This is a genomic window from Burkholderia sp. MSMB2157WGS, assembly GCF_001532755.1.
Classification (GTDB): domain Bacteria; phylum Pseudomonadota; class Gammaproteobacteria; order Burkholderiales; family Burkholderiaceae; genus Burkholderia.
Map to the genome: position 1 here is coordinate 1 of NZ_LPJG01000021.1, position 57671 is coordinate 57671.

Annotated in this window: 51 protein-coding genes and 2 pseudogenes; 40 read left to right on the plus strand and 13 right to left on the minus strand. The window is 65.9% G+C overall.

The window, feature by feature from the left end; translation table 11 throughout:
• Positions 1 to 281, plus strand: a pseudogene (locus WT53_RS13540) (amino acid permease); the annotation flags it as partial.
• Positions 282 to 441: 160 nt separating this feature from the next.
• On the opposite strand, the gene purU reads toward WT53_RS13540, so the two are convergent.
• Together purU and WT53_RS13550 are read right to left on the minus strand one after the other, a co-directional pair.
• A complete protein-coding gene (gene purU, locus WT53_RS13545; RefSeq protein WP_034204271.1) occupies positions 442 to 1326 on the minus strand; it encodes a formyltetrahydrofolate deformylase in 885 nt (294 codons plus the stop codon).
• Positions 1327 to 1507: 181 nt separating this feature from the next.
• Positions 1508 to 2413, minus strand: coding sequence for a LysR family transcriptional regulator (locus WT53_RS13550; protein WP_034204272.1), 906 nt, complete (start codon positions 2411 to 2413; stop codon positions 1508 to 1510).
• A gap of 240 nt (positions 2414 to 2653) precedes the next feature.
• Between WT53_RS13550 and betC the strand changes: the two genes are divergently transcribed.
• The 4 genes from betC to WT53_RS13570 all read left to right on the plus strand — a co-directional run bounded on the left by betC (position 2654) and on the right by WT53_RS13570 (position 8096).
• Entirely contained in the window at positions 2654 to 4189 is a 1536-nt protein-coding gene (gene betC / locus WT53_RS13555) for a choline-sulfatase (protein WP_034204273.1), read from the plus strand.
• Between the two features lie 45 nt (positions 4190 to 4234).
• Positions 4235 to 5206 (plus strand): choline ABC transporter substrate-binding protein, encoded by a 972-nt coding sequence (choX, locus tag WT53_RS13560; RefSeq protein WP_034204274.1) that lies wholly within the window; start codon positions 4235 to 4237, stop codon positions 5204 to 5206.
• Between the two features lie 259 nt (positions 5207 to 5465).
• On the plus strand, positions 5466 to 6605 hold the full coding sequence (locus WT53_RS13565; protein WP_034204275.1) for a porin: 1140 nt from the start codon (positions 5466 to 5468) through the stop codon (positions 6603 to 6605).
• 240 nt (positions 6606 to 6845) lie between these two features.
• The gene (locus tag WT53_RS13570) at positions 6846 to 8096 is read left to right on the plus strand and encodes an MFS transporter (RefSeq protein WP_034204276.1); all 1251 of its coding nucleotides are present in this window, start codon (positions 6846 to 6848) and stop codon (positions 8094 to 8096) included.
• A 13-nt stretch (positions 8097 to 8109) separates the two neighbouring features.
• Here the strand turns inward: WT53_RS13570 and WT53_RS13575 are convergent, their stop codons facing one another.
• The 5 genes from WT53_RS13575 to WT53_RS13595 form a co-directional block, all read right to left on the minus strand.
• Entirely contained in the window at positions 8110 to 8472 is a 363-nt protein-coding gene (locus tag WT53_RS13575; RefSeq protein WP_034204277.1) for a YbjQ family protein, read from the minus strand.
• 131 nt (positions 8473 to 8603) lie between these two features.
• A complete protein-coding gene (locus tag WT53_RS13580; protein WP_034204278.1) occupies positions 8604 to 9857 on the minus strand; it encodes a M20/M25/M40 family metallo-hydrolase in 1254 nt (417 codons plus the stop codon).
• Between the two features lie 86 nt (positions 9858 to 9943).
• Positions 9944 to 11656, minus strand: a complete 1713-nt coding sequence (locus WT53_RS13585) for a M36 family metallopeptidase (RefSeq protein WP_034204279.1) — start codon at positions 11654 to 11656, stop codon at positions 9944 to 9946.
• A gap of 477 nt (positions 11657 to 12133) precedes the next feature.
• The gene (locus WT53_RS13590) at positions 12134 to 13078 is read right to left on the minus strand and encodes a GlxA family transcriptional regulator (protein ID WP_034204280.1); all 945 of its coding nucleotides are present in this window, start codon (positions 13076 to 13078) and stop codon (positions 12134 to 12136) included.
• Positions 13079 to 13187: 109 nt separating this feature from the next.
• Positions 13188 to 14150 carry a helix-turn-helix domain-containing protein gene (locus tag WT53_RS13595; RefSeq protein WP_034204281.1) on the minus strand — a complete coding sequence of 321 codons (963 nt, stop codon included), beginning with the start codon at positions 14148 to 14150 and terminating at the stop codon, positions 13188 to 13190.
• Positions 14151 to 14388: 238 nt separating this feature from the next.
• Between WT53_RS13595 and WT53_RS13600 the strand changes: the two genes are divergently transcribed.
• The 7 genes from WT53_RS13600 to WT53_RS13630 are packed head-to-tail and all read left to right on the plus strand — an operon-like array spanning position 14389 to position 19864.
• Positions 14389 to 15546 carry an amine dehydrogenase large subunit gene (locus WT53_RS13600; RefSeq protein ID WP_034204282.1) on the plus strand — a complete coding sequence of 386 codons (1158 nt, stop codon included), beginning with the start codon at positions 14389 to 14391 and terminating at the stop codon, positions 15544 to 15546.
• Between the two features lie 7 nt (positions 15547 to 15553).
• Positions 15554 to 16108 (plus strand): MauE/DoxX family redox-associated membrane protein, encoded by a 555-nt coding sequence (locus tag WT53_RS13605; RefSeq protein ID WP_034204283.1) that lies wholly within the window; start codon positions 15554 to 15556, stop codon positions 16106 to 16108.
• Positions 16105 to 16740, plus strand: coding sequence for a methylamine dehydrogenase accessory protein MauD (mauD, locus tag WT53_RS13610; protein ID WP_034204284.1), 636 nt, complete (start codon positions 16105 to 16107; stop codon positions 16738 to 16740). Before WT53_RS13605 ends, mauD begins: the two co-directional genes overlap by 4 nt.
• Before the next feature lie 39 nt (positions 16741 to 16779).
• Positions 16780 to 17325: a methylamine dehydrogenase light chain gene (locus tag WT53_RS13615; protein WP_034204285.1), complete on the plus strand. Its 546-nt coding sequence runs from the start codon at positions 16780 to 16782 to the stop codon at positions 17323 to 17325.
• Positions 17322 to 17822: a cytochrome c gene (locus WT53_RS13620; protein WP_034204286.1), complete on the plus strand. Its 501-nt coding sequence runs from the start codon at positions 17322 to 17324 to the stop codon at positions 17820 to 17822. Before WT53_RS13615 ends, WT53_RS13620 begins: the two co-directional genes overlap by 4 nt.
• Positions 17819 to 18325 (plus strand): cytochrome c, encoded by a 507-nt coding sequence (locus WT53_RS13625; protein ID WP_034204287.1) that lies wholly within the window; start codon positions 17819 to 17821, stop codon positions 18323 to 18325. Before WT53_RS13620 ends, WT53_RS13625 begins: the two co-directional genes overlap by 4 nt.
• 33 nt (positions 18326 to 18358) lie before the next feature.
• Positions 18359 to 19864 carry an aldehyde dehydrogenase family protein gene (locus tag WT53_RS13630; protein WP_034204288.1) on the plus strand — a complete coding sequence of 502 codons (1506 nt, stop codon included), beginning with the start codon at positions 18359 to 18361 and terminating at the stop codon, positions 19862 to 19864.
• 89 nt (positions 19865 to 19953) lie between these two features.
• Here WT53_RS13630 and WT53_RS33845 read toward each other — a convergent pair whose 3' ends face one another.
• Positions 19954 to 20118 (minus strand): hypothetical protein, encoded by a 165-nt coding sequence (locus WT53_RS33845; protein WP_179949021.1) that lies wholly within the window; start codon positions 20116 to 20118, stop codon positions 19954 to 19956.
• A gap of 447 nt (positions 20119 to 20565) precedes the next feature.
• Here WT53_RS33845 and WT53_RS13635 point away from each other — a divergent pair, with 447 nt between their 5' ends.
• The 6 genes from WT53_RS13635 (at position 20566) to WT53_RS13660 (ending at position 26282) form a co-directional block, all read left to right on the plus strand.
• A complete protein-coding gene (locus WT53_RS13635) occupies positions 20566 to 21519 on the plus strand; it encodes a choline ABC transporter substrate-binding protein (protein WP_034204289.1) in 954 nt (317 codons plus the stop codon).
• A 61-nt stretch (positions 21520 to 21580) separates the two neighbouring features.
• Complete coding sequence (locus WT53_RS13640) at positions 21581 to 22510, plus strand: 3-keto-5-aminohexanoate cleavage protein (protein ID WP_034204290.1); 930 nt, start codon at positions 21581 to 21583, stop codon at positions 22508 to 22510.
• 86 nt (positions 22511 to 22596) lie between these two features.
• The gene (locus WT53_RS13645) at positions 22597 to 23562 is read left to right on the plus strand and encodes an L-carnitine dehydrogenase (RefSeq protein ID WP_034204291.1); all 966 of its coding nucleotides are present in this window, start codon (positions 22597 to 22599) and stop codon (positions 23560 to 23562) included.
• A 3-nt stretch (positions 23563 to 23565) separates the two neighbouring features.
• Positions 23566 to 24054, plus strand: a complete 489-nt coding sequence (locus WT53_RS13650; RefSeq protein ID WP_034204292.1) for a thioesterase family protein — start codon at positions 23566 to 23568, stop codon at positions 24052 to 24054.
• 48 nt (positions 24055 to 24102) lie between these two features.
• The gene (locus WT53_RS13655; protein ID WP_034204293.1) at positions 24103 to 25059 is read left to right on the plus strand and encodes an alpha/beta hydrolase; all 957 of its coding nucleotides are present in this window, start codon (positions 24103 to 24105) and stop codon (positions 25057 to 25059) included.
• Positions 25060 to 25082: 23 nt separating this feature from the next.
• On the plus strand, positions 25083 to 26282 hold the full coding sequence (locus WT53_RS13660) for a TauD/TfdA family dioxygenase (RefSeq protein ID WP_034204294.1): 1200 nt from the start codon (positions 25083 to 25085) through the stop codon (positions 26280 to 26282).
• A gap of 193 nt (positions 26283 to 26475) precedes the next feature.
• Here the strand turns inward: WT53_RS13660 and WT53_RS13665 are convergent, their stop codons facing one another.
• The 3 genes from WT53_RS13665 to WT53_RS13675 all read right to left on the minus strand — a co-directional run bounded on the left by WT53_RS13665 (position 26476) and on the right by WT53_RS13675 (position 28429).
• Complete coding sequence (locus WT53_RS13665; RefSeq protein ID WP_034204295.1) at positions 26476 to 26772, minus strand: DUF4148 domain-containing protein; 297 nt, start codon at positions 26770 to 26772, stop codon at positions 26476 to 26478.
• Positions 26773 to 26986: 214 nt separating this feature from the next.
• A complete protein-coding gene (locus tag WT53_RS13670; protein ID WP_034204296.1) occupies positions 26987 to 27973 on the minus strand; it encodes an oxidoreductase in 987 nt (328 codons plus the stop codon).
• 165 nt (positions 27974 to 28138) lie between these two features.
• Complete coding sequence (locus WT53_RS13675) at positions 28139 to 28429, minus strand: DUF3331 domain-containing protein (protein WP_006484717.1); 291 nt, start codon at positions 28427 to 28429, stop codon at positions 28139 to 28141.
• A gap of 663 nt (positions 28430 to 29092) precedes the next feature.
• Here WT53_RS13675 and WT53_RS13680 point away from each other — a divergent pair.
• The 10 genes from WT53_RS13680 (at position 29093) to WT53_RS13725 (ending at position 39720) form a co-directional block, all read left to right on the plus strand.
• Entirely contained in the window at positions 29093 to 29857 is a 765-nt protein-coding gene (locus tag WT53_RS13680) for an SDR family oxidoreductase (RefSeq protein WP_034206121.1), read from the plus strand.
• Positions 29858 to 29936: 79 nt separating this feature from the next.
• A complete protein-coding gene (locus WT53_RS13685; protein WP_034204297.1) occupies positions 29937 to 30779 on the plus strand; it encodes an ureidoglycolate lyase in 843 nt (280 codons plus the stop codon).
• Positions 30780 to 30802: 23 nt separating this feature from the next.
• A complete protein-coding gene (locus WT53_RS13690; protein ID WP_034204298.1) occupies positions 30803 to 32080 on the plus strand; it encodes an L-fuconate dehydratase in 1278 nt (425 codons plus the stop codon).
• 70 nt (positions 32081 to 32150) lie between these two features.
• Positions 32151 to 32927, plus strand: a complete 777-nt coding sequence (locus tag WT53_RS13695; RefSeq protein WP_034204299.1) for an SDR family oxidoreductase — start codon at positions 32151 to 32153, stop codon at positions 32925 to 32927.
• Positions 32928 to 32939: 12 nt separating this feature from the next.
• Complete coding sequence (locus WT53_RS13700) at positions 32940 to 34478, plus strand: sugar ABC transporter ATP-binding protein (protein WP_034204300.1); 1539 nt, start codon at positions 32940 to 32942, stop codon at positions 34476 to 34478.
• Positions 34479 to 34515: 37 nt separating this feature from the next.
• Positions 34516 to 35553, plus strand: a complete 1038-nt coding sequence (locus WT53_RS13705; protein WP_034204301.1) for an ABC transporter permease — start codon at positions 34516 to 34518, stop codon at positions 35551 to 35553.
• A gap of 100 nt (positions 35554 to 35653) precedes the next feature.
• Positions 35654 to 36595 (plus strand): ABC transporter substrate-binding protein, encoded by a 942-nt coding sequence (locus WT53_RS13710; RefSeq protein WP_034204302.1) that lies wholly within the window; start codon positions 35654 to 35656, stop codon positions 36593 to 36595.
• Between the two features lie 65 nt (positions 36596 to 36660).
• Entirely contained in the window at positions 36661 to 37551 is an 891-nt protein-coding gene (locus WT53_RS13715; protein WP_034206122.1) for an amidohydrolase, read from the plus strand.
• A 67-nt stretch (positions 37552 to 37618) separates the two neighbouring features.
• Positions 37619 to 38392, plus strand: a complete 774-nt coding sequence (locus WT53_RS13720) for a FadR/GntR family transcriptional regulator (RefSeq protein ID WP_034204303.1) — start codon at positions 37619 to 37621, stop codon at positions 38390 to 38392.
• A gap of 182 nt (positions 38393 to 38574) precedes the next feature.
• On the plus strand, positions 38575 to 39720 hold the full coding sequence (locus WT53_RS13725; RefSeq protein WP_034204304.1) for an alpha-hydroxy acid oxidase: 1146 nt from the start codon (positions 38575 to 38577) through the stop codon (positions 39718 to 39720).
• 49 nt (positions 39721 to 39769) lie between these two features.
• Here WT53_RS13725 and WT53_RS13730 read toward each other — a convergent pair whose 3' ends face one another.
• Together WT53_RS13730 and WT53_RS34090 are read right to left on the minus strand one after the other, a co-directional pair.
• Positions 39770 to 41011 carry an FAD-binding oxidoreductase gene (locus WT53_RS13730; protein ID WP_034204305.1) on the minus strand — a complete coding sequence of 414 codons (1242 nt, stop codon included), beginning with the start codon at positions 41009 to 41011 and terminating at the stop codon, positions 39770 to 39772.
• Between the two features lie 118 nt (positions 41012 to 41129).
• Positions 41130 to 41294, minus strand: a pseudogene (locus tag WT53_RS34090) (amidase); the annotation flags it as partial.
• A 579-nt stretch (positions 41295 to 41873) separates the two neighbouring features.
• On the opposite strand from WT53_RS34090, the gene WT53_RS13735 reads away from it, so the two are divergent.
• The 12 genes from WT53_RS13735 (at position 41874) to WT53_RS33500 (ending at position 57640) form a co-directional block, all read left to right on the plus strand.
• Positions 41874 to 42581 (plus strand): YfiR family protein, encoded by a 708-nt coding sequence (locus WT53_RS13735; RefSeq protein ID WP_034204306.1) that lies wholly within the window; start codon positions 41874 to 41876, stop codon positions 42579 to 42581.
• Positions 42578 to 43846, plus strand: a complete 1269-nt coding sequence (locus tag WT53_RS13740; protein WP_034204307.1) for a diguanylate cyclase domain-containing protein — start codon at positions 42578 to 42580, stop codon at positions 43844 to 43846. Before WT53_RS13735 ends, WT53_RS13740 begins: the two co-directional genes overlap by 4 nt.
• 86 nt (positions 43847 to 43932) lie before the next feature.
• Positions 43933 to 44442, plus strand: a complete 510-nt coding sequence (locus tag WT53_RS13745) for an OmpA family protein (RefSeq protein WP_034204308.1) — start codon at positions 43933 to 43935, stop codon at positions 44440 to 44442.
• A gap of 357 nt (positions 44443 to 44799) precedes the next feature.
• The gene (locus WT53_RS13750; protein ID WP_034204309.1) at positions 44800 to 46920 is read left to right on the plus strand and encodes a type VI secretion system Vgr family protein; all 2121 of its coding nucleotides are present in this window, start codon (positions 44800 to 44802) and stop codon (positions 46918 to 46920) included.
• 21 nt (positions 46921 to 46941) lie between these two features.
• A complete protein-coding gene (locus WT53_RS13755; protein ID WP_006484761.1) occupies positions 46942 to 47364 on the plus strand; it encodes a DcrB-related protein in 423 nt (140 codons plus the stop codon).
• Positions 47365 to 47371: 7 nt separating this feature from the next.
• A complete protein-coding gene (locus tag WT53_RS13760) occupies positions 47372 to 51919 on the plus strand; it encodes a DUF6531 domain-containing protein (RefSeq protein ID WP_034204310.1) in 4548 nt (1515 codons plus the stop codon).
• A gap of 335 nt (positions 51920 to 52254) precedes the next feature.
• Positions 52255 to 53244 (plus strand): RHS repeat protein, encoded by a 990-nt coding sequence (locus WT53_RS34095; protein ID WP_179949022.1) that lies wholly within the window; start codon positions 52255 to 52257, stop codon positions 53242 to 53244.
• A gap of 28 nt (positions 53245 to 53272) precedes the next feature.
• Positions 53273 to 53488: a hypothetical protein gene (locus WT53_RS34100; protein ID WP_179949023.1), complete on the plus strand. Its 216-nt coding sequence runs from the start codon at positions 53273 to 53275 to the stop codon at positions 53486 to 53488.
• A gap of 54 nt (positions 53489 to 53542) precedes the next feature.
• The gene (locus WT53_RS34105) at positions 53543 to 55006 is read left to right on the plus strand and encodes an RHS repeat domain-containing protein (protein ID WP_230624747.1); all 1464 of its coding nucleotides are present in this window, start codon (positions 53543 to 53545) and stop codon (positions 55004 to 55006) included.
• 9 nt (positions 55007 to 55015) lie between these two features.
• Positions 55016 to 55627 (plus strand): hypothetical protein, encoded by a 612-nt coding sequence (locus tag WT53_RS34110; protein ID WP_230624748.1) that lies wholly within the window; start codon positions 55016 to 55018, stop codon positions 55625 to 55627.
• Positions 55628 to 55689: 62 nt separating this feature from the next.
• On the plus strand, positions 55690 to 57066 hold the full coding sequence (locus WT53_RS13775) for an RHS repeat domain-containing protein (protein WP_034204311.1): 1377 nt from the start codon (positions 55690 to 55692) through the stop codon (positions 57064 to 57066).
• Positions 57067 to 57076: 10 nt separating this feature from the next.
• Entirely contained in the window at positions 57077 to 57640 is a 564-nt protein-coding gene (locus WT53_RS33500; protein WP_155294363.1) for a hypothetical protein, read from the plus strand.
• The last annotated feature ends 31 nt before the right edge of the window (positions 57641 to 57671 follow it).

A 57671-nucleotide genomic window follows, 5' to 3' on the forward strand; every position in this document is an offset into this window, starting at 1 on the left:
CGATCTGCGGCTATGCGAACCTCGTCTACGTCGGCGCGGGCGCGAACCTGCAAGGCGAAGGCACGCTGCGCAACGGGTTGATCGCGATGCTGCTGATCGTGCCGGTGTTCCTCTATCGCCACTACTGGCAGGATCGCGGCCGCTTTCCCGCGCAGATGCAGCGCGACATGGAACTGGAAGTGCCGAAGCGCGCGATGTGGCTGAACCTGATGCCGTATGCGGCGCTGGTCGGTGCAGGGCTGACGATCTGGTTGTCGTATTACTTCGCGTGGGTGAAGTGACGCGTTAATGCGTGCGTGTCGCAGCACGTGATGGCTTCGTAGAGCATACGCGGGGCCGTCGCGTGAAGCGCCGTCGCAACACGACGACAAAAGAGGCTCGACCGGTTTACCGGTCGGGCCTCGTTCGTTTCCGTCGCGTTCGAGTGCGGCTGCGACCCGCTTACGAAAACACCACCGTCCGATCGCCGTTCAAAAACACCCGCCGCTCGATGAACGCCTTCACCGCACGCGCGAGCGTGAGGCTTTCGACGTCTCGTCCCACCGCGAGCAATTGCTCGGGCCGCAGCGCATGATCGACACGCTCGACGACCTGCTCGATGATCGGGCCTTCGTCGAGATCGTCGGTCACGAAGTGCGCGGTCGCGCCGATCAGCTTCACGCCGCGCGCATGTGCCTGGTGATACGGCTTCGCGCCCTTGAAGCCGGGCAGGAACGAATGATGGATGTTGATCGCGCGGTTCGCGAGCTTCGCGCTCGTCTCCTGCGACAGCACCTGCATGTAGCGTGCGAGGATCACGAGCTCGGCGCCGCTCGATTCGAAGAAGTCGAGCCATTGCGCTTCCTGCTGCGCCTTGGTCTCGGCCGTGATCGGGAAGTGCCGGAACGGCAGCCCGTGCTGCGCGGCGAGCGGCTCGAAGTCGGGATGGTTCGACACGATGCCGACGATGTCCATCTTCAGCTCGCCCATCCGCCAGCGGAACAGCAGATCCGCGAGGCAGTGCTCGAGCTTCGACACCATGATCAGCACCTTCGGCCGCGCGTTGACGTCGTGGATCGCCCACTGGATGGCGCCGTCGTGGCCGCCGAGTCCGGCCGCGATCGGCGCGAATTCCTGACGCAGCGCGTCGATCTGCAGCGTCTCATCCGTCGGATGAAAGACGCAGCGCACGAAGAAGCGGTTGCTGAGATCGTCGTCGAACACGTTCAGCGCATCGACGTAGCAGCGATGGCGGTCGAGAAAGCCGACGACGGCGGCGACCTGGCCGGCCGCGCTCGGGCACGACAGTGTCAGGACGAATTGATCGGGGCGGTGCTCGGCGGTCATGAGACTCCTCGGATGGCAGGGGCGCACGGCCGCGCGGCGGCGCACGAAGCGCCGCGCCGCGCGGGTAGCGGGAGGCTCAAGTAAATCAGGACGATATCGGCGCGGATAGAACCAACCCGCCGTGTGGCTGGTATCGGTGCGCCAGCGGCTCGGGGGCTGGGGCCGGGGCGGGCGCGCGGCCTCAGGCCGCCGCGCATGCGTCGAGCAGCCAGCGCCGGAACACGTGGGTCGCATCCGGCTCGGGCCGCTGCGGCGGGCGCACCAGGAAGTAGCCGCGCGGCGTGACGACGGGCGCGTCGACCAGCTTCACGAGCTGGCCGGCCCCGACGAGCTCGTCGACGAGCGGCGACCAGCCGAGCGCGACGCCTTCGCCGAGCAGCGCCGCATGGATCACGAGCGCATAGCTGTTGAAGGTCACGCCGCGGGCGGCGGGCGGCGGTTCGAGCCCGTGCGCGTCGAACCAGCCCGACCACGACAGCCAGCGCTCGGGGCGCGTCGGCTGCACGTGCAGCAGCGGCAGCGCGAGCAGGTGCTCGGGCCGCGCGACGCCCGGGTGCGCGTCGCGGAACGCGGGCGAGCAGACGGGCGTGACGGATTCCGGAAACAGCCGCGCGGCCGTGCACGACGGCCAGTGGCCGTCGCCGAACAGGATCGCGATGTCGCCGTGGTCGCGCTGGGCGTCGTAGTCCTGCGACGTGACGACGCGTACGTCGACGTCCGGCATCACGCGCTTGAGCCCGGCCAGGCGCGGCATCAGCCAGTAGGTCGCGAAGCCGAAATCGGTGACGATCGTGAGCGCGCCGTGCTCGCGGCGCGCGCGCAGCGTCGCGGTCGCGCCGCGCAGCGTGTCGAGGCTGAGCCGCACGGCTTCGTACAGGCACTGGCCGTCGGCCGTCAGCGTGACGCCGCGCGGGCTGCGTTCGAACAGCGGTACGCCGAGTTCGGCTTCGAGCTGATACACCTGCTGGCTCACGGCCGGCTGCGTCGAGCCGAGCTCGCGCGCGGCGGCCGTGAAGCTCGCGAGCCGGGCGGCCGATTCGAACGCGCGCAGCGCCTGCATCGACGGTAACGGTTCGGATTTCGACATAAGTCCCTCTAATGGCCCCATAAGGGCCGGACGCCTACCCGCGCGAATTCGGGCGGGCGATAGTGCAGCGGACGGTACGGCACAGGCACTTCGCGCGCCGCCGCGCAACGCACTCCCCGATTCTAGCCAGCGCGGCCCTTGCGCGCGGCAGTTTCTGCGGACCGTCTCCGTCATGCCGGACGTCTCGCTGCCCGGGCGGCGAGACGTTCCATTCGAACACCGCTTTCCCCACGACCGCCGATGACGAACCCGACACCCAACATCCTGATCCTGATGGCCGACCAGCTCACGCCGTTCGCGCTGCCGGCGTACGGCAACCGCGTCGCCCGCACGCCGACGCTCGACCGGCTCGCCGCCGAAGGCGTGGTGTTCGACGCCGCGTACTGCGCGAGCCCGCTGTGCGCGCCGTCGCGCTTCTCGCTACTGACCGGCAAGCTGCCGTCGGGAATCGGCGCCTACGATAACGCCGCCGAATTGCCCGCGCAAACGCTGACGTTCGCGCACTACCTGCGCGCGGGCGGCTACCGGACGATGCTGTCCGGCAAGATGCATTTCTGCGGGCCCGACCAACTGCACGGCTTCGAGGAACGCCTCACGACCGACATCTATCCGGCGGATTTCGGTTGGGTGCCGGACTGGGACCAACCGACCGAGCGGCCGAGCTGGTATCACAACATGAGCTCGGTGCTCGACGCCGGCCCGTGCGTGCGCACGAACCAGCTCGATTTCGACGACGAAGTGACGTTCGCGGCGAAGCAGAAGCTGTACGACGTCGCGCGCGAGCGCGCGGCCGGCCGCGATGCGCGGCCGTTCTGCATGGTCGTGTCGCTGACCCATCCGCACGATCCGTATGCGATCACGCGCGAATACTGGGATCGCTACGACGACGACGAAATCGACATGCCGGCCGTGCGGCTCGATGCGGCCGCAAGCGATCCGCATTCGCAGCGGCTGCGTTTCGTCTGCGAGAACGACCGTACGCCGCCGACCGATGCGCAGATCCGCGCCGCACGCCGCGCGTATTATGGCGCGACGTCCTACGTGGACACGCAGTTCGGCAGCGTGCTGGCCGCGCTCGAGCAATGCGGGTTCGCCGACGACACGATCGTGATCGTCACGTCCGACCACGGCGACATGCTCGGCGAGCGCGGGCTCTGGTACAAGATGACGTTCTTCGAAGGCGGCTGCCGCGTGCCGCTGATCGTCCATGCGCCGGGCCGCTTCGACGCCGCGCGCGTGCGCGGGCCCGTGTCGCACGTCGACCTGCTGCCGACGCTCGTCGAGCTGGCCGGCGCCGCGCCCGCCGGCGGCTGGCCGGACCCGGTCGACGGCGCGAGCCTCGTGGCGCACCTGAACGGCACGCCCGCGCACGATGTCGCGCTCGGCGAATACCTCGCGGAAGGCGCGCTCGCGCCGATCGTGATGATCCGCCGCGGCGACTGGAAATACGTGCATTGCCCGGCCGATCCAGACCAGCTTTACAACCTGTCGGACGACCCGCGCGAACTGACGAACCTCGCCGGGCGGCCGGAAGCCGCCGACGTGCTCGCCGCGTTCCGCGCGGAGGCCGCGCAGCGCTGGAACCTGCCCGAACTGGACCGTCAGGTGCGCGCGAGCCAGCGGCGCCGGCGCTTCCATTACGCGGCGACGACGCAGGGCCGCATTCAGGCGTGGGACTGGCAGCCGTTCACCGACGCGAGCCAGCGCTACATGCGCAATCACATCGAACTCGACACGCTCGAAGCGATGGCGCGTTTTCCGCGCGTCGGGCGCTGAGCGCACCGCATCGCGATCATTGAAGAACGACGGAGGAAGCGAACCATGAAACGGCAAGGCAATGCAGCAATCCGAAGGATCGGCGCGGCGCTCGCCGCGGCCGCCGCGTGCGGGGTGGCGACGCAGCCCGCGTATGCCGCCGATCCGCAGACGTGCGGCGACGTCAGGATGGCGGCGCCCGGCTGGACCGACATCGACGCGACGAATGCGATGGCGGGTGTCGTGCTGAAGGCGCTCGGCTACCGGCAGGACGTGGCGAACCTGTCGGTGCCGATCACGTACCAGGGGTTGAAGAAAGGGCAGGTCGACGTGTTCCTCGGCAACTGGATGCCCGCGCAGGCGCCGCTCGTGAAGCCGTTCGTCGACGAGAAGTCGATCGACGTGCTGCACGCGAACCTGAGCGGCGCGAAGTTCACGCTCGCGGTGCCCGACTACGTGGCCGCCGCCGGCGTGCATACGTTCGCCGATCTCGCGCGCTACGCGGACCGCTTCGGCGGCAAGATCTACGGGATCGAGCCCGGCGCGCCCGCGAACCAGAACATCAAGCGGATGCTGTCCGACCACGCGCTCGGGTCCGCGAACTGGTCGCTCGTCGAATCGAGCGAGACGGGCATGCTCACGCAGGTCGAGCGGGCGGTGCGCGACAAGCGCTGGATCGTGTTTCTCGCGTGGGAGCCGCATCTGATGAACACGAAGTTCCGTCTGACGTATCTGTCGGGCGGCGATGCGTACTTCGGCCCGAACTACGGCGGCGCGACGGTCAACACGGTCACGCGTGCCGGGTTCGCCGGCCAGTGCACGAACCTCGCGCGGCTGTTCCGGCAGATGACGTTCTCCGTCGACGTCGAGAACCGGATGATCGCCGACATGCTCGACCACAAGACGTCGCCCGCGCTCGCGGCGCAGCATGCGCTGAAGGCCGAGCCGGCGCTGGTCGCCGGCTGGCTCGACGGCGTGACGACGGCGACCGGCGCGCCGGGCCTGCCGGCGGTGCGTGCGGCCCTCGACGGTCGTTGATTTCCCTCTCCGGGGCGGCCGGTTTTTACCGTGCCGCTCGTCTACGTGTTTTCCCGACCCGTCGCATCGTGACCATTTAGTGTCGCCTTCAGACGGGTGACGCGAAATATGGGTTTGTATTTTTCGCCAATGGCTGCGTTATTGCGGAAAACGAAATGCCGGAGCCAGCAGACGTACCGAATTCGAATCAGCCGGCGTATCGCGGCACGCGCCGGGCCACGGTTCTTTCCATCGAACGGTTCAGGGAGGGTGGTCGACAATGAAGCAAAAGAAAGTCGCCGTAGCCGCCGCGCTTGCATGCGCGGCCTGTATTCCCGCCATCGGGCACGCGCAGAGCAGCGTGACGCTGTACGGGATTCTCGACGCCGGCATCACGTACGTGAACAACACGGGCGGGTCGCACGTGGTCAAGTTCGACGACGGCGTCGCCTACGGAAACCGCTTCGGCCTCAAGGGCACCGAGGACCTGGGCGGCGGCCTGAAGGCCGTGTTCGCGCTCGAGAGCGGCTTCCATCTCGGCAACGGGCAACTCGGCTTCGGCGGCGCCGAATTCGGCCGGCAGGCGTACGTGGGCCTGCAAAACGACTGGGGCACGCTGTCGTTCGGCAACCAGCTCGACATCACGAACGAACTCGTGTCGATCTACAACATTTCGGCGTGGGGCAGCGGCTATGCGATCCACCAGGGCGACTTCGACCGTTTCAACGGCGACCGCCTGCCGAATTCGGTGAAGTTCCTGTCGAGCGACATGAGCGGCTTCAAGTTCGGCGCGATGTACTCGTTCGGCAACGTCGCGGGCAACTTCCATCGCAACAGCGCATGGAGCGCGGGCGCGAGCTTCACGAAGGGCGACTTCTCGATCGGCGCCGCGTACACGCGCCTGAACAATCCGAACGGCATCTACGCGTTCGACCCCTACGCGATGATCGGCACGCATACGTTCCTCGGCCAGCAGACCGTCACGGTCGATCCGGCGACCGGCGCGCGCACCGACCTGTTCGCGAACACGCCGATGGACGTCGACAGCCAGGGCACGTTCGGCATCGGCACGAGCTACACGATCGGCAAGCTGACGCTCGACGCCAACTACTCGTACACGACGATCAAGGGCTTCGGCCAGTCGTCGCACATGCAGGTGTACGAAGGCGGCGGCCTGTACCAGTTCACGCCGGCGCTGAGCTTCATCGCGGGCTACCAGCACACGCGCTTCGAGGGCCATCACTGGAACCAGGGCACGGCGGGCCTGCATTATCTGCTGTCGAAGCGCACGGACGTGTACATCTCCGGCGACTACCTGCGCGCGTCGCAGGGCGTCGATGCGGTGATCGGCTACAGCTTCACGCCGTCGACGACGCAGACGCAGGCCGACGTGCGGATCGGGATGCGGCATTCGTTCTGAGCGGAGTGGCGGCTTGGTGTGACGTCTTCAGCGAGGTCTCTCTTTGGCGCGAACCGCGGTTCGCGCTTTTTTTTTGTGCGAGGCGCCGGCTCGACGGCACGCGCGGCCGGCGCCCGGCCGGTTCTCGGCGGTTGGCATATCATCGCGGTTTGGCCGCGTCCGCCCCGTTGCCGCGCGCACCCGCGTGCGTCGTCGTTTCCCGAACGGTTGCGGGGCGCACCGCCAACTGCCGAGAACCCGATGACCACCCCCGTGCCCGATTCCAGTCCGTTATCCCCGTTACCCGCCAACCTGTTTCGCCACGCGCCGTTCCGGCGTTTCTGGGGCACGCGCGTGATGTCGTCGCTGGCCTTCCAGATCCTGTCGGTCGCGATCGGCTGGTACGTGTATGCGCTCACGCACAGCGCGTTCGCGCTCGGTCTGGTCGGCCTCGCGCAGTTCGTGCCGATGTTCGCGCTGACGCTGGTCGTCGGGCAGGTGGCCGACCGCTACGACCGCCGGCGCATCGCGACGATCTGCCAGGGCGTCGAGGCACTGGCCGCCGGCGTGTTCCTGCTCGGCGCGGTGCAAGGGTGGCTGGCCGCGCCGGCCGTGTATGCGCTCGCGGCGATCGTCGGCACGGCTCGCGCGTTCGAGTCGCCGTCGGTGTCGTCGCTGCTGCCGGCCGTCGTGCTGCGCACCGATTTGCCGCGCGCGACCGCGCTGTCGACGTCCGCCAACCAGGCCGCGCAGATTCTCGGTCCCGCGTTCGGCGGGTTGCTCTATGGTGTCGGCGCACCCGTCGCGTTCGGCACGAGCGTGGCGGCCTTCGCGATCGCGGCGATGCTGAGCGGCACGATCCCGCTGCGCGGCGCGCCACCGGCCCGCGAGCCGGTCACACTGCACTCGGTGTTTTCGGGCATCGCGTTCATCCGGCGCGAACCGGCGATTCTCGGTGCGCTGTCGCTCGATCTGTTCGCCGTGCTGTTCGGCGGCGCGACCGCGCTGCTGCCGATCTACGCGCGCGACATCCTGCAGGTCGGCCCGTGGGGGCTCGGCGCATTGCGCGCGGCGCCGGCGGTCGGCGCGCTCGCGGGCACGCTGTGGCTCACGCGCTTCCCGTTGAAGGGCCGGCCGGGCCGCGCGATGTTCGGCGGCGTGATCGCGTTCGGCATCGCGACGATCGTGTTCGGGGTGTCGCGGCACTTTGCGTTGTCGCTGGTCGCGCTGGCGGCGCTTGGCGCATCGGATGTCGTGAGCGTCGTCGTGCGCCTGTCGCTCGTGCAACTGCGCACGCCCGACGACATGCTCGGCCGCGTGAGCGCGGTCAATTCGCTGTTCATCGGCACGTCGAACCAGCTCGGCGAATTCGAGTCGGGCGTGACGGCCGCGTGGTGGGGCGCGCCGGCCGCGATCGTCGTCGGCGGCGCGGCGACGATCGCCGTCGCGCTCGCGTGGATGCGGCTGTTTCCGCAGCTCACGCACATGAAGTCGCTCGAACGCGACGCGTGACGCGCATCACACGTCACGCATCCTGCGTGACGCGCACGGCCGTGCCGTAGCAGATGACCTCGGTCACGCCCGAGCCGATCTCGGTCGAGTCGTAGCGCATCGCGACGATCGCGTTCGCGCCGAGCTTGCGCGCATCGGCAAGCATCTTGTCGAACGCGTGCTCGCGCGCCTTTTCGCACAGCGACGTGTAGAGCGTGATGTTGCCGCCGAAGATCGTCTGCAGCGACGCGCCGAACGAGCCGACGATCGAGCGCGAGCGCACGACGATGCCCTGTGCGACGCCGAGCGAGCGGACGGTCGTATGGCCGGGTAGATCGAACGCGGTCGTGACGCGGGCGGGCGACAGGTCGTCGATGGAGCGGGTGGGTTCGGTCATGGTGGGAAAGCGTGTGGCGAGTGGTCGAACGACGATTCTAGCCGGACGGAGAAAAGGCATTCGAACGGGCGCACCCGTGCGGGTGAGCGCCCGTTTCGCTGCGAACATGCGAGCCGCTCGACGCGGAACGCTCAGCGCTTGACCGTCGCGCCGGCCATGCCGCCGAGATCGACCGCATAGGCAAGCGCCAGCTTGCCGAACTTCAGCGCATGGTTCGCTTGCCGATCCGAGTTTTCCAGCGTGTCGTTCGCCGTATGGATGTACGGGCTGTCGTTCTGGTCGGCCTCGAACGGGAACGATGCCGGATACCCCTGCGCATTCCACGACGCGTGATCCGAGCATGCGTACCCGCACTGCGACGTGCCGATCGCAAGCTCCGGCAGGTAGGTCTTCGCCAGGTTCGTCAGGTAGGCGTTTTGCGCCGCGTTCGTGTAGTCGGTGATCAGGTAGATATCCTTCGGATCGCCCTTGTAGTTCGTCATGTCGAGCTGCAGCACGCCGACCACGTTCGCATTCTGCGTGCGGAACTGCTTTGCGATCGCCTTCGAGCCGAGCAACCCGGCTTCCTCGGCCGCATATCCGACGAACTTGATCGTCCGTTTCGGCCGGTAGCCGTTCGCGAGCAGCACGCGCAGCGCCTCGGTCAGGCTGGCGATGCCCGACGCATCGTCGTCGGCGCCGGGCGAGCGCGTGTTTTCCGTCGTGCGGCCGACCGTCGAATCGAGGTGGCCGCCGAGCACGACGGTGCCCGCGGCCGGATCGCTGCCGCGGATCGTCAGGATCACGGATTTCTGCGGAAAGCCCGTGTGCGCGAATTGTTCGACGGCGATGTCGGCGCGCGAAGCCGCCAGTTGCTTCCACTGCAACGCGAGCCAGTCGGACGCGGCGACGCCGTGCGACGTCGTGTAGTAGCGGTTCGTGAAACCCGACAGCGACGTGATCGTGCCGACGATGTTGCTGGCTTGCAGTTGCTGAACCCACGTGCCGATCTGCGGCACGTTCGACACCGTGTACGCGGGGGCGGCAGCCTGTTTCGCAAGCGTCGCAGGCCACGGCTGGAGCGCCTGCCGCGCGTCGTCGAACGAATCGTGCACGACGTAGCCGGGCCCGTGGCCGCGCGTGCGGTGGACGGCGCGGGCCAGCTCGCCGAGGCGGGAATCGTCGATCTCGACGACGTGAACGGTTTCGCGACGCGCGGCGCCGTCGTCCGCCTTGCCGGCTTCGACGGTCGTGCTGTATTGTGCGGTTGCGGTTGCGTCGATACGTTGAAGCTGGCGGAACGCGGTGTCGCCGAGCGTGATCCAGACGGGCGCCGCGTGCGCGGCGGCGGTCAGCAGCATGCCGCCCAGCGCGGCGCTCAGGTGGGTCGATTTCAGAGTAGGCATGTTCGATCTCGTGAGGATGGCGATGTCGATGTCGATGAAGGGAGCGCGCCGCAGATCGTGCGATGCGCTCCCGCCTGCTGCGGGCGTTACGACTTCTGCGGGACGGTCACGCCGTACGTGCAGCTCTTGTTGTACGCGTTGCCGATCGCGGCGAGCTGCGCGCTGCTGTAGCCGAGCGCGGATGCGGCCGTCAGCACGGCTTGCGCGGCGGCCTTCTGGTTGGTCGAGCCGTTGGTCATCGACAGCCCCTTCAGGAACGCCTTGTCCATCGCCTGCGCGCCGATCGCGTCACGCGCGACGAGGTTGCACGACGCCCAGTACTGGCCGGCCGTGTGGATCTCCGCGCCGCGCGCCTGCGCATAGGTGCGCCCGACGTTCCAGTTGGTCACGCGGCCGCCCCAGAACTCGTTGTGGCCGTCCCAGTTGTAGACCCAGTGATACTGCGCATCCGACGGGCTCCACTGGTTGAAGTCGCGGCTGTACGCGGCGGCGAGATAGTCGCCGGTGCCTTCCGACAAGCCTTCCTGTTGCGACAGGCCGCCGTTGGTGATCCAGTCGTGAATGCCGTGGCCGAGCTCGTGGATCACGACGTCCGCGTCTTCCGCGTCGTCGACGCCACCCTGCCCGAAGGTCAGCCGGCCGCTGCTCGACGAGTACGACGAGTTGTCGTCGCCCGATTCGCCGTGCGGGTCGTACTGCACGCCGCCCGTGTACTGGTACGGCAGCGCCTTGATGCCGAGCGTCTGGTTCACGTAACGCAGGAACGTGTCGATGTGGTAGTACGCGTTCACGGCCTCGAAATACAGGTTGCCGCGCGTGAATTCGAACGCGGGCGTGGATTGCGACGGGCAGGCCTTGTCGAGCGGCGCATCGAAATCGACGCATGCCGCGTACGGGCCCGTCAGCGTGTAGCGCGTGCCCGACTGCGCGAGATCCTTCAGCGTCACGCGTACGCGCGCGGCCGTGAGCTGCGTCGAATCGGCGTCGTTGCCGTCCTTGTAGCCCGTGCTGCCGTAGCTGCTCTTCGTCGGCGACAGCGGATCGGGGCGGAACACGAAGCCGGTGCCGTCGGTCGCGTAGAAGGCCTTGTCCTCGGCGCGCAGCACTTCGCCGCTGCCCGAATCGATCAGCAGTTCCCAGTCGCCTTTCGGGCCGTCCTGCGGGCGGCCGCGCACCTTCCACGCGGTATGCGTGCCGGCCTTGTCGACGAACGCGACGAGTTGCGCATCGAGATGCGTGAAGCCGCTCGCGCCGAGATACGCGCGGGCGCGGTCGAACGCCTGTTGCTGGTCGACGGCCTGCGACTTGCGCGTCGTCGCGACCACGCCGCTGATCGTGTTGCTCGCGACGTACAGGATGCGGCCGTCCTTCGCGACGGTCACCGCGATGTCGCTGCCGTACACGGGCAAGCCGGCCGCCTGCTGCTGCAGGCGCACGACGGTGAAGTCGGCGTCGTCGCGTTCCGACGTGACGACGAGGCTCGCGAGCGCGGCGGCGTCGAGCCCGAGCTGCGCCGCTTGCGACGCGACGAAGTCGCGCGCGGTGGCAGCGGGCGTCGCGGTGGCTTTCTTGACGCGATAGGCCGGGTTGTACAGCGTGGCGGCGACGCCGTCCGCGCGGAATTGCCCGGCGGCCGTGTCGGCCTTCGCGGCCGGCGGCGCGACGCCGCGCGTCAGGCTTTCGCGCAGGCTCGCGGCCTGCGGATTCGGCGCTTTCGTATCGGCCAGGGTGCCGCCGACGATGCCGAAACCGAGCGCGAGACTCAGGGCGAGCGGCAATGCTTTGCGTGATGTCTGCATACGTGATCCTCATCTCAACGGTTGGACAAGCCCGCGCGCTCGTGGCGAGCAGGCACGACACGGCCCGCGCGCCGGTTCGATGGAACCGGTGCGACGAAGCGGTGTTGGGGTGTCGACTGACTAGGAAACCTAAATGTCAGGTCGAAAAGAAGCGGGCAGGCGAAGCGGAGGAGAAGCGAACGGCAGGCAGGTGCGGCGACGGCGAATCGAGCATCGTCATGTCATACCCCTCGGATCGATATTGGATATCGGTTGGCAGCCTGCGTGACCCGACGTCCGTCGAGCCCGTCGATCGAGTCGTTAGGCTGCCTATCTAACTTTGTTTGGTATGTTACAGAATATTTTCAACGACATTCCAGATTATTTTCGATGACCGCTTCGGTTCGTCGACCAGTCGCCGGCATTGTTCAGCGAACGGTGGGAAACGCCGCCGGAACGCGCAATACCGCGCCGGATTGTGATCAAAAGCCGAGACGATCAGCGCGTCGGCCGCCGGTCGCTGCGCGGGCTCATCCCGAATCGCGCGCGATAGGTGCGCGAAAAATGCGACGGCGATTCGAAGCCGCACGCGACGCACACCGACGTGATGCTCATGTCGGTCTGCTGCAGCAGTTCGCGTGCGCGATCGAGGCGCAGGTTCAGGTAGAAGCGCGTCGGCGTGTCGTTCAGCATCGCGCTGAACAGCCGCTCGAGCTGGCGCCGCGTGATCGAGACTTCCCGCGCGAGCGCGTCGGAGCCGAGCGGGGTGTCCATGTGCCGTTGCATCGTGCCGATCACCTGGATCAGCTTGCGGTTGTGCACGCCGTAGCGCGCGGCGATCTCGAGCCGCTGGCTGTCCGAGCGCTGCCGGATGCGGCTGACGACGAACTGCTCGGAGATCGCCGCCGCGAGGTCGGCGCCGTGTCGGCGGCCGATCAGGTCGAGCATCATGTCGATCGACGCGGTGCCGCCCGCGCACGTGATGCGCCGGTCGTCGATCTCGAACAGCTCCTGCGTCGCGTTCAGGCCGGGATAGCGCTCGCGGAACGCGGCCAGCGCTTCCCAATGCAGCGTCAGCGGCTGCGATGCGTCGAACAGCCCGGCTTCCGCGAGCACGAAGCTGCCCGTATCGATGCCGCCCAGCGTGGCGCCATGCCGGTGCTGGCGGCGCAGCCAGTCGCCGAGCGTGCGCGTGTAGCACACGAGCGGATCGAAGCCCGCGACGACGAACACCGTATCGACCTGCGGGACGTCCGCGCACGCGGCTTCGGCGGCGACCGGAATGCCGTTGCTCGCGGCGACGGGGGCGCCGTCCAGGCTGATCACGTGCCAGCGATACAGCTCGGTGCGAAAGCGGTTCGCGACGCGCAGCGGCTCGACCGCGGACATGAAGCCGAGCGCGGAGAAGCCGGGCAGCAACAGGAAGTGGAAATCCTCGGGCATCGGGATGTGGGGTGCAAGCAGGTGATCGGCGCGTGCCGCGCGTCGCGACGAGCGGGCCGGCGCGGGCGCCGGACGTTCGAGCCGGGATTATCGCGGGTTTTGCGGGCGCTCAGCGCGTTTTTGCGCGATGCACCGTCCGGCGCGCGGTCGTCGACGGCAATTCGCCGAACTGGGCCTTGTACGCGTTCGCGAAATGCCCGAGATGGATGAAGCCCCAGCGTGCGGCCGCCTCGCTGATCGGCAGGTCGGATTGCCGCGTGTCGAGCAGCAGGCGTCGCACCTGCGCGAGGCGCAGCGAGCGCGTGTAGTTGAGCGGCGTCGTCTGCACGACCGATTGAAAACTGTTCTGCATCGTGCGCCGGCTGACGCGCAGTTGCGTGCACAGGCTCAGGATGTCGACGGGTGCTTCCGGGTGGTCGATCACGTAGTCGTGCACGCGGCGCACGATGTCGGCGTGGCACGCGTGCGTGAGCCGGTGCGGCGGCTCGGGTATCCGGTAGGTCATGAGATCGACCAGCACGTTGCCGATGTCGGCGCGCATCGCGCGCTGCACGCGTGCCGCGTCGAACGTATCGGGCGCCGACAGCACGCGTTCGAGCAGCGTGGCGAGTTGCACGCTCGCACGCTCGCGCGCGGCGACCGGCACCTCGACCACGCCGCGTCGCAGCGCGCGTGCGTCCAGCCGGACGCCGGCGGCATCTTCGATCTGCTGCATCAACTCGGGTTCGACGACCACGCCGATCATCGACATGTCGTCGGGCGAATGGAGTTCGAACGGTACGCCGCCGCGCGCCATCACGATCGTACCGGGCTCGACGCGCGCATTGCCGAAGGCGAAGGCGCCCGAGCCGGCGAGAGGCATCCCGAATACCGTATGGCCGGGCGGCAAGCATCCGCGCTGGATGATGCGCACGTTCGCCGTTTCCTGGAACAGTTGCACGCCGTCGAGCACCGCGTGTTTGACCACGCTGCGATACGGGCCGGCCCCGATCTGGTCGTAACGCTGATCCCAGCCGCGCAGCGCCGCGGCATGCCGGTCTGCGTCGTCGAACCTCTGATGTAACACACGCATGGCGCCTCCGGCGATCGTTCGGACCGCGCAAGACTAAACCGACCGGGCGGTCGGCGCAATACGGAGGAGCGCTATTCCGCGCGCGCTTCGGAGGGTCGGAAGGCGCGCGCCCGCGTGGCTTTCACGCGCATTTCCAATATCCCGAATCGGCACGCACGCGTTGCCGGTCCGGGTGCCGATCGGCTTTATTGTCGAACTACAGTCGCTCCACATCACGTGAACCCCCACTGGAGGCGGCATGAGGACAAGGCGGCGAACCGCGGCGCTCGCGGCGACGCTGGCGTTGGCGGCGGCATGGGCCGGCGGCGCGAACGCGGCGGAAAAACCCGAAGAACTGGTCGTGCAGAAAATGCCGCCGTGGCATCCGCACGCGCTCTACATCGTCGACATTTCGATGCCGTCGATGACCGACGGGCGCATCTACGTATACGACGCCGATGCGAAGAAACTGCTCGGCCAGATCGACGGCGGCTTCGCCCCCGGCTTCGCGATCTCGCCCGACCGCAAGACCAGCTTCGTCGCGACGACCTACTTCTCGCGAGGCTCGCACGGCACGCGTACCGACGTCGTCGAGATGATCGACAACGCGACCCTCGATCACGCGGGCGAGATCGTGATTCCGGCGAAGCATGCGCAGCACGTGCCGTCGCCGTACAACACCGCGTTCAGCGCCGACGGCAAGCGGCTGTACGTCGCGAACATCACGCCGGCCGCATCGGTGACGGTGATCGACGCCGTCTCGAAGCGGGTGCTGTCGGAGATCGACATGGCCGCGTGCGTGCTCGCGTATCCGTCGGGCAACGACCGTTTCACCGCGCTGTGCGAAAGCGGCAAGGCGCTGACCGTCACGCTCGACGCGAACGGCAAGGAAACGAAGCGCACGATGTCGGACGCGTTCATCGACGTCGACAAGGATCCGGCGTTCGTGAACGCGTCGCGGTACCAGGGCGGCTATCTGTTCACCACCTACGGCGGCAACGTGCGCAGTGCCGATTTCAGCGGCGACAAGCCGGCGTTCGGCAAGCCGTGGCCGCTGTTGACGGACGCCGAGCGCGCGGAAGGCTGGCGCCCGGGCGGCATGCAGCAGACGGCCGTGCACGCGAAGCAGAACCGTTATTACGTGCTGATGCACAAGGGCGCCGACGGCTCGCACAAGGATCCCGGCACGCAGGTGTGGGTGTATGACCTGAAGTCGAAGCAGCGCGTCGCGCGCTGGGATCTTGCACAGCAGAAGGTCGATCCGCTCGTGTCGATCCAGGTCAGCGAGGACGACAAGCCGCTGTTCTACGGGCTGACGGCGACCTCCGACCTCGTCGTGATGGATGCGCGCACCGGCGCGCTGCGGCACGTCGAGAAGCAGATCGGCAATACGTCGTCGCTGCTCGTCAACCCGTGAGGCCGCGATGACCCTCGATCCCGTACTCGCCACCAGCGCGCAGGCCGGCGCGGCCGCCGTCGTGCTGCTCGGCGCCTTCGCGAAGATGCGCCGGCCCGCCGCGTTCCGCCAGGCGCTCGCCGGCTACCGGCTGCTGCCCGATGCGCTGAACGCGCCGGTCGCGTTCGCGATTCCGTTGGCAGAAGCGATCGGCGCGGCGGCGCTGCTGTTTCCCGATACGCGCACGGCCGGTGCGATCGCGCTGATCGCGCTGCTCCTGGCGTTCGCCGCCGGCCTCGCGATCAACCTGCTGCGCGGCCACACCGACATCGACTGCGGCTGTTCCGGCTTCGCCGCCACCCGAGCGGACGCGCCGCGCGGCATCGGCTGGCTGCATGTCGGCCGCGTGCTGCTGCTCGTCGCGCTGGCCGCGACCGCGTTCGTCGAGCCGGGCACGCGCGCCGTCGTGTGGCTCGACTACCTGACGCTGTTCTTTTCCGTGCTGCTGATCGTCTGCGCGCTGCTCACCGTCGACGTGCTGCTCGCCAACGTCCCGCGCCTTGCCCACCTGAGGAATTCATGATGCAAACCGCTCTCACCGTTTCCACCGCCCTGCTGTGGGTGGCCGTTCTCGCGCTCGGCGCGATCTGCCTCGCCCTGGTGCGCCAGATCGGCATCCTGTACGAACGCATCATGCCGGCCGGCGCGCTGATGATCGACAAGGGGCCGGCGGTCGGCGCGATCGCGCCGACGTTCGAACTGACCGACATTCGCGGCTCGCACGTGAAGGTCGGCGGCATCGACGCATCGGGCAAGGCGACGCTGCTGTTCTTCCTGTCGCCGACGTGCCCGGTCTGCAAGAAGCTGCTGCCGCTGCTGCCGTCGCTGCAGGCCAGCGAAGCGACGCCGGTGAACATCGTGCTCGCGAGCGACGGCGATGCCGACGAACACGTGCGCTTCGCGCGAAAGCACGACCTCGGGCGCTTCCCGTACGTGCTGTCGCAGGAGCTCGGCCTCGCGTATCAGATCGGCAAGCTGCCGTATGCGGTGCTGCTCGACGAAACGGGCACGGTGCGAGCGAAGGGGCTCGTCAACACGCGCGAGCATCTCGAGAGCCTGTTCGAGGCGAAGGAGCGCGGCGTCGCGTCGCTGCAGCAGTACGTGCACGGCGCGCCGCGCCACGATGCCCACGACGGGCACGCGCAGCACGCATGACCGGCCGAACCTTTTTCAACGTCATTGGAGAACGACGACATGGGCGTGTTTGATTCATGGTTCGAGCGGTCGGCGCGCGGCGTCGCGCAGCACAGTTCGCGGCGCAGCGCGATGGCGAAGCTCGGCAAGGTGCTGGTGGGTTCGGCGCTGCTGCCGCTGCTGCCCGTCGATCGCACCGCGTACGCGGCCGACGCGGCATCCGCGGCGTCGGGCGCATCCGGCGCGGCCGCATCGGGCGCAAGCGACGACCCGACGAGCTGCGACTACTGGAAATACTGCGCGATCGACGGCTGGCTGTGCAGTTGCTGCGGCGGCACGTCGAGCAGTTGCCCGCCGGGCACGACGCCTTCGCCGATCACGTGGATCGGCACCTGCCGCAATCCGCACGACGGTTCGGACTACATCGTTTCGTACAACGATTGCTGCGGCAAGACCTCGTGCGGCAAGTGCTTCTGCAACCGCAACGAGCGCGAGAAGCCGCTGTACAAGCTGTCGCTGAACAACGACATCAACTGGTGCATGGCGAACGGTAATTCGAATTACCACTGTTCGGTTTCGGTTCTGCTGGGAGCGGCAAAACAATGAGCGTGAAGCAGGCGGGAAAAATCGTCGTGGCATACATGACGGCCATTGCGGCCATCGCGTTACCCGACGCGGCCGGCGCACAGGACACCGTGCGTTACCCGGCCGGGAAAGGCTTGTTCGACACGCAGTGCGCGGTGTGTCACCAGGCGGGCGGGAAAGGGCAGGACGGCCTTGCGCCGCCGCTGACCGAGTATCCGGGCAAGTACGCGGCGGCGGAAGCCGGGCGTGCGCAGTTGATCGCGACGCTGCTGCACGGGATGTTCGGCGAGATCGAAGTGCACGACAAGCGCTACAACTTCAAGATGCCGTCGTTCGCGAGCGGGAGCGACGACGACATCGCGCACGTGCTCAACTACGTCGTATTCGACCTCAACGCGCAGCATGGCGATGCGAAGCCGTTCACGGCGGCCGAGATCCGTGCGGCGCGCGCGAAGCCGATGGACGGCACGGCCGTGCACGCGCAGCGCGCGGCGGTGATCAAGGGGCTCGGCCTGTGAACGGCGCTTGCGCGCCGTCGTCGCGGTTCGGCGGCCTGTCGCGTCGCCTGTCGTCCCGGCTGCTGCTGGCGGGTGCCGCGGCTTGCGCGTTTGCCGGGCCTGCCCATGCGGACGGCGCAGCCGATGCGGCGCTGGCACGACAGCATTGGGTGCTCAACTGCATGGGCTGCCACACGGCGACGGGCGGTGGCATTCCCGGCAAGGTGCCGCCGCTCGCGAACTCGCTCGGCTATTTCACGCATCTGCCGGCCGGGCGCGAGTACCTGATGCGCGTGCCCGGCGCGTCGAATTCGGCGCTGTCGGATCGGGAACTGGCCGACGTGCTGAACTGGCTGCTCACGACGACGAACCGCGATGCGCTGCCACGCGACTTCAAACCGTATACGGCCGCCGAAGTTGCCGCGCACCGCCGTCCCGCGCTGTCGGACGTCGCGACCGTGCGCGCCGGCCTCGTCCGCGCGTTGCAGGCGCGCGGGATCGACGGTGTCGCGGATCGCTATTGACCGACTGACTCAACGAATCAGGGAAACGTGAACATGGAGACGAACGAAACCTTTCCGCTGCTCGACGCAACCCGCGCGTTTCTCGCGAAGCCGAAGAAGATGCTGATCGGCGCCGAGTGGAGCGACGCCGCGTCGGGCCGCCAGATCGAGGTCGTGAACCCGGCCGACGGCACCGTGCTCGCTCGCGTGCCCGAAGCGGACGAGCGCGACGTGCAGCAGGCCGTCGCCGCCGCGCGCCATGCATTCGATGCGGGCCCGTGGCGCCGCGCGAAGACCACCGATCGCGAGCGCCTGATGCTGGGGCTCGCCGACCTGATCGAAGCCAACGCGCGCGAGCTCGCCGAAATAGAATCGCTCGACAACGGCAAGCCGGTGACGGTCGCGCAAGGGCTCGACGTCGCGATGGCCGCGCAGTGCTTTCGCTACATGGCCGGCTGGGCGACGAAGATCGAAGGCAGCGTGATCGACGCCGGCGTGCCGTATCTGCCGGACAGCGAAATCTTCGCCTATACGCGCAAGGAACCCGTCGGCGTGGTCGGCGCGATCATTCCGTGGAATTTCCCGCTGCTGATGGCCGCATGGAAAATCGCGCCGGCGCTCGCGACCGGCTGCACCGTCGTGCTGAAGCCTGCCGAAGACACGCCGCTGAGCGCGTTGCGGCTCGGCGAGCTGATCCAGGCGGCCGGGTTCCCGGACGGTGTCGTCAATATCGTCACCGGTTACGGTCACACGGCCGGCGCGGCGCTGTCGCGCGATCCGCGCATCGACAAGATCGCATTCACCGGGTCGACGCTAACGGGCAAGACGATCGGCCACGCGGCGCTCGACAACATGACGCGGATGTCGCTGGAACTCGGCGGCAAGTCGCCGGTGATCGTGCTGCCCGACGTCGATCTCGACAAGGCCGCGCTGGGCGTCGCGAACGCGATCTTCTTCAACCAGGGGCAGGTGTGCACGGCCGGCTCGCGCGCGTACATCCATTCGACGGTCTTCGACGACGTGATCGAGCGCGTCGCGAAGATCGCGACGAGCCTGAGGATCGGCCCGGGGATGGATCCGTCGACGCAGATCGGGCCGCTCGTGTCGGCGAAGCAGCGCGAGCGCGTGTGCGGATACATCGACTCGGGGTTCGGCGAAGGCGCGCGCGCCGCCGCCGGCGGCCGCGCGATCGACGGCCCCGGCTTCTTCGTCGAACCGACGGTGCTGGTCGATACGACGCAGGCGATGCGCGTGGTGCGCGAGGAAATCTTCGGGCCGGTGCTCGTCGCGATGCCGTTCGACGATCCCGATACGGCCGTGCGGCTCGCGAACGATACGCCGTACGGTCTCGGCGCGAGCATCTGGTCGAACGATCTTGCGGCGATCCACAAGCTGGTGCCGCGGATTGCGGCGGGCACCGTGTGGGTCAATTGCCACTCGCTGCTCGACAACGCATTGCCGTTCGGCGGGATGAAGCAGTCGGGCTTCGGCCGCGAACTCGGCCGCGCGGTGATCGACCAGTACATGGAAAGCAAGTCGGTGATGATGAACTACGCGTGAGCGTCGCGGCGGGTTGCGCGCGGTGACGGCGCGCCGACCGCGCCGCGTCGCTACCGGGCCGGCGTGTTCGGCCGGACCGACGTCGCGACTCACACGCCGTATCCCGCGTCGCGCATCAAGCGGCGCGCCACGTCGCCGCGCGGGCCTTCCGCATCGAATCGCGCGCGAAGGTTCGCATCCGCGTCGCCCGTCACGCCGCGGTGCATGATCGCGACGATGGCGAAAAGGGCGGCGACGAAGCAAGCGACGAGCATCGTATGGCTCCTGGCTGGAGAGACCGGAGGCGGGCACCGCGACGGCCGGCCGTGTCCGTCGGCATCCGTTCCAATGACGCGCAACATCCGGGCCCGAAGCGGCACGGTAACCGGCGGGCGGCGCGCGATCGTCCGGCGACGCCCAGCATAGGGCCGGCACGCGGTATTCGGCGACGTGTCGGAAATCTGTCAGCAAGGCCGTGGCGGAATCGAAAGGCGCACGCCGCATCCGGGCAATCCCGTCGCCCGCCAGAAAAACCCCAAATCCCCATCCGGCAAGCCTCCTGCGGAATCTAGTGGTTTCCACTCATAGTCGCAAACAGGCAAGAACAGGTCGCCGCCGGTCTTCTCGGCGCGAATATGGCTCGTTACTTTTACTCCCACGATGCAGGCCGGCGCACACTCCGCGCACCGGCTGCCGCGAGATCAACCGGGAGGAATCGAACCATGAAGTCGACGAAGATCGCCGCGCTCACCGCGGCCGTGCTGGCGACCGGTGCGTTCACGCACGCCGCGCATGCCGAGACGGAGGCCGCGACCTGCCGCACCGTGCGTTTCGCGGATATCGGCTGGACCGACATCACGTCGACCACGGCGCTCGCGTCGACCGTGTTCGAGGCGCTCGGCTACAAGCCGACCACGACGATCGCGTCGGTGCCGATCTCGTTCGCCGGTCTCAAGAGCAAGCAGCTCGACGTGTCGCTCGGCTACTGGTGGCCCGTGCAGCAAAAGCAGTTGCAGCCGTTCCTCGACAGCAAGTCGATCAACGTCGTCGAGCCGCCGAACCTGTCCGGCGCGAAGGCGACGCTCGCGGTGCCGAGCTACGAATACCAGGCCGGCCTGAAAACCTTCGACGACATCGCGAAACACCGCGCGGAACTCGACGGCAAGATCTACGGGATCGAGCCGGGCAGCAGCGCGAACGCGACGATCCAGAAGATGATCGACACGAACCAGTACGGGCTCGGCGGCTTCAAGCTCGTCGAATCGAGCGAGGCCGGGATGCTGGTGACGGTCGAGCGCGCGGTCCGCGAGAAGAAGTGGGTGGTGTTTCTCGGCTGGGAGCCGCATCCGATGAACATCCAGCTCAGCATGAACTACCTGTCCGGCGGCGACGCGGCGTTCGGGCCGAACTACGGCGAAGCGCGCGTGTACACGCTGACCGCGCCCGACTTCATCGCGCGCTGCCCGAACGCGGGCAAGCTCGTGACGAACCTGCGCTTCTCGACCCAGCTCGAGAACCAGCTGATGCAGTCGGTGATGAACAAGACCAAGCCGGCCGAGGCCGCGAAGGCGTACCTGAAGAAGAACCCGCAGGTGCTCGATCCCTGGCTCGCGGGCGTCAAGACGTTCGACGGCAAGGACGGCCTGCCTGCCGTGAAGGCGTATCTCGGCCTGTAACGGCCTGCGCCCGCGCGCTACCCGCAATGCGACACAACCCGAATCAAGCGAGGCATCCAGCATGAACCACGAAGTCATCATCACCTGCGCCGTCACGGGCGCGGGCGATACGGTCGGCAAGCATCCGGCGATTCCGGTCACGCCGAAGGAGATCGCGGCCGCCGCGATCGAAGCCGCGAAGGCCGGCGCGACGGTCGCCCACTGCCACGTGCGCGATCCGCAGACCGGGCGCGGCAGCCGCGACCCGAACCTGTATCGCGAAGTGGTCGACCGCATCCGCTCGGCCGACGTCGACGTGATCATCAACCTGACGGCCGGCATGGGCGGCGATCTCGAGATCGGCCCCGGCGAGGATCCGATGCGCTTCGGCAAGGGCACCGACCTGGTCGGCGGCCTCACACGCCTCGTACACGTCGAGGAACTGCTGCCGGAAATCTGCACGCTCGACTGCGGCACGCTGAATTTCGGCGACGGCGATTACATCTACGTGTCGACACCCGCGCAGTTGCGCGCCGGCGCGAAGCGCATCCAGGAACTCGGCGTGAAGCCGGAGCTGGAGATCTTCGATACGGGCCATCTGTGGTTCGCGAAGCAGTTGCTGAAGGAAGGGCTGCTCGACGATCCGCCGCTGTTCCAGCTGTGCCTGGGCATTCCGTGGGGCGCACCGGCCGATACGGGCACGATGAAGGCGATGGTCGACAACCTGCCGCCGGGCGCGCACTGGGCCGGCTTCGGGATCGGCCGCATGCAGATGCCGATGGTCGCGCAGGCGATGCTGCTCGGCGGTCACGTCCGCGTCGGCCTCGAAGACAACATCTGGCTCGATCGCGGCGTGCATGCGACCAACGGCACGCTCGTCGAGCGCGCTCGCGAGATCGTCGAACGCCTCGGCGGCCGCGTGCTGACGCCGGCCGAAGGCCGCCGCAAGCTCGGCCTGCCGGCGCGCGGCGAACGTGCGCTGGAGCGTCGCGCGATCGCCGAATTCGCGTGAGCTTTTTCACTGACCGACATTGCATGGCGGTATGCGTCGATGCGCGGCCGCCCACCGATTTCCCCTGAATTGAAGGATGTATCGACATGGCAGTGAAGACCGACATCAAGACGTTTGCCGCGATCGGCACCGGCGTGATCGGCAGCGGATGGATTTCCCGCGCGCTCGCGCACGGTCTCGACGTGGTCGTGTGGGATCCGGCGCCGGGCGCCGAAGCGCGGCTGCGCGCGAACGTCGCGAATGCGTGGCCCGCGCTCGAACGCGTCGGCCTCGCGCCGGGCGCCGATCCCGCGCGGCTGCGGTTCGTGTCGACGATCGACGAATGTGTCGCCGACGCCGATTTCATCCAGGAAAGCGCGCCCGAGCGCGAGGCGCTGAAGCTCGAGCTGCACGAGCAGATCAGCCGCGCGGCGAAGCCCGATGCGATCATCGCGTCGTCGACGTCGGGGCTGTTGCCGACCGACTTCTACGCGCGGGCGACGCATCCGGAGCGCTGCGTGGTCGGCCATCCGTTCAACCCCGTCTACCTGCTGCCGCTCGTCGAGGTGCTCGGCGGTGCGCGCACGTCGCCGGAAGCGGTCGAAGGCGCGATGGAGGTCTATCGCAAGCTCGGCATGCGGCCGCTGCACGTGCGCAAGGAAGTGCCGGGCTTCATCGCGGATCGTCTGCTCGAGGCGTTGTGGCGCGAGGCGCTGCATCTCGTCGACGAAGGCGTCGCGACGACCGGCGAGATCGACGACGCGATCCGCTTCGGTGCGGGTATCCGCTGGTCGTTCATGGGCACGTTCCTGACCTACACATTGGCCGGCGGCGATGCGGGCATGCGACACTTCATGCAGCAATTCGGCCCCGCGCTCGAACTGCCGTGGACGAAACTGGTCGCGCCGACGTTGACCGATGCGCTGATCGACCGCGTCGTCGAAGGCACGACCGAACAGCAGGGCACGCGCAGCATCAAGGAGCTCGAGCGCTATCGCGACGAGTGCATCACCGAGGTGCTGAAATCGATCGCCGCGGTGAAGGCGCGGCACGGGATGCGATTCGAGGACTAGACGATGACGGGCGATACCCCGCTGACGATTTACCGCGACGTGGTGCGGCCCGAATGGGTCGACTACAACGGCCACCTGCGCGATGCGTTCTACCTGCTGATCTTCAGCTTCGCGACCGATGCGTTGCTGGATCGCATCGGCCTCGACGACGCCGCGCGTCGCGAGCGGGGGCGCTCGGTCTACACGCTCGAAGCGCACGTGAATTATCTGCACGAGATCAAGGAAGGCACGGCCGTGCGCGTCGATGCGCGCGTGCTCGCGCACGACGCGAAGCGGCTGCACCTGTATCTCGAACTGTTCGCCGACGGGCATGGCGACGCGGTATCGGCGAGCGAGCAGATGCTGCTGCACGTCGATACGCGCGACGGTGCGAAATCGGCGCCGTTCGACGACGACGTGGCCGCGCGCGTGGCCGCGCTGCACGCATTGCAGCGCGATTGCGCGGCGCCTGCGTATGCGGGCCGCGTGATCGGGCTGCCGCCGCGCCGCTAGCGGCGCGCTTCGCCTTCCGATCCCCCCTTCGACCGCGGAGCGCACACGATGCTCGAACCGGAAATCGCGGCGTTCGTCGCGGCTGTCGACGCGTGGTATCCGGCCGATGCGGCGGTGCGCTCGCCCGACGAGCAGCGCCGCCTCTACGACCGCTTCGCGGCCGAATGGACGCCGGCCGCGCTGCCGGCCGGCATCGTGCAGCACGACGCCGTGTGGCGCGCGCCGGACGGCCGCACGATCGCGCTGCGGCGCTATACGTCCGCGCACGGTGCGCCGCGCGGCACGGTGCTGTTTTTTCATGGCGGCGGTTTCGTCGTCGGCTCGCTCGACAGTCATGCGCTGATCACCGCGCAACTGGCGGCCGATACGGGCCTCGACGTGATCGCCGTCGACTACCGGCTGGCGCCCGAACACCGCGCGCCGGCCGCACTCGACGATTGCGTGGCGGTGACGCGCGCCGCGCGCGATGCGCGCTGGCCGTTCGGGCCGTGCGCGCACCCGTTGACGCTCGCGGGCGACAGCGCGGGCGGGATGCTCGCGGCGGCGGTGGCGACCGCGCTGCGCGATGCGGGCGAAGCGAGCGTGGACGGCGTCGCGCTCGTTTATCCGATGCTCGGTTTCGAACCGCAATCGCCCGCGCGCGAGACGGAAGCGCACGCGCCGATGCTGACGCTCGACGACGTGCATCGCTATCGCGCGCTGTACTGGGGCGATGACTCGTCCGACGCGCTGCGGAGCGGCAACCCGCTGCTGCGCGCGTCGGCGCCGCTCGAGGCAGCGCGTTTCGACGGCCTGCCGCCGGTGCTCGCGATCGGCGCGGAGCACGATCCGCTGCGCGACGATGCGCGCGTGTACGTCGAACGGATTCGCGCGGCCGGCGGGGTCGCGCGCCACTGGATGGGAGAGGGGCTGGTGCACGGCTGCTGGCGCGCGCTCGGGACGAGCCCGCAGGCCGCACGGATGCACCGGATGGTCGGCGGGTTCTTGCTCGCACCGCACGCGTAGCGGGCGTTTTCCGGGAGGCAACGATGCAGGCAGCGGCGCAACACCGTATCGAGGACTGGCGGACGTTTTCGGCCGACGCGGCCATCGCGACGGCGACGATCGGCGATGACGCGGTGAATATCGAGTGGAGCGACGCGCGACGATCGCCGTTCCATTTCGACTGGCTGCGCGACAACTGCGCGTGTGCCGCGTGCGTGCATGCGATCACGCGCGAACAGGTGTTCGAGATCGCCGATGCGCGCGAGGATCTGTCCGCGCTCGCCGTGCATGTCGAAACCGACGGTGCGCTGCATGTGGAATGGAACGACGGGCACCGCAGCGCGTGGTCGCCGGGCTGGTTGCGTGCGCATGCATACGACGATGCGTCGCGCGCGGAGCGCCTGGCCGCGCACGAGCGCCACGTATGGACCGGCGACGATGCGACGGCGATCGGCGTGTTCGCGTGGCGCGACGTGATGGAAGACGACCGCGCGCTGCTGGCATGGCTCGGCGCTTTGCAGCGCACGGGGCTGACGCTCGTCGAGGGCGTGCCGGCCGAGCGCGGCCGCGTCGACGGGATCGCGCGCCGCATCGGCCTGATCCGCGAAAGCAATTTCGGCGTGCTGTTCGACGTCGAATCGAAGCCGCGCCCGGACAGCAATGCGTATACGTCGCTGAATCTTCCGCCGCACACCGACCTGCCGACCCGCGAATTGCAGCCCGGCGTGCAGTTCCTGCACTGCCTCGCGAACGACGCGACGGGCGGCGACAGCATCTTCCTCGACGGCTTCGCGCTCGCGGATGCGCTGCGGCGCGAACATCCGGACGATTTCGAACGACTCGCGTCGACGCCGTTCGAGTTCTGGAACAAGAGCGCGAACAGCGACTACCGCTGTTCGGCGCCGGTGATCGGGCGCGATGCGCGCGGCAACGTCACGGAAGTGCGCGTCGCGAACTTCCTGCGCGGGCCGCTCGATGCGCCGGCCGGTTCGGTTGCAGCGGTCTATCGTGCGTACCGACGATTCCTCGCGCTTGCGCGCGAGCCGCGTTTTCGCGTGCAGCGCCGGCTGCGGGCGGGCGACATGTGGGCGTTCGACAACCGGCGCGTGCTGCATGCGCGCACCGAGTTCGACCCGTCGACGGGCCGCCGGCACTTGCAGGGCTGCTACGTCGATCGCGACGAACTGCTGTCGCGGTGGCGCGTGCTGTCGCGGTCGGCGCCGGCCGGGGCCGTGGCGCGCTGACCGGCGCACACGACGCATTCACGCACACCTCGCCGGGAAAAAGCGCCCGGACGCCACGCGTCCGGGCGAAGCCACCCGCTGCCGGGCGGCGGAGGTATGCGTTTCACAAAAAAGACGAGCCCCGCGAAGGGGGCTCGTCCGGACTGCGTGACTTCATCGCGCGATGCGCGGCGCCCGCCGGGGGCGCGTCGGCTTACTGGCCGAAGAAGATCGAATCGCGTGCGTTCGACGACGCAGCCGGCGCACCCGAGTGGACGAGCGGAGCCGGTTGCGCGCCGTAGCCGCTGGTGTCGGCACCATGAACACGCGCTTCGGCGCTCTGGATGTCGTTCGGGTAGTACGGGCTCGACACGCCCGGCTTGTAGCCGGCTTGCTCAAGCTGGACCAGTTCGTTGCGCACTTGAGCGCGCGTCACGGTGCTTTGCGCGAATGCGCCGAACGAAGCGGACAGGGCGGCAGCGGCAACGACTGCGGAAACGAGCGATTTCATGGTGACCTCCGGTGTTTTATTGAGTTCGCTCTCGACACCATGTCTTGAGCGATTGATCAAATCTTAGTCACCGGCGTGTTCAGGGTAAACGCTGATTTTGACGATAAATTGTTTCCTGACCGGTAACAGTGCGACGCCGAATCAGTCTTTCAACGGGCTTTCTTTTCGGTCGATGTAATAAGTATGAAGAATATCGTGCGCGCCGGCACGCGATTCATCGCGCTTCGGCCGTCGTGTCGAACGACCGGCCCGGCGCGCGTCCGGCGGGCGCGCCGGCGCTGAGGAAGCGCACGCCCGTCGCGGCTTCCGATGCTTCCCACAGCAATGCCGCCGACGCCGCGCTGCGCGCCGCGCGCGGCACGCTTGCCGGTGCCGGCAGCCCGCGCGATTCGAACCAGCCGGACGGACCGATGTACGCGCCGCCGGCCAGATCGGGCGACGTCGCCGCATGAATCGCGGGCAGCGCGCCCTGAGCGGCCGGCTGTGCGAGATACCGGTTCGCGGCGCGCATCAGCGCGGCGCGGGCCGGCGAGCGGTCCATCGCCGGGCCCGCGAACTGCAGGTTGGTCGCCGCGTAGCCGGGGTGCGCGGCGACGCTGATGCCGGCGAACGCCGCGCGCTCGAAACGGCGCTGCAACTCGATCGCGAACACGAGGTTCGCGAGCTTGCTGTCGCAATAGGCGAGATAACGGTTGTAGCGTCGTGCGGCGCGCAGGTCGTCGACACGAATCCGGCCGGCGCGGTTGAAACCGCTCGACATCGTGACGACGCGCGCTCGGCGCGCCGCGCGCAGCGCCGGCAGCAGATGGCCCGTCAGCGCGAAATGGCCGAGATGGTTGGTGCCGAACTGCATCTCGAAGCCGTCGCGCGTGTGCCGCAGCGGCAGAAACATCACGCCGGCGTTGTTGCAGAGGATGTCGACGCGGCCGTGGCGTTCGCCGACGTCGGCCGCGAAGCGGGCGATCGACGCGAGATCGGCGAGGTCGAGCGGATCGACTTCGACGCGTGCATGAGGATGAAACCGGCGGATCGCGTCGGCGGCCTGCGCGCCGCGGGCGGCGTCGCGGCAGCCCATCACGACCGTCGCGCCTTTCGCGGCCAGCGTTTCCGCGAGCTGCCAGCCGAGGCCGCTGTTGGCGCCGGTCACGACCGCGACCTTCCCGCCTTGCGCCGGGACGTGGCGCGCGCTCCATGCATGCATGTCTGCCTCCATCGGCGCGGCCGATCGGCTGCGGCGCCTAATCGTTACATTGAATGATGTAACGATAGTGCGGGCGGACGTTGCAGACAAGCGGAGGAATTAGACCGGCGCTTCTAGGGCGGGCGGATGGCGTGGCGCCGCCGGCCGGCGCACGGCGGGCGGGTTTTACCTGCTGCCGGCCAGCGCGAGCACTTCGGCGGCGGAGATCATGGCGGCGGCGTTCGCGGGAGCCGGGCGTTCGGCCGGACGGAATACTTCGTCGCCGCGGTGGATGACCTGGCGCGACAGCGCGCAGGTCCCGGTGCGCTGCGCGAAGCGGCGTCGCCAGCGCTGCTCACCGTAGTGGCAGCGGCCGGGTTCGACCCAGCGGACGACGAGCAGCGTATCGGAACGTTCGAGGATTTCGACGTGGACGTCGGCGGGATCGAGCGCAGGCAGGGATTTGGAGGCCTTCATTTTGCCGTTTCCTAAAGCTCGTGCGGGTTCGGCCGTGGCAGTGGATGTCACTACCCGATGGCGAATCCGTAGCGGTTTCCATGAGTGGTGCGCTAAATGTAAGCGTCTGTGACCGGAAAAAACATCCTGTCTGGCTCAAATTACCTTTTGCCGATTTAGAAACAATCCACGCTTATTTTCTTGAAAAACCAGCGACAAAAGGCCCCGGACGCGAAGTCCGGGGCGAAAATCGGCCCGCGCGCCGTGTCTGCTCGCCCAGTCACGGGATACATCGCCGGGGACGGAGGTGCCCGCAGAGATCCGGCGCGGGCGGGGAGGCGATGTACCGGAAGCGCGGTCCGGCAACGCCATGATGGCGCGCGCCACCCGTTGACACCCTGACGCGAACATGACTTTTTTGTCAGTTTTCCTGTCCGCCGCGCCGAACGTCGCGGGAAGAAGCGGCTGGAACGCCCGCCGGTATTGGGTTCGAGCGGATCGCGGGGCGACGCCTCGACGCTACTTTCGCGGCCAATTTCGTGCGCCGGACGGATTCTTCGGCCCCGGGTAAATACTGAATCCCAATTTCGTGACAAACGCGCGATCCGTTCCTATGATTGGTTGGACCTTTAGTCCTTTGTGCCAATCGGCCGACAGCTGGCCGGCTTTTTCGGAGAGATGCTCATGAGATTGCAGGGCAAACGCGCGCTGGTGACGGCGGCCGGGCAGGGCATCGGCCGCGCGACCGCGCTGCGCTTCGCGAGCGAGGGCGCCGACGTGCTGGCGACCGACATCAACGAGGCCGCGCTGGTGCGGCTCGAAGCCGACGCCGAGCGCGCGGGCGGCCGGCTGGTCACGCGGCGGCTCGACGTCACCGACGCGCACGACATCGCCGCGCTCGCCGCGAGCGAACGCGCGTTCGACGTGCTGTTCAACTGCGCGGGCTACGTGCACCACGGCTCGATCCTCGAGTGCGACGAAGACGCGTGGGCGTTCTCGCTGAACCTGAACGTCACGTCGATGTACCGGCTGATCCGCGCGCTGTTGCCGGCGATGCTCGAAGCGGGCGGCGCGTCGATCGTCAACATGGCGTCGGCGGCGTCGAGCGTGAAGGGCGTGCCGAACCGCTTCGTGTACGGCACCACCAAGGCGGCCGTGATCGGGCTGACCAAGGCGGTGGCGGCCGATTTCGTCGAGCGGGGCATCCGCTGCAACGCGATCTGCCCGGGCACGATCGAATCGCCGTCGCTGGCGCAGCGGATCGAGGACCAGGCGCGCACGCGCCACGTGTCCGCCGACGAGGTGCGCCAGGCGTTCGTCGCGCGCCAGCCGATCGGCCGCATCGGCACCGCGGACGAAGTCGCCGCGCTCGCGCTGTATCTGGCGTCCGACGAAGCGTCGTTCACCACCGGCACGATTCACCTGATCGACGGCGGCTGGTCGAACTGACCGTGCCTAACCGGCCGTGTCCAACCGACCGTGTCTAACCGACCGCGCTTCCCCATTCACTTTCCGCTCACACGACGCTATGAAACTGCTGAGATTTGGCGACAAACACGATGAAAAACCGGGCCTGCTGGATGCGCAGGGCCACATTCGCGACCTGTCCGGCGTGATCGACGACATCGCCGGCAACGTGCTGACCCCCGCGTCGCTCGCGCGGCTGCGCGACATTCCGCCGTCGTCGCTGCCGCTCGTCGAAGGCACGCCGCGACTCGGCGCGTGCGTCGGCCGCGTCGGCAAGTTCATCTGCATCGGGCTCAACTACTCGGATCACGCGGCCGAATCGGGGATGGAAGTCCCGAAGGAGCCCGTCGTGTTCGGCAAGTGGACGAGCGCGATCTCGGGCCCGAACGACGACGTCGAGATCCCGCGCGGCTCGGAGAAGACCGACTGGGAAGTCGAGCTCGGCGTGGTGATCGGCCAGGGCGGCCGCTATATCGACGAAGCCGATGCGCTGTCGCACGTCGCGGGTTACTGCGTCGTAAACGACGTGTCGGAGCGCGAATACCAGCTCGAGCGCGGCGGCACGTGGGACAAGGGCAAGGGCAACGACACGTTCGGCCCGATCGGGCCCTGGCTCGTGACGGCCGACGAAGTGCCCGATCCGCACGCGCTGCGGCTGTGGCTGGAAGTGGACGGCCACCGGTACCAGAACGGCACGACCGCGACGATGGTGTTCCGCGTGCCGCACCTGATCAGCTACCTGAGCCGCTTCATGAGCCTGCAGCCGGGCGACGTGATCTCGACCGGCACGCCGCCGGGCGTCGGCCTCGGACAGAAGCCGCCCGTCTATCTGCGCGCCGGACAGGTGATCACGCTCGGCATCGATGGGCTCGGCGAGCAACGCCAGCGCACCGTGCAGGCCTGATTTCCTTCAACGGACGGTTCGTCATGCCTATCATTCGATCGATGCGCGTCCTCGACGTGCGCTTTCCGACCTCGCGCCAGCTCGACGGCTCCGACGCGATGAATCCGGACCCCGATTATTCGGCGGCCTACGTCGTGCTCGAAACCGACCGCGACGGCCTCGAAGGTCACGGGCTCACGTTCACCATCGGGCGCGGCAACGAAATCTGCTGCGCGGCGATCGACGCGATGCGCCACCTCGTCGTCGGCCTCGACCTCGACTGGATCCGCGAGGACATGGGCCGGTTCTGGCGGCACGTCACGTCGGACAGCCAGTTGCGCTGGATCGGCCCCGACAAGGGCGCGATCCATCTGGCGACGGGCGCCGTCGTCAATGCGGTGTGGGATTTGTGGGCGAAGGCCGTCGGCAAGCCGCTGTGGCGGCTCGTCGCCGACATGAGCCCGGAGGAGCTGGTGCGAGCGATCGACTTCCGCTACCTGACCGACTGCCTGAGCCCGGACGAAGCGCTCGACCTGCTGCGCCGGCAGGCGCCCGGCAAGACCGCGCGGATCGCCGCGCTGGAGCGCGACGGCTACCCGTGCTACACGACGTCGGCCGGCTGGCTCGGCTACAGCGACGACAAGCTGCGCCGGCTGTGCCGCGAGGCGGTGGAAGAAGGGTTCGACTACGTGAAGCTGAAAGTCGGCGCGAACCTCGAGGACGACATCCGCCGCGTGACGATCGCGCGCGAGGTGATCGGCCCCGACCGCAAGCTGATGATCGACGCGAACCAGGTATGGGAAGTCGACGAGGCGATCGACTGGGTGCGCGAGCTCGCATTCGCGAGGCCGTGGTTCATCGAGGAGCCGACGAGCCCCGACGACGTCGAAGGGCATCGCAAGATCCGCAAGGCGATCGCGCCGGTGCAGGTCGCGACCGGCGAGATGTGCCAGAACCGCGTGCTGTTCAAGCAGTTCATCGCGCGCGGCGCGATCGACGTCGTGCAGATCGACGCGTGCCGGCTCGGCGGCGTGAACGAGATTCTCGCGGTGATGCTGATGGCCGCGAAATACGGGCTGCCGGTGTGCCCGCACGCGGGCGGCGTCGGGCTGTGCGAATACGTGCAGCACCTGTCGATGATCGACTACGTGTGCATTTCCGGCACGAAGGAAGGGCGCGTGACCGAGTACGTCGATCATCTGCACGAGCATTTCGTCGAACCGTGCGTGGTGCGCGGCGCGGCGTACATGCCGCCGACGGCGCCCGGTTTCTCGATCGAGATGAAGCCCGAATCGCTGGAGCAGTACCGGTTCCGCGGCTGACGCATGGCCGCGCACGACGGCGCGCCACGCGTGTCGTGCGCGGCGACAACATGAACGACGGAGACGCGAAGTGGATTTGAATCTGCAAGACAAGGTCGTGATCGTGACCGGCGGCGCGTCGGGCATCGGCGCCGCGATCTCGATGCGGCTGGCCGACGAAGGCGCGATCCCGGTGGTGTTCGCGCGCCACGCGCCCGACGACGCGTTCTGGCAAACACTCGCACGGAAACAGCCGCGCGCCGCGTGCGTGACCGTCGAGCTGCAGGACGACGCGCAGTGCCGCGACGCCGTTGCGCAGACCGTCGCGCGTTTCGGCCGCATCGACGGCCTCGTCAACAACGCGGGCGTCAACGACAGCATCGGGCTCGACGCCGGGCGCGACGCGTTCGTCGCGTCGCTCGAACGCAATCTGATCCACTACTACGTGATGGCGCACTACTGCGTGCCGCACCTGAGGGCGGCGCGCGGCGCGATCGTCAACATCTCGTCGAAGACGGCCGTGACCGGGCAGGGCAACACGAGCGGTTATTGCGCGTCGAAGGGCGGGCAGCTCGCGCTGACGCGCGAATGGGCCGTCGCGTTGCGCGACGACGGCGTGCGCGTGAACGCGGTGATCCCCGCCGAAGTGATGACGCCGCTGTACCGGAACTGGCTGGCGGGTTTCGACGATCCGGACGCGAAGCTCGCCGGCATCGCGGGCAAGGTGCCGCTCGGCCGGCGCTTCACGACGGCCGACGAGATAGCCGATACGGTCGTGTTCCTGCTGTCGGATCGCGCGTCGCACACGACGGGCCAGTGGCTGTTCGTCGACGGCGGCTACACGCATCTCGATCGTGCGATCAGCTGAGGGCCGCGATTCATGCAACCCGACCCGAACCCGAACACCGCGCCGCCGCTGATCGCGCTGGCCGGCATCGGCAAGCGCTTTCCGGGCGTGCAGGCGCTCGACGATTGCCGTTTCGACCTGCGCGCGGGCGAAGTGCATGCGCTGATGGGCGAGAACGGCGCCGGCAAGTCGACGCTGATGAAGATTCTCGCGGGCGTCTATCAGCGCGACGCCGGCGAAATCCGGATGGACGGCCGCCCGGTGGAGATCGCCGATCCCCGTGCCGCGCAGGCGCTCGGCATCGGCATCATCCATCAGGAACTGAACCTGATGAACCACCTGAGCGTCGCGCAGAACATCTTCATCGGCCGCGAGCCGCGCGGGCGCTTCGGCGTGTTCGTCGACGAAGACCGGCTGAACCGCGACGCGGCCGCGATTTTCCAGCGGATGCGGCTCGATCTCGATCCGCGCACGCCCGTGGGCAGGCTGACGGTCGCGAAGCAGCAGATGGTCGAGATCGCGAAGGCGCTGTCGTTCGACTCGCGCGCGCTGATCATGGACGAGCCGACCGCGGCACTGAACAACGCGGAGATCGCCGAACTGTTTCGCATCATCCGCGACCTGCGCGCGAACGGGGTCGGCATCGTCTACATCTCGCACAAGATGGACGAGCTGCGCCAGATCGCCGATCGCGTGACCGTGATGCGCGACGGCAAGTACGTCGCGACCGTGCCGATGGCGGATACGTCGATGGAGGCGATCATTTCGATGATGGTCGGCCGCCAGCTCGATACGGACACCCGCACGCCGCCCGATACGTCCGCGAACGATATCGCGCTCGAAGTGCGCGGGCTGTCGCGCGGCCGCGCGATCCGCGACGTCGGCTTCACGCTGCGGCGCGGCGAGATCCTCGGCTTCGCCGGGCTGATGGGCGCGGGTCGTACCGAGGTCGCGCGCGCGGTGTTCGGCGCGGACCCGGTCGATGCGGGCGAGATCCGCGTGCACGGCAGGACCGTGACGATCCGCACGCCCGCCGACGCGGTGAAGGCCGGCATCGGCTATCTGTCCGAGGATCGCAAGCACTTCGGGCTCGCGGTCGGGATGGACGTGCAGAACAACATCGCGCTGTCGAGCATGCGCCGCTTCGTGCGCCGCGGCATGTTCCTCGATGCGCGCGGGATGCGCGAGGCCGCGCAGTCGTACGTTCGGCAGCTCGCGATCCGCACGCCGTCGGTCGCGCAGCCCGCGCGGCTGCTGTCGGGCGGCAACCAGCAGAAGATCGTGATCGCGAAGTGGCTGCTGCGCGACTGCGACATCCTCTTCTTCGACGAGCCGACGCGCGGCATCGACGTCGGCGCGAAAAGCGAGATCTACAAGCTGCTCGATGCGCTCGCCGCCGACGGCAAGGCGATCGTGATGATCTCGTCGGAGCTGCCCGAGGTGCTGCGCATGAGCCACCGGATTCTCGTGATGTGCGAAGGCCGCGTGACCGGCGAATTGCGCGCGGCCGACGCCACGCAGGAAAGGATCATGCAGCTCGCGACACAGCGCGAGTCGACCGTGTTGCCCTGATTGCCTCGATTGTCCCGATTCAGACGCCTACCCGATCATGTCCAACGATACGCATCCCGTTCCGCCCCTTGCCACCGGCGACACGCCGGCCGCCGCATCGCGCCTGAAATCGCGCTTCTTCAACCCGGCCGCGCGGCAGAAGCTGCTCGCGTTCGCGAGCCTCGTGCTGCTGATCGTGTTCTTCAGCTTCGCGTCGTCGAACTTCCTCGAAGTCGACAACCTCGTGTCGATCCTGCAGGCGACCGCCGTGAACGGCGTGCTGGCCGTCGCCTGCACGTACGTGATCATCACGTCCGGCATCGATCTGTCGGTCGGCACGCTGATGACGTTCTGCGCGGTGATGGCCGGCGTCGTGCTGACGAAATGGGGGATGCCGCTGCCGCTCGGGATCCTGGCCGCGTTGTGCTTCGGCGCGCTGTCGGGCTGCGTGTCGGGCTTCGTGATCGCGAAGATGAAGGTGCCGCCGTTCATCGCGACGCTCGGCATGATGATGCTGCTCAAGGGGCTGTCGCTCGTGATCTCGGGCACGCGGCCGATCTACTTCAACGACACGCCGGGCTTCACGTCGATCGCGCAGGATTCGCTGATCGGCAGCCTGGTCCCCGCGCTGCCGATCCCGAACGCGGTGCTGATCCTGTTCCTCGTCGCGGTCGGCGCGTCGATCGTGCTGAACCGCACCATCTTCGGCCGCTACACGTTCGCGCTCGGCAGCAACGAGGAGGCGCTGCGGCTCTCCGGCGTGAACGTCGACGCATGGAAGATCGCGGTCTACACGTTCAGCGGCGCGGTGTGCGGGATCGCCGGCCTGCTGATCGCGTCGCGGCTGAACTCCGCGCAGCCGGCGCTCGGGCAGGGCTACGAGCTCGATGCGATCGCGGCCGTCGTGATCGGCGGCACGTCGCTGTCCGGCGGCGCGGGCAGCATCGTCGGCACCATCATCGGCGCGTTCATCATGAGCGTGCTGACCAACGGCCTGCGCATCATGTCGGTCGCGCAGGAATGGCAGACGGTCGTGACGGGCGTGATCATCATCCTCGCCGTCTATGTGGACATCCTGCGCCGGCGCCGCCGCTGACGCAGACACGGATACGGACGCAAACACGGACGCAAACACGCATGAGCTTCACCGCCGGCCGGGCCGGCATTTCAGTCGATACCAACCAAGGAGACGCGAAGTGATCAGGAGCAAGGTGTTGAACGCGATCGTCGGACTGACGTTCGCCGTCGGCGTCACGGCCGGCGCGCAGGCACAGGAAACCTATATCCCGCTGATCTCGAAGGGCTTTCAGCATCAGTTCTGGCAGGCCGTGAAATCGGGCGCGACGCAGGCCGCGAAGGACTACAAGGTGAAGGTGACGTTCGAAGGGCCCGAAACCGAAGCGATGGTCGACAAGCAGATCGACATGCTGTCGGCCGCGATCGCGAAGAAGCCGGCCGCGCTCGGCTTCGCGGCGCTCGACAGCAAGGCCGCGCTGCCGCTGCTGAAGAAGGCGCAGGCCGAGAAGATTCCGGTGATCGCATTCGACTCGGGGGTGGACAGCGACATTCCCGTGACGACGGCCGCGACCAACAACAAGGCGGCTGCCGCGCTCGCCGCCGACAAGCTCGCCGCGCTGATCGGCGACGAAGGGCAGGTGGCCGTGGTCGCGCACGACCAGACGAGCCGCACCGGCATCGACCGCCGCGACGGCTTCCTCGACCGGATGAAGTCGGCGCATCCGAAGGTGCAGGTCGTGACCGTGCAGTACGGCGAAGGCGATCAGCTGAAATCGACCGAAGTGACGAAGTCGATCCTGCAGGCGTATCCCAAGCTCAAGGGGCTGTTCGGCACCAACGAAGGCTCGGCGATCGGCGTGGTCAACGGCGTGCGCGAGATGAAGCGCAAGGTCGTGATCGTCGGCTACGATTCCGGCAAGCAGCAGAAGGACGCGATCCGCAGTGGGCTGATGGCCGGCGCGATCACGCAGAACCCGATCGGCATCGGCTACAAGACGGTCGAGGCGGCCGTGAAGGCGATCAAGGGCGAGAAGCTGCCGAAGGTCATCGATACCGGCTTCTACTGGTACGACAAGACCAATATCGACGATCCGAAGATCGCGGCGGTGCTGTACGACTGAACGTGGCGGATGGGCGGGCGACGATGGGGGCCGCCGCCGCCGCGACGATCGAACACGAGGGCATCATGGGCGCAGTGCGTATCGATTCGCATCAGCACTTCTGGCGTTACCGCGCGGCCGACTATCCGTGGATCGGCCCCGGCATGGGCGTGCTCGCACGCGACTACCTGCCCGACGCGCTGTGGCCGCAGATGCATGCGCAGGCGCTCGGCGCGTCGATCGCGGTGCAGGCGCGCGCCGGGCGCGACGAGACGGCGTTCCTGCTCGATCTGGCGCGCGACGATGCGCGCATCGCCGCGGTGGTCGGCTGGGAGGATCTCGGTGCGCCGGCGCTGGCCGACCGTGTCGCCGAGTGGCGCAGTCCGAAGCTGCGCGGTTTTCGTCATCAGGTGCAGGACGAAGCCGACGTCGGCGCGTTCGTCGCCGATCCCGGCTTCAATCGCGGCGTCGCGTGGCTGCAGGCGAACGGCTACGTGTACGACGTGCTCGTGTTCGAGCGCCAGTTGCCTGACGTGCGTGCGTTTTGCGCACGGCACGACGCGCACTGGCTCGTGCTCGACCACGTCGGCAAGCCGGCGCTCGCCGAGTTCGAACGCGACGACACGGCGTTCGCGCGCTGGCGCGCGTCGCTGCGCGAACTCGGCGTGCTGCCGCACGTCGCGTGCAAGCTGTCGGGGCTCGTGACCGAAGCCGACTGGCGGCGCGGCCTGCGCGCGCAGGACATCCGGCACATCGAGCAGTGCCTCGACGCGGCGCTCGACGCGTTCGGCCCGCAGCGGCTGATGTTCGGATCGGACTGGCCCGTATGCCTGCTCGCGGCGTCGTACGACGAAGTGGCGTCGCTGGTCGAGCGCTGGGCCGAGTCGCGGCTGTCGGCGGCCGAACGCGGCGCGCTGTGGGGCGGCACGGCCGCGCGTTGCTACGCGGTGCCGGGCGATGTGAAGCGCGGCATATAAAATAGGCGCGAACGGTCCGACGATTCGTCGGGCCGTCCGGAACGAAACCGATTACCAGCGTCAACGTATGTCCATCCAGCCGATTCAGAACCGCCGCCTCTACCAGCAGATCGCCGACAAGCTCAGTGCGATGATCGAGTCCGGCGATTTCCCGCCGGGCAGCTATCTGCCGCCCGAGCGCGAACTCGCCGAACGGTTCGGCGTGTCGCGCACGTCGGTGCGCGAGGCGCTGATCGCGCTCGAAGTGAACGGGCTCGTCAGTGTGCGCGTCGGCGACGGCGTGAAGGTGCGCCAGCCCGAAGCGTCCGCCGCGCCCGAACCCGCGTCGGCGCCCGATGCGACGGTAACGGTCGCGCCGTTCTCGATCGTCGAGATCGATCCGGAGCTCGGCATCGCGCTCGATCTCGACACGGAAATCCCGCCGTTCGCGCTGCTGCAGGCGCGCCGGCTGATCGAGCCGGAAGCGGCGTCGCTGGCCGCGCAGCACGGCTCGGACGCGCAGATCGAAGGCATTCACGAAGCGTTCCTGCGCAATCAGGACGACAACCGCAGCGGCTCGCTCACGCACCCGGGCGACCGGCTGTTCCATATCCGCATCGCGGAAGCGAGCGACAATCCGGCATATGCGCTGATGATCAAGCAGTTGCTCGCGCACAAGTACGATCCGATGTTCCAGCGGCTGCAGTCGCTGTACATGCCGAACGACATGCCGCACCGGTCGGAGCGCGAGCATCGCGCGATCCTCGACGCGATCCGCGCGCGCGACCCCGACGCCGCGCGCCGCGCGATGGCCGAGCATCTCGACGAAGTGATCCGCATCTTCGGCCGCGCGCTCGACTGAGTGCGCGCGTCGATTCCCTGCAGGTTCGGAAGCGGCGGACGCGATGCGCCCCCTTCCGGCTGCCGACGCGGCCTCCGTTCCGCACGAGGACGCCGGCCGCCGGGACCGAACGAACGCTGCGATGCGAGCGCCGCGCGCCGGCCCACCGGCACGCCGCTCGCGCGCCGAATGGAGTGTGACGAATGCGCGTGAACGATTGCCACAATTTCCACGACTTCCGCGAGCTGGCTCGGCGGCGGTTGCCGGGACCGATCTTCAATTACATCGACGGTGCGGCCGACGATGAAACCACGTATCGACGCAACACGCGCGCGTTCGAGAGTTGCGATCTGGTGCCGAACGTGTTGCGCGGCGTGCGCGATGTCGACCTGTCGGTGACGGTCATGGGGCAGAAGCTCGGCATGCCGGTTTATTGTTCGCCGACGGCGCTGCAACGCCTGTTTCATCATGACGGCGAGCGCGCGGTCGCCGCCGCGGCCGCGAAGTTCGACACGATGTTCGGGGTGTCGTCGCTCGGCACGGTGAGCCTGGAAGAAGCCCGTGCGATCAGCCAGGGCCCGCAGGTGTACCAGTTCTACTTTCACAAGGATCGCGGCCTCAACCGCGAGATGATGAACCGCTCGCGGCAGGCCGGCGTGAACGTGATGATGCTGACCGTGGACAGCATCACCGGCGGCAATCGCGAGCGCGACAAGCGCACGGGCTTCTCGATTCCGTTCCGGCTGACGCTCGCGGGGCTGACCGAGTTCGCGTTGAAGCCGGCCTGGGCATTCAACTATCTGACCCACGAGCGGTTCCGTTTGCCGCAACTCGACCGGCATGTCGACATGGGCGGCGGCGCGATGTCGATCAGCCGCTACTTCACGGACATGCTCGATCCGTCGATGTCATGGGACGACGTCGCCGCGATGGTGCGAGAGTGGAACGGACAGTTTTGCCTGAAAGGCGTGATGTCGGTCGACGACGCCCGCAGGGCGGTGGACATCGGCTGTACCGGCATCGTGTTGTCGAACCACGGCGGCCGGCAACTGGACGGTTCGCGCGCCGCGTTCGATCAGCTTGCCGAGATCGTCGACGCGGTGGGCGACCGGATCGACGTGATGATGGATGGCGGCGTGCAGCGGGGTTCGCACGTACTGAAAGCGCTGGCGCTGGGTGCGAAGGCGGTCGGCCTCGGGCGTTACTACCTGTTCCCGCTCGCCGCTGCAGGGCAGCCCGGCGTCGAGCGCGCGTTGCAGCTGATGCGGGCGGAGATCGAACGGGACATGCGGCTGATGGGCTGCGCGTCCGTTGCGCAGCTCGGGCGGAATCAGCTTCGCTTTCGCTGACGGCGGGTGCGGCGCCGTTCGGGCCCGCGCGCCGGCCGGTATCGCGCGCTCAGAAGCGATCCGCGCGATACGGCGCCGGATCGGTGAACGGCGCCTCGCCGGTCATCATCTCGGCCAGCAGCCGCCCGGTGACGGGGCCGAGCGTCAGCCCGTGATGGTTGTGCCCGAACGCGAACCACAGCCCGCGATGCGCGGGCGCGGGGCCGATCACCGGGCGCATGTCGGGCGTGCACGGCCGGAAGCCGAGCCACGGCTGCGGGTCGAGCCGCTCGCCGAACCCGAACACCGGCCGCGCGACGCGTTCCGCGCGCTCGAGCTGCACGCCCGTCGGCGGAAGCCCGCGCCGCGCGATCTCGACGCCCGTCGTCAGCCGCAACCCGCGCCGCATCGGCGCGATCACGTAACCGTATTCGCGATCGACGATCGGCGCCGACGGCACGCCGCGCGCGGACGGCGCGTAGTGCATGTGATAGCCGCGCTTCTCGCGCAGCGGGATCTTGTAGCCGAACTTGCCGAACACGGTATCGGACCACGGGCCGAGCGCGACGACGACGGCCGGCGCGGCCGCCGGGCCGTCGTCGGTCCGGACCTGCCAGCCGGGCGACAACGCGTCGAGGCTCGCGGCGTCGCCCGTCAGCAGCGTGCCGCCGCCTTGCACGAACAGTTGCGCATACGCTTTGACGAGCGCGGCCGGGTCGACGACGCTTTTCGGGTCGAGCCAGTGCAGCGCGCCGCAAAAGCCCGGTGCGAGGCTCGGTTCGTGCGCGAGCAGCGCGGCCGCGTCGAGCGGTGTGATGCCGAGCCCGTGGCGGCGCGCGGTGAGGCCGGCCTCGGCCACGCCGCGTTCGAACGCGGCCGGCGTGCGGAACGCCTCCAGCCAGCCGCTCGCGCGGATCAGTTCGCCGGCGCCGGCCCGCGCGATCAGCGCGTCGTGTTCGACGATGCAGCGTTCGATCAGCGGCAGCATGTCGCGCGAAGCCGCCGCGTGGCGCAGCGGCGCCGATTCCCACCAGAACCGTGCGAGCCACGGCGCGAACGCGGGCAGCGACGCACTGTGCCAGTAGAGATCGGTCGAGCGGTTCAGCGCATAGCGCATCAGCGTGAACGGGCTGCGCGGGAACGGATACGGTTCGACCGACGAGCGCTCGATCAGCCCCGCATTGCCGAAGCTCGTGCCTTCGCCGGGCGCGCCGCGATCGACGAGGGCGACCTTGCGGCCGCGATCCTGCAGGTGCAGCGCGGCGGAGACGCCGACGATGCCGGCGCCGAGAACGATGACGTCGAAATCCATCGATGATGAGTGACGGTTGGCGGGGCGCTTGCCCGCGGGACGGTGCGCGCGCCCGGGTTGGAGAGTGTTCGAGCTGCAAGCATACTCGCGGCGGCGCGCGGCACCAAGGGGCGCGTCGCTAGCGGGGCAGGTCGCGCCACGCGGCCGAAAGCCGACGCGCGGCGTCGAAGCACACCGCGTCGCCGCCGGGCGCACCGATCAACTGCACGCCGACCGGCAGTTCGCCCGATGCGAAGCACGGCGCGCTGACGACCGGCAGTCCCGCGAATGAGATCGGCTCGGTCTGTCGCGACGCCGGTGATCGCGAATGCGGGTGTTCAAGTTGGCGGGGAGGCGGCTAGGGGAGACGTCGGCTGATTTGTCGGCGGTGGGTGGCTCAGAGGTATCGCGGTTGTTCGCGCAACCGAACGCGAGAATGCATTCGCGTCCGGTGCGTGGGCAGATCGTGTGACAACGGCTATCTGCAGTCGAGCGTCAGCATTGCGATGCCGTGATTCGTCAATCGACTGTGCAGTTTGTCGAGCCGACCGTGGAGGTAGTTGCAGACGGCGGCCCCATGCACTGGAAAACGTTCTGACTCACCAAGTAAGACCATATGAATTTTGAGGCAGCCGCGCATCCAATCCGCTGATCGATCCTGTGGCGTTGGCACTGAACCAACGATGGATGCCACACTGCCCAAATCACCGAAACAGCCCCAATTCCCCATACTTCCCACGATTTCTCCCGGGTGTATCCCACTGGTTGTCCACGCGACTTTCTACCTAAGATGAAGGAATCGTGCGCGTTAATTCGGTACCTGCACGCGCATGGAGGGAGGCAGTAGGCAGCGTCGGGACCGACGCCAGCGGATGTTCCCGTCATGGATGCGAAAGTGAGCGCGTCCGCTGCCGGTTTTGCGACTGCAGCGGCGCCAACGGGCGCGGCGGCAATGGCCGCGCGGACGGCGTCCGGCCGCCTTGGCCGAATCGCTTCGCTGCGCCACGCGTTTCTCGCAATCGTTTGCGTTCTGAGTGCTGCTCCCGCCGTGCTAGCCGGGGTTCCCGCCGATGCCGACGATACGCCCGACACCGTGCGCATCGCCGCCGCCGCGAGCCCCGCCGATTCCCGCGATCCCGCCATTTCGTCACACGACACGGCCGTGCGTCAGGTCGTGCTCGGCATCATCAGCTTCACGCGCTGGCCGACGACGCCCGTTCGTCTGCATTTGTGCGTGACGGGCCGGCCCGACTACGCACGCGGTCTGACCGACACGCTGCAGGCAGGCTCGACGCTGCTCGACGTGCAGCGCGTGCGCTTCGACGATCCCGCGCTCGGCATGGTCTGCGACGTCGTCTATCTCGGCACCCTGAGCGAAGACGAGAAAACACGGGTGAGGGCAGCAGTGGCCGGCCATCCTGTCCTGACGATCTCGGAGCACGATCCGTCGTGCACCGCAGGCGGCATGTTCTGTCTCAACGTCGACGGCGAACGCGTGTCGTTCGACATCAATCTCGACGCCGTCGCGCGCAGCGGCGTGCGCGTGCATCCGAACGTCCTCAATCTCGCACGACGGCCGGTGACGCCATGACACGGTCCGCACCTTCCGTTTCCGCTTCGCGCCCGCCGCGCCCGACGCTGCAAAGCGTGTTGCGCCGCGCGCACCTGCGTCTCGCGTTCGTCGCCGTGACGATGGCCGCGGTGTCGTTGATCGTCGTCGCCGTGATCGCGTTGCGAGCCTATGCCGGCAACAACCTGAACCTGCTGGCGCGCTCGCTCGGCTATACGGTCGAGGCGGCACTCGTGTTCGGCGATCGCATCGCGGCGAACGAAGCGATCGGGATGATCGCCGGCGAGGAGGACGTCGCGCAGGTAGTCGTCACCGACAGCAAGGGACAGCTGTTCGCGACGTGGCAGTTGCCGGCCGGAAACGGGATCGTGCGGCTCGAGCGCGCCGTCGCCGACGTGGCGCTGCCTGGGCCGGTTACCGCCCCGGTGATGCATGACGGCATCATCGTCGGCCACGTCGTCGTGCGCGGCCGCGGGCACCAGTTCTTCGGCTTCCTGCTCGGCGGCGTCGGCGGCATTCTCGGCTGCCTCGCCTTCAGCGTGTTCGGTGCGTACGTCAGCTCGAAGCGCTTGCTGCACAACATCGTTTCGCCGCTGCGCGCGCTGGCTGGCGTTGCGCACGCGGTGCGGCGCGAGCGTGCGTTCGGGCGGCGCGTCGAGCCCGCGGCGATCGCCGAACTCAACCAGCTCGGCGACGACTTCAACGCGCTGCTCGATGAATTCGAAGACTGGCAGAACACGCTGCGCGACGAGAACGCGTCGCTCGAGCACAAGGCGACGCACGATGCACTCACGGGGTTGCCCAATCGCGTGCAGTTCGAATCGCGCCTCGCGCTTGCGCTTTGCGATGCCACGTTGACGGGGCAGCGAGTCGCCGTTCTTTATCTCGACTGCGACCGCTTCAAGGAGATCAACGATTGTCTCGGCCACGACGCCGGGGACGCGGTGCTGATCGGCATCGCGGCGCGGCTGCGCACGCGGGTGCGCGAGACCGATCTCGTCGCGCGCCTGGGCGGCGACGAATTTGCGGTGATGCTGGCGTCGGTGCCCGAGGCGGGCAGCGTGGGCCGGATCGCCGACGAGATTTTGTCCGGCATGGCGCCGTCGATCGAGCTGTCCGACGGCCGCGTGGTGGCCACCATGATGAGTGCCGGCATTGCGCTGTATCCCGATCACGCGTCGGACGCGAGCGGCTTGCTCCGAGCGGCGGATATCGCGATGTACCGCGCCAAGCGCGCGCGGCCGGGATCGTGGCGGTTGGCGGAGAGCGTTGCAGGGCCGGTGTGACGTTGATCGACTCGCGCTGCGGGCGAGGCCGCAGCGGCGGTTAAAAGAAGCGCTTGCAGAGCGGGCGCGATAGAAGGGGATGCGAAATGAACCACTCGTTTCCTTTGAGCATGGGGCGGATGTGCGTCGGGAGTGCGCTGCTGCTGGGCATGCTGCTGGGGGGCTGCAAGACGCCGCCGCTTCATCGCGGGCTGACGCAGACGCAGGTCACGGCGCTGAAGTCGGCCGGGTTCCAGGAGACCGGGCAGGGGTTCGAGTTCGGTTCGACCGGGCCGATCCTGTTCGATTTCGATCGGTACAACCTCAAGCCGGATGTGCGGCGGATCGTCGAACGGATCGGTCGGACGTTGCAGTCGGCGGGGATCAACGGGGTGCGGGTTTATGGATACTCGGACGATGAAGGGGAGGCGGCTTACGATTTGGAGTTGTCGAGACGGCGGGCCGAAGTCGTTGCTGTCGAACTGGTCGACGTCGGACTCGATGCGAAGCGGATCGCGATCGTCGGGAAAGGGAAGCGCGATCCGGTAGGGGACAACAAGACGCCGGCAGGGCGGGCGCAGAATCGGCGGGCGGCGATCGTGGTTTCGCCGCGGTGAGGGAGGTGTGCCGCGATATCGATTGCACGCCTGCCGACCAGTAGGCTGTCTAGTATGGTTGCTCAAACACTGCCGCCGGAATGTCCTGGAGCGGTCAGTTCGTTTCAACTGTTTCCTGCCATTGTCACGCAGACGCCTGAGGATGCAGTGTCGCGGTTTTCATTGCAGGCCGTTGCGCTGCTTCGGCGCGGCGTGCCGCCTCCGGGGCCCAGCCGGTGGTCTCTTTTTCGGATTTTCAGGGCTCGAACGAAAACGTTTGCGGACGTCTTTCAAGCAGTCGGGTTTTACCCTACATTATCGGGGCTGCGGGCCGGCGAGCCGGCTCATGGAACCTGAGATCACACGCAAGGAACAAGAATGAGTTTCGCTCCGAACGGGGGTATTCCCAGTGGATTGGGCGGCAGTGCGCTCGGCTCGTTGAGCGCGCTCGGGGGCCTCGTCGGCCCGGTGGCGTCGAGTGTGGCCGGCAGCCTCGGGCCGCTCGCCGGCCTGGCCGGGCACGTCGACACCGTCCAGCGCGCGATGCAACTCGCACAGACCGGCTTCTCGCTGATGGACAAGACGCCCGGCGCGATTGCCGAGGCGATCAACGGCGCTGCCAACCCGGCACGCCTGACCCAGCTCAACCGCTATGTGACGCTCGACACGCCGCTCGGCCCGGATGTGCTGCTGGTCAGCGCGGCCGTCGTCGACGAGCACGTGAACCGGTTGCCGGAAATCCACCTCGACCTGCTGTCGCATCGCCACGACCTGCGCCCGGAGGATCTGATCGGCCAGCAGATCAAGATCCGCTTCGACCAGCAGGCGCGACTGTCGACGCTCGAACGCGTCGTGGCGTCGGGCACCGGCGACAACGACCGCTATTTCGACGGCTACGTCGCGTCGTTCGACCGCGCCGGCAACCCCGGGAACGTCACGCAATACCACCTGACGGCCGTGCCGTGGTTCTGGTTCCTGACGCGCTCGACCGACTGCCGGATCTTCCAGAACAAGACCGCGCAGGACATCCTCACCGAGATCTTCCAGGAACACGGTTTTTCCGATTTCGTGTTCGACATCCGGACGAGCCAGAAGCCGCTCGAGTACGTCGTGATGTACCAGGAGAGCTACTACAACTTCTGCGCGCGGCTGATGGAGCAGGAGGGGCTCGTGTGGACGCACCGCTACGAGAAGGACAAGCACTTTCTCGTGATCGGCGACACGAACCTGCTGTTCCGCCCGATCGAGGGGCTCGCCACCGTGCCGTTCGCCGCGACCGAGGCCAGCGAAGGCGGCGGCATCGACCAGTTGCACGAAGGCCGGCGTTTCGGCGTCGGCAAGGTCACGTTCCGCGACTTCAATTACCAGAATCCGTCGTCGCCGCTGATGCTGGTGGAGGCCGGGCCGCAAAACCTCAAGCATGCGCGGCTCGATGCGACCGAGCGGTTCGAGCACCAGTCGCTGTACGACCACGGCGACGACGGCAACCGCTACGCGCGTTACGCGATGGAGGCCGAGGAGGCGCAAGCCCATCGTTATACCGGCGGCGGCTATGCGTGGCGCATGACGACGGCGGGCACCGTGACCGTCGCGAACCACCCCGTCCTCGAAAACAACCAGGAGTACGTGATTCTGCACGTGCGTCACGAGGCCGTGAACGACTATACGCAGCACAGTGCGACGCTGCCGTACCGCAACAGCTTCTCGCTGCTGCCGAAGAAGATCCCGTACCGCGCGCCGCGCGCGACGCCGAAGCCGGTGATTCACGGCACGCAGTCGGCGATCGTCGTCGGGCCGAAGGGCGAGGAAATCTATACGAACGGCAGCGCGGTGAAGGTGCATTTCCCGTGGGACCGGCGCGGCAAGAAGGACGGCTCCGATTCGATGTGGGTGCGCGTGTCGCAACCGTGGGCGGGCGACGGCTGGGGCGCGGCCGCGATTCCGCGGATCAAGCAGGAAGTGCTGGTGGCGTTCAATCAGGGTGATCCGGATAACCCGGTGATCGTCGGGCGCGTGTTCAACGGCGAGCAGGGTAACCCGTATCACGGCGCGGCCGGCCAGACGATGGGGATCAAGAGCCAGACGCACAAGGGGCAGGGGTCGAACGAGTTGCTGATGAGCGACGTCAATGGTGCACAGATGTTCTACATGCATGCACAGAAAGACATGCATACCGTTGTCGAGGACGCGCAATGGACTCAAGTTCTCAAAGGCGACCGGACCGTCGAGGTCGGCAAGGGCAACCATACGACGGCTGTCGCGGTTGGCAATTTGTCGGACGTTGTCGTGCAGGGCAATACGCTGCATCAGACTCCGCAGGGTGTGCACACACTGGAAGCCAAGGAGCTGTGGATCAAGATCGGCGGCGATGGCGGCACGCGTATCCACATGACTGCTGACTCGATCGACATCTATAAGGGCGAGTCGGTGATCCACCTGGATGACAGCAACATCAATATCCAGGCTGCTCGAACCGACATCAATCCGAAGAACGGCTGACACCAATAAGGATAACAAAGCATGTACCAGATGCAGGAAGGCACGTTGGCGCTGCCCGTGGAGTGGCAGGACAAAACGATGAACGTATTTGTGTCGGCAGCGACTGGCACGGAAGGCGTGAGTTTCGTGATCACGCGCGAGCGACTGCCGTGGGGCATGAAGTTCGCCGAATATGTGTCTAGCGAAATCCGGAAGGTGGCGAAGCAGGTTCCAGATTATGCCGAGGTGGCAAATGAAGACGCCACCGTATCCGGGCGCGCCGCGCATGTGCACGAGTTTACGTGGACGAACAACCAGGCGCCCATTCACCAGCGGCTGACGATGGTGGAATACGGGCAGGTTGTCCTGATGCTCACCTTTACTGCGCCCGGCACGCTGAGTGACACACAGCGCGAACAAATCCGGGCGGTGATTCAGAGCCTTCAGTTGCGCGATCCGATCTGAGGCTGCAATGTCGGACACGCCGAATTACGACGAGCCGAGCGGCAGCGCACAGGAACGTCTCGATCAGATCGCCAAGCTGGAGGACGGTGAAGCCGCGAAAGCGGCCGAGCAGCCGTTTTACGAGCACCTCAACTACGGGATGCTTGGCGCCGATGCGGGCCTGACCGCCGTTGAGGGGACGGCCGCCGGGCTGGGTGCGGCCGGTACAGCGCTGGCTGGTGGCGCGACCGGCGGGGCGGCACTGGGTGCGGGCGCGGTTGCGGCGGGCACGGTCATGCTTCCGCTCGCGATTGCAGTCGGTGGCGCCTGGGCACTCGACAAGGTTGGTTTCACTGGATGGCTCTCCGGGCAATTCACGCGGGTCGGCGATGCACTGGGCCTGACGATCGGCCACGGCGATCCGCATCCCGCCTGTGTAGGCGATCGCATCGCGCATTCGTCGGGGTTTATGGGAATCCTCACCGGCATTGCCGTCGGGGTGGCGATCGGTGTTGCGGTGGCGGCTACTGTGGCGACTGGCGGGCTCCTCGGCGGGTTGATCGTCGGGGCGTGCCTGGCGGGCGGCCTGACGCTCGGCGGCGCACTTGCGTCGGCCAGTCAGAGCATGGGCAGCAACTGTGGGGAGATCAAGACTGGATCGGACAATGTGTACTTCGAGGGCAAAAAGGTCGCGCGTGTCACGGATCTGGTGAAGTGTGATCACCATTCGAGCGCACCGCAGGCGCTCGTCGACGGCAGCAAAACCGTGTTCGTCAACGGGCTGCCGCTGGTGCGGATCGGCCACGAAACGCACTGTAGCGGTAAAGTCAATTCGGGGCGCAACAGTATCTGGATCGACAAGACGACCGGAAATTATGGCCCGAAGAACCCGGAGCTGTCCGCGACGCAGGAATTCCTGGCGGGTTTGATCGGCGGGATTGTAGGCGGCGGAGTTGGAAAAGTTGGCGGCAAGGGGCTGCGGGCGGTGCGCGAAAAATTTCGGCCCGAGCCCACCCGGTCGGCAGAGCAGAGGGGTATCAAGGACGAGAATCGACCGAAGTGCAAGGACCCGGTTGATCCGGTATCCGGAGAAATGCTGGAGATCCGCACGGATCTGGCCATTCCTGGAATCCTGCCTCTTGAGTTCAAACGACGCTATCGGACTCGATCGGACGATCATGGATTGCTCGGTCACCGCTGGTCGGACAACTGGTCGCAGCGATTGGCGTTCGATGGTGGCCGCTTCGTGCGATTCCACGATGGCGCAGGTCTGGTGATCGGTTTTGACGCGCCGGATATGGCGCTCAACGGCATTAACCTGCGTGAGCCGCGTTATCGGCTGGTCGGAAGTCGACTCGAACCGCGCATCTTCGATCGTGACACTCGGCAACTGCGTATTTTCGCGCCGCTCGTCGACGGGCGCTCGTCTCGCCTCGAGCGGATCGAGGACCTCGACGGCAACAGGATCGTTCTTTCCTACGATACTGCTGGCCGTTTGAGCGGCATGGTCCATAGCGATGGCTATCGGCTCGAGATTGCCTATCCTGGCCGCCATCGTCAGTTGCAACGGATCGTTCTCCATGATGCGGAAGGTGGTTCCAGAACGCTTGTGGGCTACGACTACCAGAACGGCATGCTTACCCATGTGGCGAGCTTCCAGTTTGGGCAGTTCTATTACGCGTACGACGAACACGGCTGGATGACCCAATGGCGGGATACAGATCAGACCGATGTTCGATATCGGTACGACACCGCTGGTCGTGTAGTTGAGACAGGTACGCGGCAGGGCTATCACACGGGCCGATTCATCTACGAAGCCGGCTGCACACGCGTGATTGACGTCGACGGCGAATGGACCTACGCCTATAACGACGAAGGTCTTGTAACGGCCGAAACTGATCCGCTCGGCCATTGCACTTGCTCCGAATGGGAACTTGGTCGTTTGATGGCTCGGATCGATCCGCTTGGTCGACGGACGGACTATCGATACGACGAGCGAGGCCAACTGACTTCGGTCGTCGAAAGCTCGGGGAGGACAGTTGACTTCGATTATGACGATGAGCAGCGCCTAACCGGGGTGCGCTTGCCGAACGGCGGCACGATCAAGCTCGAGTACGACCATCTGTATCGGTTGATTGCACGGACCGAGCCTGACGGCAACAAAACGACCTATCGCTATGGGCCCCGTGGCGAACTGCTGCGAGTGGTTCAAGGTGATCGCGAGACGCGCCTGGACTACGATGACCGGCTGCGGCTGACCGACATCGAATTGCCGACGGGGGCGCGCTTTAGGCGCAAGATAGACGTGCTGGGCCGGCTGTTGGAGGAAACGTCGCCCGATGGGCATGTGACGCGTTACGACTATGCTGACGGCCCGGCAAATCCACGCGGTCTGCTGAGTGCGGTTACGCGCCCTGATGGCTCGGTATCGAGGGCACGCTATAACAGCGAGAGCCTGCCCGTCGAGTGGATCGATCCGCTAGGACGTACGATCCAGCGAACCTACGGTCCATTCGATCTGCTGACGGCGTCGATCGACGCGGCCGGACATGCAACGCGTTTTGAGTACGACCATGCGACCCGGCTGACGAAGGTTATCAATGCGCTGGGAGAGACTTACACGTACCGCTACGACGCAGCCGGGCGTCTCGCGGCCGAAATTGATTGGGGAGGCCGCGCGACCGAATACGAGCGCGATGCCGTTGGTCGCCTGCTGACGAAGACACTGCCCGACGGTGGCCAGTGGCGCTATACATACGATGCATCCGACCGGCTCATTGAGATCGATGCCGGCGACGTGAAGCTCGCCTACCGCTACGATGCGAGCGGACGGCTGGCGTCGGCGGAGGTCCAGGGTGATCACTCGCATGTGACGCGCTTTGCATACGACAGGAACGGCCGCTTGATCGGGGAAGATCAGCACGGCGAGCTGTTGCGGCACGTCTACGACGCCAATGGACAACGCCGCCTGCGGATGACACCTAGGCGCGAGACAGCCTATGCATACGATGCATCGGGGGCTTTGACGCAAGTTGGGGAACTGACGATCCGGCGTGATGGTTTGGGGCGCGAGATCGCCCGAGAGGCAGGGGATTTTGTCGCGCAGCAACAGTACGATGCGCTCGGCCGTATACGCCGGCAGATTGCGGGGCCTGCCGTAGCCTTCGATGCCTTGCAAGCCGATCCGGCCCGTGCGCTCGCGCAATTGACGCGGCAGGTCTATCACTATGACGCAGCCGGCCAACTCGAGCGAGTCGACACCGACATAGATACGCTTACGTATCGGCGCGATGCACGTGGTCAGATCGTCACCGCAGAAAGTCTGCTGCAGCCGACTGAGCACTTCCGCTACGACGCGGCAATGAACATTGCCGCGCACGGGCGCCAGGCGCCCGTAGATGCTCACCACTACGGGCGCGGAGGTCTGCCGGAACGGGTCGGCTACGCACGCTATCGGTACGACGCACGTGGCCGCACGATCGAGAAGACGGTCGAACAGCCCGGGTTCCGGCCAAAGACGTGGCAATACACGTGGGATGGGCTCAATCGGCTCGTGAAGGTTGCGACGCCCGAGCGTGGCGTGTGGCTGTACCGCTACGATGCTTTCAACCGCCGAGTCGAGAAGCGGCAACTCGGCGGCCGCGGAACCGTGAAGTTCCTGTGGGACGGTCCGACGCTTGCCGAGCGCTGGATCGAGCAGCGAGACGGTACGACTGGTCAGGTCGTGACCTGGCATATCGAGCCGAGCAGTTTCTCGCCGCTCGCACAGGAGACAGACGATGGACTCTTCCCAATCTTGACGGATCAAATAGGCCGGCCGAAGACTGTGTTCGATGAACAGGGGCGACCCGTCTGGAAAGCCGCCTATTCGTTATGGGGAAAGTTGTTGCCTGTCAAGCGACCAGCCAATGACGCGGACTGCGGTGCGACTTCAATCGATACGACACTGCGCTTCTCCGGTCAATGGGCGGATGACGAGACGGGACTGAACTACAACCTGAACCGGTATTACGATCCAGATTCTGGGCAGTACCTAAGCGCGGACCCGATCGGACTGCTTGGTGGAGTTCGGACGCAAGCGTACGTGCATGATCCCTCCCAATGGATTGATCCGTTGGGTTTGCAGGGATGCAAGCCAGCAGGAAAGAAGATTAGTATGCGGGCCTATCGCTATGAGATGCCGGAGCGATTCGACACAACGTGGGACGCGCACGAATGGAACGTTGCGGCAACGCACCGATACACCAAGAAAGGTCTGGGAGGCGTCTATGGTGCGGATTCGCCCGCGACCGCTCTTGCTGAGGTGACGCATTGGGATGTCGATCTGTCAACACGGGAATTGATCAGCAAGGACGTGACGCTTAATAATGTCTTGGATTTGACGGACCCTAGCGTGCGAAAGCAAACTGCGGCGGCAATGGATATGCCGTTCACACTTGAAGACATCACCGGGAACAACTACGAATACACTCACAAACTGGGGGACTGGGCCAGCCAGAACGGCTATGATGGAATTCTTGCGCCTTCGGCACGGAATCCCGATGGTGCCAATCTAATTTCCTTTGGAGGGTTCTGATTTGAATCAGCTAGAACAGTATTATGCAGGCGACGATAGTTGGAAGGAGTTCTCCGATCTCTTCGCGAAATATAAGGATTTGCCAGAGGTCCAGAATCTCGCCAAGGATCTAAATGGTCAACTTGATCTTGCTTATACGATCTACTGGGTTGCTGGGCCGAAGTCTGCACAGAAGTGGATAAATTCGAGTGTCCCGGCGCTCGACAATGTTCGCCCCATAGATTGCACTGGAAATCCAGAGTTGATTAAGCGCTTGCGCGAATGTCTAATGCGCATGCCGTCTTAACGGCGCTGGCTACCTCTACACGTTGGACGCAGACCTCGCGCAGCGTTCGGTGACGATCACCGACCAGATCGGGCGCGTGACGCAATGGACGTGGAGCGAAGATCAGCAGCCGACGAGTCACACGGATGCTGAAGGCAACGTGTGGCGGCTCGAATGGAACGCGATGCGGCAACTGGTCAGTACGACTGATCCGGCCGGGAATACGACGCGCTTCGAATATGACGAGCGCGGGCGGCAGACACAGCGCATCGACGCGCTCGGCCACGTCGAACGGACCGAATGGAACGGGCACTTCGATCTGCCGGTTGCGGAAATCGATCCGACCAACGCGCGATGGATCTATCGTTACGACGCGCGCGGCAACCTGACGATGACGCGCGATCCGGCGGGCTTCTCGACCGAGTTTTACCGCGACGATCGTGGGCTCGTGCATACGATTCGCGACGCGCGTGGCGGCTACAAGTTTCTCGAATGGAACGGCCGGGCGCAGTTGACCGCATATACCGATTGTTCCGGAAAGGTCACGCGGTTCGCGTATGACGCACGCGGTGCGCTCGCGCAGGTGACGGATGCGGTGGGGCAGGCTACCGTGTACGAAACGGACGCGATGGGGCGGGTCACGGGGATTGGGACGGCGGATGGTGCTCGTCAGATGTTCCGTTACGACGCGGCCGGAAGGCTGGTTGAGGTCATCGATCCGAACCAGCGCAGCACGCGCTATGAACTCAATCCGCGTGGATTGCTCTTGTGTCGCACGGATGCGGCGGGTCGGGTCGTGCGGTTCAGCTATGACGAGGCGTTCCGGTTGGCGAGCCTGACCAATGAGAATCGTGAGACTTATCGCTTTCAGTATGACCGGCGCGATCTCGTTTCCGCACAGATCGGTCTCGATGGCCACAAGCGTACGTACGAGTACGACGTGTGCGGCCAAGGCACGATCGTAAGCGATGGACAGATCGAGACGCGATACGAGCGTGATGCGATCGGGCGGTTGACGACGAAGCAAGCCGCGCACGAGCGTTTGCGAATACCTGTATGACGAGGCTGGCCGGATCACATCGGCCGAGTTGTACACGGTCGCCGCGCGCGGGCCATCGCTGAAGAATCGCGTCAGCCTGAAGTACGACAAGCGCGGAGAAGTCGTCGAGGAATACACGCCGACCGGCTGGCTCGCACACACCTACGACGAACTCGGCAATCGTGTCAGCACGACGATTTCCGGTGAACGCACGATCGATTGGCTGCATTACGGTTCAGGCCCCACCGCGTCATATCCGAAGTGACTCGTCAGCTTGCCCTGCGTCCGTAGCACCTCGCGATGCAGATCGTCCCGTTCGATGTCTGCAACTGCCGCGCCGTCGAAACGAATCTGGTGCACATGCCCTGGTGCGCGGCAAACTGCACGGCGCGGTACGGCGGGCGGCGAGTTGCTTGCGAAGCAGTGGCAATACGATGCGGCAGGCGACGTGATCCAGAAGCGCGATCAGCGTTATGGCACGACGAGCTATCGGTATGACCCGACAGGGCGCATCGAACAGGCGGCAGGGCCGGGATTGCCGTCGGAAGTGTTTCGCTGGGATGCGGCGGCGAACCTGGTGTCGAGCGATCACCCGGGCGGCTACGTCGAGCACAACCGGCTCAAGATGTTCGAGGACAAGCGCTTCGAGTACGACGCGTATGGGCGGCTCGTTCGCAAGCTGAGTGGACATGGGCCGGCTAAAGAACTGGTTCTTGAATACGACGATTGGAACCAGTTGAAGACCGTCGTGACGAAGGATCGGCTTGGCATCGCGACGACGCATTTCGAGTACGACGCGTTCGGCCGGCGGATCCGGAAGCTCAATGGCAGTTACGCCAGTACGGATTTCCTGTGGGACGGCATGCGGCTGGTGCAGGAGACGTATCACGATCGTCAGGGCGAGGAAGCGCTGACGTATTTGTACGAGTCGAATAGTTATGTGCCGCTTGCCCGGATCGATCAAGGGAAGGCTGCGGCTAACGATGCGGATGTACGGGACGCGGTTTATTACTTCCACAACGATGTTTCGGGGCTGCCGGAGGAACTGACTGACGCTGGGGGCGAGCTGGTTTGGCAGGCGCGCTATAAGGTTTGGGGCAATGCGGTGCAGGAGGAGTGGATTGCGCGGGCGCCGCAGCGATCGATGCCGGAATGGGGAGAAGTTCAGTCCGCTACGCGGGCGCCTGCAAACGTGCCGAGGCCACAAAACTTACGGTTCCAAGGGCAGCATCTAGATCGTGAAACTGGACTGCACTACAACACGTTCCGGTTCTATGATCCGGACATCGGTCGATTCATCAACCCGGATCCGATTGGGTTGGCAGGCGGGTTGAATCAGTATCGATATGGGCCGAATCCGCTGGCGTGGATTGACCCGTGGGGCCTGACTTGCCTGAGTCAATGGAGTGGAAAGCGCGGTCGCGAAAAATCGATGTACGACTTGGAGCGAAACGGCTTCAACGTCGTTGCTGAAGAGGTGACAATGAAGGTGAATGGCAAGCGTATTCGGGCCGACTTCGTTGCAACGGACAACCACGGCAACTATCACGTCTTCGAGGCGAAGCATGGGACAGGGCGTCTGACCAAAAATCAAAGTGCTTCCGGTGTGTTTGACATGGCGAGTCCATCGAATACCGTTGACGGTATCGGTGGTGGGGTAATTACGCCGTCAGCGGGAAAGACGGGACAGTTCGAAATCGCAACTGGCAATAGAGATATAGGGGAAGTGCTTGGTGAGCGTGGTACTTCGTATGATGCAACATTTCACGTGCTGAAATATTGAGGTGTGTTGATGAGCGCGGAGTTGAAGAAGATATTTGAGAAAAGATTGCAAAATTTTTTAAAGGAAAATATCAGCGAGAGAGATGTCAAGGTATCGAGGGGTGAGATTGTTGTTGACCGAGAAGGTGCAGGTAATGGGCGCATCGGATTCAGATTTCTGAGAAATGCAAACGGATATATTCTTTCTGCTGCGGCTGATTCACCTGACCTTCAGGATTTTTATGTGAGCAGAAATCCTCCGTACAGACCAAGGATACCAACTGGTTTGGTTATGGCAATGAATACGTCTATGGAAACGGTAAAATCATTTTCCCCGAATGTCGGTGGGGCAATTGATCTGCCGCGTGATGAGGGGGAGATTGAATCGGCATGTCGATGGATATGTGAAAAGGTAGCGAGTATTTATTTGCCGAGAGTAATCAATGTTGTGGAGGTCAATTCCGGGTTGGTTCGGGATGTAATGGAAAATCCAAATTACTATTCATATCCATTTCTGACTATTGTTTTTGCTGCAAAGAAAAATGGTATTGGCCTGAATGAGCTTGATGCTGATTATTTGCTGGGTAAAAAAGTGTCAGGGAATAAGTCGTTCGATGGTGAAGTTTTGAAAGAGTATTTTTAGGGTATGACGCGGTGGGGCGCCGTGCGCGGCAAACTGCACGGCGCGGTACGGCGGGTGGTGAGTTGCTTGCGAAGCAATGGCAATACGATGCCGCAGGTGACGTGATCCAGAAGCGCGATCAGCGTTATGGCACGACGAGCTATCGGTATGACCCGACAGGGCGCATCGAACAGGCGGCAGGGCCGGGATTGCCGTCGGAAGTGTTTCGCTGGGATGCGGCGGCGAACCTGGTGTCGAGCGATCACCCGGGCGGCTACGTCGAGCACAACCGGCTCAAGATGTTCGAGGACAAGCGCTTCGAGTACGACGCGTATGGGCGGCTCGTTCGCAAGCTGAGTGGACATGGGCCGGCTAAAGAACTGGTTCTTGAATACGACGATTGGAACCAGTTGAAGACCGTCGTGACGAAGGATCGGCTTGGCATCGCGACGACGCATTTCGAGTACGACGCGTTCGGCCGGCGGATCCGGAAGCTCAATGGCAGTTACGCCAGTACGGATTTCCTGTGGGACGGCATGCGGCTGGTGCAGGAGACGTATCACGATCGTCAGGGCGAGGAAGCGCTGACGTATTTGTACGAGTCGAATAGTTATGTGCCGCTTGCCCGGATCGATCAAGGGAAGGCTGCGGCTAACGATGCGGATGTACGGGATGCGGTTTATTACTTCCACAACGATGTTTCGGGGCTGCCGGAGGAACTGACTGACGCTGGGGGCGAGCTGGTTTGGCAGGCGCGCTATAAGGTTTGGGGCAATGCGGTGCAGGAGGAGTGGGTTGCGCGGGCGCCAACCCGGCCGCAGCCGGCTTGGGGGGATGTTCAAGCAGCAGCCGCACCAACGTCGACTCACGTGCCACGGCCGCAGAATTTGCGTTTCCAAGGGCAATATCTTGATCGCGAGACCGGGCTACATTACAACCCTTTCCGGTTTTACGATCCGGATATTGGACGCTTTATCAATCCGGACCCGATCGGCTTGCTGGGAGGGAATAACCTCTATCAGTACGCTGCCAATCCGTTGGTGTGGATCGATCCCTGGGGTTGGGCATGCGGCGAACTTAGCGGTAAAGCACAGGAAGTTCACAACTTGGCCGGTGGCGGGGATGCACGCTCAATACGGAATTCAACGGTATCAATCGTCGAAGCGAAGGTGAATGGCAAGCCACAACTATTTGCGGCGGGAAGTGGAGGGAGGTTAAGCCCGGCACAACGGCAGGCACTTGTGAAGATGGGTGTGCCGGAAGAAAACATCTTCTATGGCAAGAAGTCTATCGATGGTTTTGACAAGCTCGAAAACCATGCGGAACGCATTATATTGCGTAATCTTCCTGAAGGCGCCGAAGTTAGTCGCTGGGGTATCTCTTGGGGAGGACTGCAACGGAATGCATCGTGTCCATCATGCCAGCCACATGTAGACCAAGCTGGCGGGATTTTTGATTAGGAGAGGGTTTATGTTGGATATCGAGGCGCATAAAGAGTATCTCGGATCAGTTCTCGCTAGCGGGAAGCTTGATACCCTTGCCCGTTTTGGCGTGTGGTGCTGTGTTGGTCTTGGTCATGACGAGTCAATTTTCGAATTCCTTGCGAAGCAGGCTGGGGATACAAGTACTCGGATCAAGCAACGAGTAGACAATTACTTGGATCAAGTATGGAATGGAAACGAAAGTTCCAGCCCGCTAAGCGATCTAGAACAAGTTGATTGGGATCCTGATGCTGTTGAAATGGATGATGAAGCTGCGGCCCAGGGAGCGACCGATTTTTTGGCGGGACTATCTTATTTGATGAAATGGTGTGCAGAACATAAGATAGAGCGACTAGTCGCATGCGCCGAGGTTCTGATAAATCGGATCGACTACTTGGAGAGTTTTGAGTTGATTGGGGAAAATGTTGAAAATCCAGTCGATCATGAAATGAACGTGCAGAAGGATTTTGCTCGTGAACTCGTTGCAGGTACCTTGACTGACCATGACAAGATGAAATATCACGCGTGGTTATTCAATCTTGGCGCTCCCTGAATCCTGAGCTCAAGGAGCAAGCATGCACACG

Excerpts from the sequence above, each read along its gene's own strand:
- WT53_RS13580 (WP_034204278.1), bottom strand. The coding sequence starts at position 9,857 with ATGCCTACTCTGAAATCGACCCACCTGAGCGCCGCGCTGGGCGGCATG.
- WT53_RS13600 (WP_034204282.1), top strand. The coding sequence starts at position 14,389 with ATGAGGACAAGGCGGCGAACCGCGGCGCTCGCGGCGACGCTGGCGTTG.
- WT53_RS13650 (WP_034204292.1), top strand. The coding sequence starts at position 23,566 with ATGACGGGCGATACCCCGCTGACGATTTACCGCGACGTGGTGCGGCCC.
- WT53_RS13590 (WP_034204280.1), bottom strand. The coding sequence starts at position 13,078 with ATGCCCGAGGATTTCCACTTCCTGTTGCTGCCCGGCTTCTCCGCGCTC.
- betC (WP_034204273.1), top strand. The coding sequence starts at position 2,654 with ATGACGAACCCGACACCCAACATCCTGATCCTGATGGCCGACCAGCTC.
- purU (WP_034204271.1), bottom strand. The coding sequence starts at position 1,326 with ATGACCGCCGAGCACCGCCCCGATCAATTCGTCCTGACACTGTCGTGC.
- WT53_RS13660 (WP_034204294.1), top strand. The coding sequence starts at position 25,083 with ATGCAGGCAGCGGCGCAACACCGTATCGAGGACTGGCGGACGTTTTCG.
- WT53_RS13750 (WP_034204309.1), top strand. The coding sequence starts at position 44,800 with ATGAGTTTCGCTCCGAACGGGGGTATTCCCAGTGGATTGGGCGGCAGT.
- WT53_RS13550 (WP_034204272.1), bottom strand. The coding sequence starts at position 2,413 with ATGTCGAAATCCGAACCGTTACCGTCGATGCAGGCGCTGCGCGCGTTC.
- WT53_RS13745 (WP_034204308.1), top strand. The coding sequence starts at position 43,933 with ATGAACCACTCGTTTCCTTTGAGCATGGGGCGGATGTGCGTCGGGAGT.
- WT53_RS13605 (WP_034204283.1), top strand. The coding sequence starts at position 15,554 with ATGACCCTCGATCCCGTACTCGCCACCAGCGCGCAGGCCGGCGCGGCC.
- choX (WP_034204274.1), top strand. The coding sequence starts at position 4,235 with ATGAAACGGCAAGGCAATGCAGCAATCCGAAGGATCGGCGCGGCGCTC.
- WT53_RS13565 (WP_034204275.1), top strand. The coding sequence starts at position 5,466 with ATGAAGCAAAAGAAAGTCGCCGTAGCCGCCGCGCTTGCATGCGCGGCC.
- mauD (WP_034204284.1), top strand. The coding sequence starts at position 16,105 with ATGATGCAAACCGCTCTCACCGTTTCCACCGCCCTGCTGTGGGTGGCC.
- WT53_RS13705 (WP_034204301.1), top strand. The coding sequence starts at position 34,516 with ATGTCCAACGATACGCATCCCGTTCCGCCCCTTGCCACCGGCGACACG.
- WT53_RS13760 (WP_034204310.1), top strand. The coding sequence starts at position 47,372 with ATGTCGGACACGCCGAATTACGACGAGCCGAGCGGCAGCGCACAGGAA.
- WT53_RS13690 (WP_034204298.1), top strand. The coding sequence starts at position 30,803 with ATGCCTATCATTCGATCGATGCGCGTCCTCGACGTGCGCTTTCCGACC.
- WT53_RS13575 (WP_034204277.1), bottom strand. The coding sequence starts at position 8,472 with ATGACCGAACCCACCCGCTCCATCGACGACCTGTCGCCCGCCCGCGTC.
- WT53_RS13615 (WP_034204285.1), top strand. The coding sequence starts at position 16,780 with ATGGGCGTGTTTGATTCATGGTTCGAGCGGTCGGCGCGCGGCGTCGCG.
- WT53_RS13645 (WP_034204291.1), top strand. The coding sequence starts at position 22,597 with ATGGCAGTGAAGACCGACATCAAGACGTTTGCCGCGATCGGCACCGGC.
- WT53_RS13685 (WP_034204297.1), top strand. The coding sequence starts at position 29,937 with ATGAAACTGCTGAGATTTGGCGACAAACACGATGAAAAACCGGGCCTG.
- WT53_RS13700 (WP_034204300.1), top strand. The coding sequence starts at position 32,940 with ATGCAACCCGACCCGAACCCGAACACCGCGCCGCCGCTGATCGCGCTG.
- WT53_RS13665 (WP_034204295.1), bottom strand. The coding sequence starts at position 26,772 with ATGAAATCGCTCGTTTCCGCAGTCGTTGCCGCTGCCGCCCTGTCCGCT.
- WT53_RS13715 (WP_034206122.1), top strand. The coding sequence starts at position 36,661 with ATGGGCGCAGTGCGTATCGATTCGCATCAGCACTTCTGGCGTTACCGC.
- WT53_RS13570 (WP_034204276.1), top strand. The coding sequence starts at position 6,846 with ATGACCACCCCCGTGCCCGATTCCAGTCCGTTATCCCCGTTACCCGCC.
- WT53_RS13640 (WP_034204290.1), top strand. The coding sequence starts at position 21,581 with ATGAACCACGAAGTCATCATCACCTGCGCCGTCACGGGCGCGGGCGAT.
- WT53_RS34110 (WP_230624748.1), top strand. The coding sequence starts at position 55,016 with ATGAGCGCGGAGTTGAAGAAGATATTTGAGAAAAGATTGCAAAATTTT.
- WT53_RS13730 (WP_034204305.1), bottom strand. The coding sequence starts at position 41,011 with ATGGATTTCGACGTCATCGTTCTCGGCGCCGGCATCGTCGGCGTCTCC.
- WT53_RS13670 (WP_034204296.1), bottom strand. The coding sequence starts at position 27,973 with ATGCATGCATGGAGCGCGCGCCACGTCCCGGCGCAAGGCGGGAAGGTC.
- WT53_RS13725 (WP_034204304.1), top strand. The coding sequence starts at position 38,575 with ATGCGCGTGAACGATTGCCACAATTTCCACGACTTCCGCGAGCTGGCT.
- WT53_RS13630 (WP_034204288.1), top strand. The coding sequence starts at position 18,359 with ATGGAGACGAACGAAACCTTTCCGCTGCTCGACGCAACCCGCGCGTTT.
- WT53_RS13635 (WP_034204289.1), top strand. The coding sequence starts at position 20,566 with ATGAAGTCGACGAAGATCGCCGCGCTCACCGCGGCCGTGCTGGCGACC.
- WT53_RS33845 (WP_179949021.1), bottom strand. The coding sequence starts at position 20,118 with ATGCTCGTCGCTTGCTTCGTCGCCGCCCTTTTCGCCATCGTCGCGATC.
- WT53_RS13740 (WP_034204307.1), top strand. The coding sequence starts at position 42,578 with ATGACACGGTCCGCACCTTCCGTTTCCGCTTCGCGCCCGCCGCGCCCG.
- WT53_RS13735 (WP_034204306.1), top strand. The coding sequence starts at position 41,874 with ATGGATGCGAAAGTGAGCGCGTCCGCTGCCGGTTTTGCGACTGCAGCG.
- WT53_RS33500 (WP_155294363.1), top strand. The coding sequence starts at position 57,077 with ATGTTGGATATCGAGGCGCATAAAGAGTATCTCGGATCAGTTCTCGCT.
- WT53_RS13755 (WP_006484761.1), top strand. The coding sequence starts at position 46,942 with ATGTACCAGATGCAGGAAGGCACGTTGGCGCTGCCCGTGGAGTGGCAG.
- WT53_RS13680 (WP_034206121.1), top strand. The coding sequence starts at position 29,093 with ATGAGATTGCAGGGCAAACGCGCGCTGGTGACGGCGGCCGGGCAGGGC.
- WT53_RS13585 (WP_034204279.1), bottom strand. The coding sequence starts at position 11,656 with ATGCAGACATCACGCAAAGCATTGCCGCTCGCCCTGAGTCTCGCGCTC.
- WT53_RS34105 (WP_230624747.1), top strand. The coding sequence starts at position 53,543 with ATGTCTGCAACTGCCGCGCCGTCGAAACGAATCTGGTGCACATGCCCT.
- WT53_RS13620 (WP_034204286.1), top strand. The coding sequence starts at position 17,322 with ATGAGCGTGAAGCAGGCGGGAAAAATCGTCGTGGCATACATGACGGCC.
- WT53_RS13595 (WP_034204281.1), bottom strand. The coding sequence starts at position 14,150 with ATGCGTGTGTTACATCAGAGGTTCGACGACGCAGACCGGCATGCCGCG.
- WT53_RS13720 (WP_034204303.1), top strand. The coding sequence starts at position 37,619 with ATGTCCATCCAGCCGATTCAGAACCGCCGCCTCTACCAGCAGATCGCC.
- WT53_RS13675 (WP_006484717.1), bottom strand. The coding sequence starts at position 28,429 with ATGAAGGCCTCCAAATCCCTGCCTGCGCTCGATCCCGCCGACGTCCAC.
- WT53_RS13655 (WP_034204293.1), top strand. The coding sequence starts at position 24,103 with ATGCTCGAACCGGAAATCGCGGCGTTCGTCGCGGCTGTCGACGCGTGG.